Here is a 57,671-nt window from a genome sequence, read left to right on the forward strand (position 1 = left end):
GCCTCAACATGACCAATACTTGTTTGATGATAAAAAGCGGACAAGGCTGCACTAAAGGTAGTTGTAGTATCACCATGAACAAGCACAATATCAGGCTTTTCTTTTTCTATAATACTATCGAGTTCCTTGAGCACTAGACCGGTAATTCCACTCAAAGTTTGACGTTCCTTCATAATATTCAAATCATAATCGGGCTTGATCTTGAATATCTCCAAAACTGAATCAAGCATTTCACGATGTTGCGCCGTAACGACGGTGACAGTTTCAAATCGATCACTATTTTGTTTTAACTTCAAAACTAATGGTGCCATTTTAATTGCCTCTGGTCTTGTTCCAAAGACTGTCATAACTTTAATTTTATCCACAATATTCACCTCAATAACTGTCCAAATTATATCAGAAATGGTCTGATAAACCTAACTAGCTCTAGACTAACTATTCTATAAGAGTTTTCAGAAAATAATCTGATATAATAATATTATTATGATAAATCTACCTTTACTAATAACCTTAAGTGTATTTACAACTTTAGTGGCATTCTTTCTTGTCATGGCAATTTATAATACCCTCATAAAATCTAGCAGTAAAAAATACTGGTGGATAATTCTAATAATTTTGACAATCCTTTATATAATAGCATTTGCAGCCTATTTTCATTTCAAAACCGGTACTTTACTGTAAATACTTTTGTAAAAAGATACTAATTATTCGTGTTTTGCGTTAAAATGAAGAATGTATTCTAAAGATGAATTTATTGGAGGATTATCGATGGTTTTAACAAACGGAAACGAAATTTTCAAACAAGCTCGTGCAGGAAAATATGCTGTTGGTGCTTTTAACATCAATGACTTGGAATGGACTCGTTCTATCTTAGCCGCAGCCCAAGAAACAAACACACCTGTATTGGTTCAAACATCAATGGGTGCTGCAAAATACATGGGTGGCTATGAACTTTGCCTACACCTAGTACAAGACACAATTAAAGCAATGGGTATCACTGTTCCAGTTGTTATGCATTTGGATCATGGTAACTATGAAGCTGCTAAGGAATGTATTGAAGTTGGTTACAACTCAGTTATGTTCGATGGACATGACCTACCTTTCGCAGAAAACCTTGAAAAGACAAAGGAAATCGTTAAATTAGCTCATGCTAAGAACATTTCTGTTGAAGCAGAAGTTGGTTCAATCGGTGGTACTGAAGATGGTATCGTTGGTTTAGGTGAATTAGCTGATGTTGAAGAAGCTAAGACACTTAACGCAACTGGTGTTGACTACCTTGCCGTTGGTATTGGTAACATTCATGGTGTTTACCCTTCAAACTGGAAAGGCCTAAGCTTTGACCGTCTTAAGGAATTAGCTGACGTTATTGATACACCACTTGTTCTTCATGGTGGTTCAGGTATTCCTAAGGAACAAATCATTAAGGCTGTTTCAATGGGTATCTCAAAAGTTAACGTTAATACTGAGTTACAATTATCATTTGCTAAAGCAACTCGTCAATACATCGAAGACAAGAAAGATCTTGACATCGATGAAAAGGGTTATGACCCACGTAAACTTCTTGCACCTGGTGCAAAAGCTATTACAGAAACAACTAAGGAACGTATCGCTTGGTTCGGTACACCATCAATTAAATAATCTATCAATAAGATAATAAAAAGAAGCTAGGATTTTATCCTTGCTTCTTTTTTGTTTGTAGACAAATAGAGCTAGCAATCCGATTGGATTACTAGCTCTATATTTACTTTGCTTTTGCTTCTTGTTCTTCTTTTTCCACTGCCATTTGAGCAACTAAGTTCAAATAATTGAATGGATTATCATAGTTTGGTTGAAATAGCATATCAACAAAGGCTAAGTCATCAATAGTATTTTCATTTTGAATACTTATCGACAAAGCATTGGCCGATTGTGCGACTTCGTGTTTACTAAATAGCTGTGCACCTAAAATTTTTCTAGTATCCTTATCGTATACTAGATCGATCATTAACATCTCGTTACTTGGCATAAACGTTGGACGATAATAATCATTATAAATAACGTGGTCAGCATTGAGACCGTCTTCTAGTGCATTTTTTAATGTTGCACCAGTAGATGCTAAAGTGTGTTCAAATAATTCTAATCCGGTTGAAGCTTGTGTACCCATATACTTTTGAATATCACCGAAGACATTCTTACCTGCTAATAGTCCTTGACGTACGGCATTAGTTGCCAAAGGTATATAAACGGGTTTTTGAGTAGGATTAAAGTTAACTGAGCAAGAATCTCCTGCGGCATAAATATCAGGATCTGATGATTGAACATATTCATTAACGACAATTTCGTCATGTTCGCCCATTTTAACTTGTCCCTTTAACAAATCAGTATTCGCAATGAATCCAGTACATACAATGATCAGATCTGCTTTATGTTCACCCTTATTTGTCTTGATAGTAATTTCATCACCATCTTCAAATCCAGAAACACGTTCGTCCAAAAATACATCAACGTAATGATCTCTTAAAAGACCAACTATCTTATCAGACATGGGTTTATCAATATAATGATTTAAAACTTGTTTTCCAGCATGAATTAACGTCACATTATGAATTGTATTAGCATAACTTTCAGCTAATTCAACTCCAACATATCCACCACCAATAATAGCAATACTTTGGTAATTCTTGGCTGACTCATAGATTTGTTGAGCTTGTTCATAATTTTTGCATAATAAAATACGTGGATTATCAAAATTCTTTAACACAGGTGTATAAGTTTTTGATCCGGTAGTCATGATCAACTTATCATAACTGTCTTCAAACTCTTCACCAGTTTCAAGATTTTTTACCACAAGGGTTTTCTTTTTTGAATCAATTTTTAGAACTTCGTGCTTCATCTTAACGTCGGCACCATCTTGTTTCAATGTATCAGGATCAGCGTAGAACATATCTTCCAAACGATTTACAATTCTGCCTAAATATAGAGCGATACCACAAGACAAAAATGCAATATTATCTTCACGTTCATATACAGTAACGTCAGTTTCTGGATGATCTTTAAGAATTTGTTCCACAGCGGCTGTTCCAGAATGCGTACAACCAACTACTACAACTTTCAATGATAATACCTCCCATGCCTATTCAATGTATAGCTTACATCTTTTCATATCCAAATACTTATCATCATTTGCGAATATTCTTTTCATATAATGAAGTAATATTTAATATGTCTTTCCATATAACTTTATCATATTCTAAAAATTTTTTTAATTATTAGATGCCTTAATTAAGAATTGTGCCAATATTTTGTAAAATTGCTTTCTTAACTATTTTATCTGCCACAATTATGTCTAAAACAGCTGTTCCAACCGTCTTAAAAATCGTTATATCCGAGTCACTTTTACGTCCTTTAATATCTTTATTAACTAATTGACCAAGTTCGCCATCAATATCTGATTTTTTTATAAGTGACTTTTCTAATGGTTGAATTATATCTCCCGCTTCAGATAACACACCATCTAATGTATCAAAAATTATTTTGTCAGCTTTCTTTAAAGCCGAAACCGGTATTTCACACATTTCTGGTGTATATGCTCCGATTCCATTGATGTGGGTACCCGGTTGAACTAAATCTCCATCAAAGGTTGCCTCTTTAGCAGTCGTCACACTAGTTATAATGTCAACTTTAGAAACCACTTTATTAGGATCATCGATATCAACAAAGTCAGCACTAAAACGATCTTTAAATTCTATTTCCGCTTTTTGACAAAAATCTTTGGCCCTCTTTTGATCTCGATCAAAAATATAAACTAATTCTAATTTTCTAACTGTAAGCATTGCCTCCAATTGTGTTAAGGCCTGACCTCCGGTACCAATCAAAAGTGCCGTCTTAGCATCTTCCTTAGCTAATAAATCAGTCGCAGCACCTTGAACAGCACCAGTTCTTAATTGAGTTAGATAAGTTCCATCAAGGATTGCATTAACGATCCCTGTTTTGGCATCTTGCGTGATCATTGTGGCTGGTACACTTGGTAATCCTGATTTAGGGTTATCAGGATATACGGCAACGATCTTTAATCCTAAAGTAGGATCATCCCCACTCGTCGTTCCTGGCATATAAAGACTCTGCCCAAAACCATCGACGGATAAATTGGTTCTTAATGGAATGTCAGCTTTTCCATTAGAATATAGTTGCAAGGCTTTTTTGTCTTCAGTAATAGCCTCTTTCATACTCAAAACTTGTTTAATATCTTTAGCAGATAAGTAGCGCATGTTTATCCCTCCAATGATTTCGATAAACGAAGTAATCGATTTCATTATATCAACTAATCTATGGGATTGCATAAGAAGTCTCGATACTCTTCAATTATGTACCAATTTAAAGTAAAATTATTAAAAAGCTAGGAGATTATGTCATGATAGAAATAAAATATTCGAATAATTTGAACTCAAACATATACCAAGATGATTTAATGATCCGTAAGAAAGTTTTTGTGGATGAACAAAAAGTTCCTGCTTCTTTAGAAGTCGATAAAATGGAAAAAGTTTGCATATATGCTACTCTGTATATTGACGAACAACCTGCTGCCACCGCTCGATATTTTCCAACAGATGATAATGGAATCCATATTCAGAGAGTGGCAGTTTTAAAAAAGTATCGTAAGCAAGGACTAGCTTCTTTATTATTAAAAGATATTTTTAAGCAAGTAAAAAAAGATTACCAATATATTATTTTAGGGGCACAAGATCAAGCACAAAATTTCTATAAAAAATTAGGATTTAAAGTGATAAGTGATCAATACGTCGATGCTGGAATCTTGCATCATGACATGCGTTTGGATTTATAATATAGGTATTATCAGACTAGGGGATTACTATGTACAGATATTTTATTCAACCACAGCTAAATAAATATAATAATACTTTGATCGGGTATGAGTTATTAATGAAACGAAATACTCCTGAAGGCTGGCGTCCCCCGCTGCATTTTTCGGACATCCCTTCACATACTTTGGCGGAAGTATTAATAGCAACTACCAAATTATTATCACTAAAGATCGGTTCGGTATCGGTCAATCTTAATCGAACTCAATTAATGGATCCGGAAGTTAGAAAAGCAATCATTCTTTCGCAAAGTCAATTACGACCATTAAAATTGGTCGTAGAGCTGACTGAAGAAACCGGCAATGAACAGTGGAGTAATGAGCAATTAATTCCCTTGATCGAACAATTCAAAGACTATGGTATGGACTTCAGTCTTGATGATGTCGGTACTGGGGAAAATAAGTTGGAACAAATCAAATCACTAGTTCCACTTGCTAATGAAATGAAATTTGCGATTCAAAATTTTTCAGAGAAATTACGCGATCCTGATATTGAGAGCAAAGTTATCTTTTGGCGTGACTATACGAACAAACATAATCTACGCTTTATCCTAGAAGGAATCGAAGATAAAAATGATGACCGTTTAGCTGACTCTTTAGACATTGATCTTAGACAGGGATATTTTTATGGTCGGCCACATCTTTTAAAATTAGATGGAGACGAATAATATTTATCTTTTTATCATTAAAAAAACTAGCCCAGTAATCTCATCGGATTACTGGGCTAGTTTTTCTATACATTATTTTTTATCAGTTCGTTTTCTTTCTTTATCAACTGCCATTTGACCTACTAAGTTCAAATAGTTAAATGGGTTATCATAATTAGGCTGAAATAACATATCAATAAATGATAGATCATCAATCGTATTATTATTTTGGATACAGACTGAGATAGTATTAGCCGATTGAGCTACTTCGTGTTTACTAAAGAATTGAGCCCCTAGTATTTTACGAGTATCTCTATCATAAACTAATCTGATCGTTAGCATATCCGTTGTTGGCATATAATCTGGACGATAATAGTCATGATAAACAACATAATCAGCATTAAAATCATGTTCCAGTGCATTAGTTAACGTCAATCCAGTAGATGCAACTGTATAACCAAACAATTCCATTCCTGAAGTGGCTTGTGTTCCCATATACTTTTGAATATTGCCAAAAATATTGATCCCAGCAAGAGCTCCTTGTCTGATAGCATTTGTTGCTAAAGGCATATATGCTGGTTTGCCTGTTGGGTTAAAGTTAACTGTACATGCATCACCTGCAGCATAAATATCAGGATCAGATGTTTGTACATAGTCATTAATAACGATCGCACCATGACGATCCATCTCAACTTGTCCACGCAAAAGATCGGTATTAGCGATAAAACCAGTACAGACGATAACTAGATCCGCTTTATGGTCTTCTTCACTAGTTTCAATAACTACCTGGTCATCTCCACTAAAGCCGTTTACATGCTCATTTAAGAAGACGTTGACCCCATGTTCTTTTAGTAATTTTACAACATTTTCTGACATCTCTGGATCTAAGTAATGATTTAATACTTGGTTATTTGATTGTATTAAAGTAACTTCATGATCTGTATTAGCATAGCTTTCTGCTAATTCAACACCAATATAACCAGCTCCGACAATAGCGATGTGTTTATTATCCTTAGCCGTTTCATAAATTGCTTTAGCTTGTGCATAACTTTTACACATCAAGATCTTAGAGTTATCTATTCCCATGATAGGTGGGACTTGAACATAAGAGCCAGAAGTCATGATCAATTTGTCGTAAGAATCTTCAAAAACATCATGTGTCTCTAAATTTTCACACATAATTTTTTTATTCTTAGAATCGATCTTTAAAACATCATGTTTCATACAAACTTTGGCACCCAATTTTTCCAGTGTTTCAGGGTCAGCGTAAAACATATCTTCCAATCTTTTAACTCTTCGGCCTAAATACAAGGCTATTCCACAAGATAAAAAGGAAATATTATCGTCACGCTCATAAACTGTAACTTCTGTTCCGGGATGATCTTTTAAAATCTGATCAACAGCAGCCGTTCCTGCATGTGTACAACCAACTACTATAACTTTCATAATAATACCTCCAATACGTACTCCATTTTACTATATAAACAAGATATATTTAAATTTCAATCATATTTTTTATATAATTTCACAAAAAAATTACATTTTAGTGTTAATGTGTTAAGTAGATATCATTATATGATACTCGTTTTTAGAAAATAAATCTCGATCTAGAGGTGAAGGATGTCACTTAATAACATTACTGGTTTCCAATCACTTTTAAGTGTCGACGGGAATATCAACGCAATAATCATTGGATTAATTACTGTGGGACTGATCACGATTATCACAGTATCCGCTTACTCATTTGAAAATATAATAAATAATACTGATAAAAAATCCGTTAAGATTGCTCTGCAAATAACCGAGGGGGTTATTTTGGCAGTGTGTATGATTTTAGTTCAGCATATTTTCAAGGCTTTAAACTCTGGGGATACGCGTAGTTGGTTTTATGCAACCACGCAATTAACATTATTACTGTACAGTCTTTATACCATGCAAAATTATGTAATTGAATTTATGAACATTGCAATGCCTATTTACGTCTTTGGACACCATCTCATACATGGAGACAATAACTATTTATTACTATTTGTAATTCTTACTATTTTATTGGCTATAACAGTTAATTATATTTCAAGGAACACTAATCAATTACTAAATTCAGAGTGGAAATACATAATTCTACAAGTAATATATGGTGCGATCTGGTGGGTCATCATTTGGTCATTCCATCGTTTTACACTATATTACACGGTAAGCATGCTTGTTGGATTTATTATTTACATGTCGATCATTCGATATATTGCTAAATGGATCAGAGATTCATTCAACAATTACAATGCATTATCAGAAAAAGTTAACTACGATGAATTAACTGGTATTAGAAATCGTGCAAACTTTGATGATGTATCTAGAGAGGTCTTTAAAGTTTATAGTAAAGATCATGAAGTTCCTTTAACCATGGCTATGTTTGATATCGATCATTTTAAAATTTTCAACGATAATTATGGTCATGCAGCTGGTGATATGGTTTTAAGACATGTTGCCACGTTATTTGAAAAAGAACTGTTTAAAAAGACTAGTCGTGGACAAATTTTCCGCTTTGGTGGTGAAGAGTTTGTAATTATCTTTAGAGGTACCACTTCAGAAGAGGCCACAACTGTTATCCAAGAAATACGTAATGACTTGATCAATGACCCAGTAGAATACGAAGGACAGGAGTTGAATATTCGCATATCATTAGGTGTATCATCGCTACAACCATCTGATAATAATGCGAGTGATCTATTCAATCGTGTTGATAAATACTTATACGAATCTAAAAATCAAGGTCGTGATAGAATTACTGTTGAAGATAAAACTATTGTTTTCAACTAAACAAATAGCGTGAGAACATGACAATTAAGCCATGATCTCACGCTATTTTAGTCCTCCCACAAAATTTTTAATAAATATGCAGCATAATCGTGTGTCGAAACATAGCTTTCTCCGCTTAAAACACATAAACCCGGTAATCCAAAATCGGATTACCGAGTTTATGCGCCTTAATGCTCGAAAGCTAACCATGTTTCTTTACACACTCCCACAAAAAAAGATGAGATACTATCTCATCTCCGGGAAGGATCAGTTGTTTTATATCCTGATGGTCCTAGGTGTAATAGTACCCCATCTAAAAATCATTCTCAATAGTTTCATAACTTTTTATAATAACTCGACTTATCTTAAATGTATTTAACTTTACTTTTTTTTAAATGAAAATTAACTATAATTTAAAGATTGTAATGATGCTTTAATGATGGAATAACTAGTTTGTCCATTCTTCCAATAATATACCCCTGGAAGAAGATTGCTAAAACCGTTCCGATTCCCACTGCATAAATTTTTCCACTGACTAAATAACAGATGATCATAATAATTATTGGTGGAGAATAACTAACTAATTGTCCCCATCCTGCTGATCCGTGGAGATATTTGAATCGTAATAAATAAGCAAGTTCATCGTTAGGATGCTGAATAATATTACAACGCTGATAAATTGAAACCGCCATAGAAACTCCCAATAAACCAATAACATCGATCAATATTCGCCAGAACATCCCCATTTGTTCCAAATGAAGCGGTATATATAATTTAGTAAAAAATCCTACTAAATAACTAAAAGGCAATGAAAATAAAATATTAGAAATAAAAATATGCCCACCAATTTTCCCTAAAAGAATTTGATTTGTAATTGCTACTAAAATCGCGTAAATAAATAATGTCGTTCCATAATCCACCTTGATCAGATTAGATATATTTACCCCTGATGCCATCCAAACTGCACTACCAACATTACTATCGATCATTAGTGCATTTGAAGCCGCATTAAATATAATGGAGAATGCCAAATACAACATTCTCTTTTTAAAATCCCCTTTTGATTGCACGTATCCACCCTCTTGATAAAAATAAGCAGTCGAAATTTTCCGACTGCTTATGAAAACGTTTGTATTTTGTATTATATCATTTTCTAAAGATTATAATGATGCTTTAATGACGGAATAACTATAAAATCCGCTTTACCGATCATATAGCCTTGGAAGAAGATTGCCAGAATAGTTCCTATACCAACTGAATAAACTTTTCCAGTAATAAAATAACAAATAATCATGATCGTTACTGGTGGTAAATAACTGAATACTTGTCCCCAGCCTGCTGATCCGTGTAAATACTTGAATCGTAAAATGTAGGCTAATTCATCATTGGGATGCTGAATAATATTGCAGCGCTGATAAATAGAAGCACCAATAGAGACACCTAAAAGTCCTATAATATCAATTATCACTTGCCAAAATAATCCTAACCTCTCAATATGCAACGGCAAATACAATTTTGTAAAAAAACCCATCAAATAGCTAAATGGTACTGAAAAAAGTAAATTTGAAATAAACACATGAGCATCAAATTTCTTTAATAACAATTGATTTACTACAGAGACAATGACCGCATAGAAAAATAGTGTTGTCCCATAATCAACCTTTATCAAATTAGAAATATTAACTCCTGATGCCATCCAAACTGCACTACCAACATTACTATCGACCATCAACGCATTAGCTGCCGCAATAAATACGATTGCAAATGCTAAATATCCCAATCTTCTTTTAAAGTCGCTCTTTGCTTCCAAGATTACACCCTCTTAATAAGTCTAATTTACCCGAAAAAAAAACGACCGGCAAACATTCCAGTCATTTATGTAAGCGTTTTACACAATAGCAGTATAGATGATACTTTTAATGTGCGATTTTGATACTTTTATTAGGATGATGTTTCAAGGAAGGTATGAACCAATTATCTGCTTTACCGATCAATATTCCTTGGAAACAAACTGCCAAAACTGTTCCAAGACCAACTGAATCGATCCTGCCAGTAATAAAAAAACAGATAATTAAGACCACGATTGGTGGCATGTAGCTGAAAAATTGTCCCCACCCAGCTGATCCATGCAGATATTTAAATCTAATAATATATGCTAGTTCGTCATTGGGATGCTGGATCAAGTTGACTCTTTCATAGATGGAACAACCGATCGAGGCTCCAAATAATCCTAGAACATCCAATACGATCTGCCAAAATAAGTCAATACTGTCGAAATGAAACAGCAAATAGAATTTAGTAAAAAAACCGACCAAATAACTGAACGGAAAGGCAAATACTAAGTTTGACAATAAAATATGACCATCAAACTTGCCTAGCAAGAATTGATTGGCAATTGTCACAATAATCGCATAAATAAACAATGTTGTTCCATAATCTATCTTAATAATATTAGTTATATTGACCGCTGATGCCATCCAAACCATACTTCCGACGTTACTATCGATCATCAGTGCGTTTGATGCAGCTATAAGAACAATTGCAAATGCTAAATATCCCAATCTCCTGTTAAAGTCATTCTTCCTCAAAAAATCCACCCCTAATTTAATCCTCAAAATATATTTTAAAACAAAATTTCAAAAAAAATAAGCGACTAGGTATTATACCCGTCGCTTATGTAACCGTTTTCTAACATTACTGTAAATTTGATAGAACTAGAATATCAAATCTATTATTATGTTACTAAGATTTTCCACCGTTCATCATTTCTTCCATACTGATCAAATGGAATTTATGCTCATGATCTGGATCATAGGCTTCGATCTGTGCCATCATTCCAGTGTCTTCATGTTCCAAAATATGGCAATGATACATATAGATGCCAAATTTAGTAAACTTGACGGCAATTCTAACTGTCTCACCGGCGTTTACACCTACTACATCTTTCCAGCCATGTTCGTTAGGATAAACATCTTTGCCATTTCTACTCAAAACTAAGAATTGACAACCATGAAGATGGAATGGATGGATCATGCCCTTATCCATATCGTTAGTATTAGTAACATCCCACAAAATAGTATCACCAATTTTTTGTTTGCGATCAATTCTTTGCATGTCAAATAATTTTCCATCTAGTCTAACTTGGTCGTCCATACCAGACATAACCGTGTGAACGATCTTGCTTCCTGGTGTAACAACCGGTTTAGGAATCGTGTTTAGATGACTTGGTAACTTGACATCATTTCTTGTGTAATTACCAACCTTAAACTTCAAAATCGGTACATCATCACTCATTAAAGTGACAACATCACCTGGTTTTTTATCACCAAAATCAACAATAACTTCATCTCTTTCAGCTGTTGTTATCATCAATTTAGTCAACTCGACTGGTTCTGGCAATGTACCACCATCAGAAGCAATTTGAGTAAATTCATGATCATCATCAAAATGTAAACGCCATTCTCGACGATTAGAACCATTGAGGATTCTTAACCGTAAACGCTGTGTCGTTACATTGAAGACACCATTTATAGTTCCATTTATAACTGCATACTTACCAAGCGTACCGTCCATGTCGTAATCAGTTTTATAATCTAGTTGATTGTCGTGATAATTTCTATCTTGCAAAACAATTGGAATATCATCCACGCCATAATTTCTAGGGAATGGTAATTTAGCTTCTTCAGGATCCGTTACAATAACCGCTGCTGCTAAACCGTTCCAGACTTGGCGAGCAGTATTTGGACATGGATGTGGATGCAGCCAATCTGTTTGTGCAGGCTGATCTAAAGTAAAATCAATATCCCGACTGCCACCTGGATAAACTGGTGCATGTGGACCACCATCAACGATCGGTCCAGTAACATTTAACCCATGCCAATGAAAAGTAGTAACTTCTGGTAACTCATTAACCAAATGAATATGATAATGAACACCTTGTTTAAAGACCACGGTTTTACCCAACAAGGGAGCACTGAATCCCCAAGTCTTTGTTTTCTTACCCGGTAAAATCTGGGTCTCGCCTTCTTGAGCAGTAATAGTGTAATAAACATCATTACCCTCAATTTTGTCAGGCTTTAATAGTTTAGGAATACTTAGAGGCTTCTCCGGTAGATCCGTTTTTTCTAACGGAATATAGCCACCATCATGCAAGTCAAACACCGGCTCATCAAAGAAATAATCCGTATAAACCATACAATCGCCACCTATTTATTTTTTTTGAAAGTTTCAAAACAGTTAACGACCGCTTCTAAAAACATACCGATCGCCATCATATACATTGCTATCATATTTTTATTAAAGATCACTAGAAAAAGTAAGATAGCATAGAATACCAGCATAAATAATGAGAACAATTTTGAACTGCCCATCAAAATATCACCTTCAAACTGTTTACAACCTTATCTTAGTCCAATTCCTTAAATAGAGAAAGGGTATTAAAAAATCCCTGCATTCATTACAAATATGCAGAGATTATTTGATCTTATAATTTACCATTCAAAAACTGTGCTTCACCATTGCCAAAGCTCCAATCGGCTTTAGTATTGCTAGTGATATTTATCATCACATCGGCCGGTGAGATTCCAATTCCTTCATGCAGTGCTTTGACTAAATTCTTGTAAAAATGCTCTTTATCAATTTCTTCACGAGGACTAGAAGTCAAACTAAACAACAAAACTTTGTCAGTTCTTTCTAAACCTAATCCAACATCCCAAATAATCATTTCTTCAGGTTCATGTTGCGTTACTACTTGATAACGATCACGTGGCAGCAAATGCAATTCATCAGTCGCAACCTTGTAAGAAATATCTAAAATTTCTTTGATTTCCTTTTTACTGCGGCCCTTGATCATATCAATTCGCATTAATGGCATGGCTTTTCCTCTTAATCTTTTTTAATTTTTCCAACTGCAATTGGCAAAGTAACATGCTGATCGTAATGACCAACTGCACCAGCAATTGTATCAGGTAACTTCAAATCATCAGGTACTCCGTGAACATAGATGACACGTTTATCCAATTCTAGATCATCTGTACCAAATACTTCTTTAAATTTAGCTTGTAGTTTATCTAAAGGAACATCTTTTTCATATTCAAAATTACCATTATCATCTGAAACTGGATATGTATCATTAGGAACATTCATATCATGTGGAGCAGCGTCAAATGGCACCATAGTTGTTCCAGAGACTGGTTCAGTTTCAGGTAGATCAACAAATCCGTCTCCATTTACATCTTGTGCTTTAGTAGCTATTTGAGCTTCTTTACCATCAGGAAATCCATGGAAATGTTCCCAATGTTGAGTATTCTTTGGTGTATCATGCATTGAAATATGGATTTTTAAAATATCTCCAACAATTTCAAATGTAGCTTTTCCATGTGCGGCAGTACCGATTTTATCTTCATTCAGTGGAACAATCTCTGCACTATATTTTTGTGTCATATTGCTTCCTCCAACAATCTCTTCTTTGATTACGTGAGTAATTGTATACTGAAAGAACAAATAATGAATTGACATATGTCAAGAAAGGACAAATTATTTCATGGCTCATGATCCTATCAAATGTGTTGAACAAGTTCCTATTTTTAATGGTGCCCCAATGAAAGTCATTAAAGCTCTAGCCAAGGCTTCCGTTCATCAAAAAAAGATCCCTGCTGGACAGATGATATATCAGCCAGGAGACCCTAATGATAGATTAATGATCGTCGATTCTGGACGAGTACGTGTGTTTAGCTATGCAGATGACGACCGGGAGAGGACTCTTTACATGCTTCGTTCCAGAGAAGTGGATCTAACTGGAGCTCTATTTACAAAACACTTGCACCAAAACTTTGCCCAAGCCGCTGAACCAACGGAAATTTGTTACCTCAAACAAACTGCTTTTAAAGATACACTCAAAAAATATCCGGAAATGGCTTTGTCTTTAGTTGATATATTAGGTGAAAGACTGACACTCTTAGAACAACGAGATGTCAGTGATACCTTATTAACCTCAAAACAACGATTATATAATTACCTTATTGAACTAAAAAATAAATTTTCCAACAATACTTATACACTGCCCGTTACTAAAAAAGAATTAGCATTGTATTTAGGCATCACACCTGAAACACTCAGCCGTCAGTTAAAACTTTTAAATCAAGAAGGAAAAATTGTTGTTAACCACCGTCAAATAACAATTCTTTAATATTTATAGGCAATGATTTTCCCATTGATATAATTGGCCAAATATATTTCTGAAGCTTCTAAATTCTGCTCTTTTAGCTTTTGTTCGACCCAAGCTTCATCGTGGCCCATCATTTCCAATTCGTCATAATTTATTTTTCCATCTAAAACAATTGGATATTTAATATTTGCTTCATCTTTCATAATGATCGTAAGCTGTCCGTTTTGTTCAAACACAGCTCTTTTAACATTACTTACATCCGTTACACCTGATTGACGTAATTTAAATGACAGATCACTGGCAGATAATCCATTTCTCAAAGCTAGATCAACATCGATCCTGCCATTTTTTACGACCATTTTAGGTGTTCCAATAATTATTCTTCGAAAGATGACATTGTGATTCGATAAAAATTTAGCTACAAAAACAATCAAAGTCCAAATCAATAATACTAAGGTGAATTGAAAAGTTGTGATACTAGAATTGTAAATCATACCACCAACGATTCCACCTAATACATAGTTTTGCAGTTGATCGATCGCACTGTTAGGAGCAATATTACTTTTTCCAAATAAGTTAATTTGAATGACCATGAAAATAAAACCAATTGTTAATTTTAATGCCAGATTCCCATATGAAAGTTCCATCATTTCTCACCTACTTTTTAATTAATTTGACTGACTTAGTATCGACGACATTAGTTTGGTTCAAAGTGTAGCTGCTTAGGTTATTGTCAAAACTAACTCGATAATAATCTTTGCCGATTTTTATCAGCATCCCCTCCGATAAACTGGAGCTACTGGAATACAGTCTATTTCTAGAAACCTTTTTTTCTTTGGCGATCGATTTCATCAAAGTTAAAGTCTGATTAGTCTGATTATTAATATCAATTTGTTTTTCATAATTGTTGTAGTTAATGCCAAAGAATAGAGCAATCGACAAAAGAAAAATAATTGCTAAATCACGATATTTATTGTCATTTCGATTTCTAAAATACATGAAACCTGTAAATATCAATGCAATGGATAAAGCTAAAATAACAAAAATAAATAAGAAATTGGGTTCTTCGTTTTGAGCATATAAATACTGGTAAGAATAAAAATTCATATAGATTCCCTCTCGAATTCGTGAAACTTTACAATTATTATAATATACAAAAGAGCGTGACATAAGGTGGTTAGAGACCGAGCATATCCTAGAATATCGAATAATTGTGTACTTCCAATTGTTCGATATTCGTAGATAAGCGGAGGTCTCTACCTTATGTCACGCGTTTCAACAAATAATAATCTTAGGTTGTTTTAGAAGAAATTTTTTATCATTTGAGCAATCACTTTAGCATGTGTCTCTAATGCAAAATGACCGCTATCAACTAAATCAACTTCAACATTTTTATCATCTTTTTTGAAAGCTTCTGCTCCCGGATAGATAAACGATGGATCGTTTTTACCCCAAACGGCAAGTAATTTTGGTTGATTATCTCTTAAATATTTTTGGAAGATCGGATAAGCTTTAATATTATTTTGATAATCAAAAATCAAATCTAATTGTCTTTGAGCATAACCTTCATCTTGTGTATAAGCAATATCCAACATATAACCATCTGGAGAAACAGTATTTTCTCTTGTACCAAAAGTATATTGACCAATAATTGTTTTAGCAGCAAATGCAGTTTTATAGCTATTACGTTTTTCCTCTGTGGGATGATCCCAAAAATCTTGTCTAGTTGCCCATTTTGAACCTAATCCTTCTTGATAAATATTTCCATTTTGACTGATAATGCTCTCGATCCAATCAGGATGTTTAACGGCGATCTTAAAGCCGATCGGTGCTCCATAGTCAAACACATACATGTAAAATTTTTTAATATTTAATTTTAATAAGAACTGTTCCATAATTTCACTCAAGTGATCAAATGAAATCTATCTTCTAATTCTGGCATCAAATTACGAAACATGTGACTAGCTGATGGAAAACCATGAAATAAAATCATCGTTGGTTTATTACTGTCGCCACTTTCACGGTAAAAGATATTTAAACCTGCAACTTAAATAGTTTTATATTCTGTCATTTTATTATCTCCTTAATTTTTCTTCGTTACTTGTCAAAAGTGCTGTCATTTTTTTCTTATCTTCACCTAATAAATCATCAGTTACTTGACCGAATTTTTCTCGGCATTTATTTGCGACTACCAAAAAATCTTTTCCTTCGGAGGTTAAAGTAACAATTGTCGATCTGCCTTTGGAGGAAAGTTCAACTAAATTTTTATCAGATAACGTTCTTACCATTCTGGATACTGATGAACGATCATATCCCAATTGATGTGTAATGCTCATAATGGAAGATGGATCGTTATCTTCAATATTCATCATGATATAAGAATAAGCAGGCTTCATTTTCGTTGGTGCATAAATTTTGTCAGCAATTTTTTCTACCGAGCGCATATATCTAGCTGCCGTGAAGTACGCACATTTAGTGTAAAATTGATGTTCCATTTTATTTCTCCTTCACTTATCGTGTACATACACTATAACTCTTTTTAAAATTTTTGCAATAGAAAACAAAAAAAGCCTGAGATTTTATCCCAGACTTATTACTTCAAACTGTTTTTAAAGAAATCATTCAGTTTTTCAAATGGTATCAATTCGGTACGATCATACAAATCTACATGACCTGCACCTTTAACTTTATACAGTTCCTTAGGCTCTGAAGCGGCGTTATAAGCATCCTCGCTAAACCCTAATGAAATAGCATTTTCTCCAGCAACAAAGAGCAATGGGCGTGGTGATACGGTTTCAATATCACTTAGGGAGTAGAAATTTAGTAATTTAACAAAACTAGTTAAAGTAGGTTGAGTTGTCGTATTTGCAGCACCACGTTGAGTTCGGTAAAAATCATAGAATTCTTTTGAAAAAGCGTCTGAATTTTCGTCAATTGTTTCTGGAGTTCCACTAGTATAAACAATTTCCGCACCAGCTTTTTCGGAAGTTCTTTGCTTAGATGCTTTATCGATCCAATTAGAATCCTTTAAGGAATCACGGATTCCACGGGCAACTGCTCCCATATCAGTTAAACTAACCGTTGCAATAGCCTTTAATCTTGAATCAATTTTAGCTTCATTTAAAGCAAAACTACCTGAAGCACAAATACCTAATACTGACATTTTTTCATCGTCGACATATTCTAAGGTTGTTAAATAATCGGCCGCGGCAGAGAAACTTTCCGAGTAAAAATCCGGAGCCATTGCATTTCTTGGAGTACCTTCGCTGTCACCCCAAAAAACTTGATCAAATGAAATGGTAACAAAACCAAACTCGGCCATTTTGGACGCATATAAATTAGCAGATTGTTCTTTAACCGCACCATTTGGAGCACCAACGATAATTGCAGAATATTTTGTTTCTTTATTTAAATCGTTAGGGGTAAACAAGTTAGCGGCTATTTTCATACCATAAACATTCTTAAAAATTACAGGTGTTTTGGTAACTTCACCGCTTATGTAAAAATTATCTGCACCGTTCGATAAATCACCCGTGGGTAAGTTTTTATTTCGACTAGCTACGTTATCCATACCTGCTTGATAAACTGGATTTTTACTCATATTCTTCTCTCCTCATTTAATCTAAATCAAAACTATTATTGTTCAAAAGTTATTCCATGTAAACGATAAACTTCATTCAAGTCAGTAATATTTAAAATCAAGCTCTTATCAAGATCCATATTCTCTACTCTTAACATATCTTCAGGAGTGAGTTCAAAATCGTCTATATCAAAATTTTGTTCCATTCTAGATTTATGAACTGATTTAGGAATCGCAATAACTCCTTCTTGTCTTAGCCATCTTAAAACTACTTGAGCAGGAGACTTATCATATTTATTGCCTATTGTAGTTAAAATTTCATTAGTGAATAGACCCTTGTTTCCTTCTGCAAAAGGTGCCCAAGCCATCGTCTTTATATCATATTTATTCATAACGTTTCTCAATTTTTTATCTTGCCAGAAGGGGTGCATTTCAATTTGATTTACCGCTGGTATTACCTCATTACTCAAAATAAGATCAACCAATCTATCCTCTAAAAAGTTGCAGACTCCGATAGATTTTATTTTTCCTGCTTTATATAATTCTTCCATAGCTCGCCAACTACCTTGATAATCACCATATGGCATATGGATCAAATAAAGGTCCAAATAATCTGTCTGTAAATTTTTCAGTGTTTTTTGGAAAGATTTCATAGTTTTATCATACCCAGCATCTTGAATCCACACTTTGGAAGAAATAAATATCTCTTTTCTATCGATACCACTTTTTTTAATAGCACTTCCAACCGCAGATTCATTTCCATATGTCGCTGCAGTATCGATCATTCTATAACCGGTTTTTAAAGCATTTAAAACACTTTCCTCGCAAAGACTTAAATCATCTATTTGAAATACCCCAAATCCTAAACTAGGAATTTCAAAATTATTATTTAATTTAAACTTATCCATAATTACTCCTTAACTACCAAGGTTGATCTGTTGGACCAACAGTAAATTCATTTACATTAGTATCTTCTGGTTGATCAATTGCAAACGCTACAACATTTGCAATTCTATCAGGTCCAATCTGATATTGGTCATACATATCTTCAACACCTTTAGCAGTATTTTCATCAGTAATTGTATTCAACAATTCTGTTTTAATAGCCGCCGGATAAATGGTTGCCGTTCTGATATGACTATTTTCTTGTGCTGATTCCATACGCAAAACTTCCATTAAATCACGAACAGCCCACTTAGTAGCACCATAAACAGCTCCACCGGGATATGCTTTTAATCCAGCGACAGAAGAAGTTGTAATAACATGTCCTGATTTTTGCTCTTTAAAAGTTGGCAATACGGCCGCAATTCCATTTAAAACTCCTTTGATATTTACATCGATCATTTGATCCCATTCTTTAGTCTTCAAATCAGATAATGGGGAATTTGGCATTAAACCAGCATTTAGAAAAATTACATCAATTTTTCCAAAAGTATCCTTTGCCAATTGAACAATTTTTTCATTATCTTCGGGATCAGTCACATCTGTTACTTGATAAGTAGCTTCTCCACCAGCTTGTTTAATATCATCTACAATTTGTTGTAATTTATTTTCTCGGCGAGCACCAAGAACTAATTTGGCACCCTTGCTTGCTAGAAGCTTGGCTGTTGCCTCTCCAATACCACTTGATGCACCTGTAATAACTACGACTTTATCTTTGATCATTTAGAAATCCTCCAAACTTATATTTGCTTTTCTATGTAAATTATCATAGTTTCAAACATCATATATGTCTAATACACATATCTGATGTTTAAGCATAACTATAAATTATAGATGTGTTTTGTATTTTTGAATTTCCTTTTACGTAATTTAATCTATACGAAATTACAAAGGAGAATTATCATGCTATATATTTTTACAATTATACTTTTTTTAAGTCTTACAGCGGGAATTTTTTACTTAACTCACAGAATAAACCCTCTTCCTAAATCAATCGTCAGTTCAGCTTTAGGAATAACGATTTCGGTCTCAATTTCACTTATAATGTCTCGAACTATCATGGTATTTGCAGATAGTAAATTCAATCCTGAACCAACTATTCATTTAAACAGCTCTCGAATTAAATTGAAAGATACCGAAACATCAGGAATCATTAAAGGTAAAACTTTGCCAAACGCCAATGTAAAACTGATCAGCAAAGGAAAAACGATTTTTCAAAAAGAAGCCAATAAGAATGGTAATTTTGAGATAAAAGGTTTGCCAGCTGATTCTATATTTCAATTGATTTCATATAAAAACAAAAAACATTCGTCAAAGTACAAAATTTCAATTGGAGAAATCCCCGATAGTGCCATAACAAAGTTCGAGTTTTCCAATGATTCAGCTTTGTACGAGGTTAAATCTGATAAAAACAATCGTGCTAAAGTATCTGGAAAAACAAACCCTAAATCCGTTATAAAAATTAAGAATGAAGATGGAAAAACTCTTGATACGTTAAAAGCCGACAAAAATGGGAAGTGGTCTATAACTGTGGATGGACCGGGAACAAAAAAAGATTCTCCAAATACAATAGAATATGAATTTAGTAGTAAAAGTGGAAAATTAAAAGAAAATAATGATAATTACTTAACAGTTAACAAATTCAAAGAAAAGAAAAAGGAACCTGAAAAACCAGTCGAAGACAAAAAGGAAACTTCTACTCCTATGGAATCAGCACCTGCTCCTACTCCATCCGCCCCAGCTGTTCCAGCGGAATATTACACGGCCTTAAATAACGCTAACGACTATCTTAATTACACAGCAATGTCAAAAAAGGAATTATACGAACAATTAACTTCTCAATATGGTGAAAATTTTCCTGCGGATGCGGCACAATATGCCATCGATCATGTCAAAACTGATTGGAACTTGCAAGCACTCAAAAGCGCTAAAAGCTATCAAAAAAATGTGCACATGTCTAATAACGAAATATATGAACAACTGATCTCTGAATACGGCGAACAATTTGAACCGGCAGAAGCAAACTATGCCATTCAACATTTAAATGATTAAAAAATTTTGAATATTAAAGTAATTGAGTTATTCACGAAAAATGAATAACATCAAAAAGCTGTAATCCTTATTTTTCAAGGATTACAGCTTTTTATTATCTTTTATGATTCATGAATAGATTTTAAATTTAACATTATCTATTCATTATCAAGACTATTGGTTACACTGCGATTATTGAATTCCTAAAGAATAACTGTCGGATTTGGTTAAAAAAATCATAGTTCTTCTAACCGCTTCATAAGATTTCTGTGATCTTCATAAACGCCATTGGCCACTTCTAAGATATTTGGAGTGGCTTTTTCTATCTTCTTAAAGGTAATTGATTTTCCGTCTGGCGAAACAATTTTCTCAAACTTTGTTTCTTCACCAACATTCATAAATTCTCGATCCTTTTTTGATACTCTGAATGCGTAAGAGTTACCATTTTTAAACATTTTAACATCTTGTACGTACGTAGCCTACAAATATCCTCCTTGGACTTAACTTGGAAACAAGTTATCTGGAATGAAACTCCTTTGTGTTTGAAAATAGATTGAATTAATATAAATGCATAACTATTTTTTTTAAGAAGGTAAAAATATGAGGAAAAATCATATTTGGTTAACATTATTTGCGACAAGTTTCATGTCATTTATGCAACTGTTAGACGCTAGTATTGTTAACGTGGCGATTCCTAGTTTGACGAAGGACTTAAATGTGCCAATGAATCGAGCCGAGTGGATCGTTTCAGTCTATTTGATCTTAATTTGTATGTTGTTGCTATTTTGGGGACGAATGGCAGATCAAATTGGTTATATTAAAATCTTTCAAACCGGAACGATTTTTTTTACACTTGGTTCATTGATCTGTGCTTTGAGTCCAAGCTTATCAATTCTTTTACTTGGTCGAATCGTTCAAGGATTTGGAGCTAGTATGAGTATGGCCACCAATATTGGAATCATCGCAATGATTTTCCCAATGCACTTACGTGGTAGAGCTTATGGTATCAACAGTATTATTGCTCAATTAGGTAATATTTCAGGACCTGGTCTAGGTGGATTGATCCTCGGTTTTCTTTCCTGGCATTGGATATTTATTCTCAATATTCCGATTGGTATTATTGTTTATATTTACGGTCGTTTCATGTTTCCTAAAGAACCGCACAGAGAAACGACGATTACTTATGACTGGAGCGGTTTAGCTACTTATGCTGTTGCCATTGGTACATTTTTTATCAGTATCTTCATGGGGCAAGACATCGGCTTCAATAATAAAGCTGTCCTTGGAACTTTCATAGTCAGCTTAGCGATGTGGGCAATTTTTGTGTATGTGGAAAAACATGTTGCAACGCCACTGATCGATTTAAAAATTTTCAAAATCCCTCGACTAACGTTGAGTTTGATCAGTGCGTTGTTAGTCTTTTCAATTGGTTATTACGCCAACGTCATTATGCCTTTTTACTTGACCAATTATCGAGCACTTGGAACGGCTTTGACGGGCTTAATTATGATGGCAATCCCGCTAGCTAATGTGATAGCCGCACCAATTGCTGGTTATTTCACCGATAAATATAATGCGACTGTCGTATCCTTATGCAATTTATTTGTTTATGCAGTTCCATTGATAGCTTTAACGTTTATTGCAGGTAAAGAGAATTTAATTTTCTTCACGTTGTTGATCTCACTATTAGGAATTGGTAATGGCGGATTCCAAAACAATCCTATGATTATGGGCTATGCACCTAAAGAATATCAAGGAATTGCTGGTAGTTTGGCCGCCTTGTTCCGAAATATCGGTATGGGTATCGGGGTCAGTCTAGCGACTACTAGTCTATATTACGGTATGGGCTTGCAAGCTCATAAGACGGTCAATTATTATCCAAGTCACAATCCTAATTGGTTTTTGTCGGGGATGCACTTCGCCTATATAACGGCATTGATTATTTTGATCATTGCTATAATACTAGTTTCTTTCATCAGACAGCTTGATAAGGAGCGTAGAACAAAAAAACAGTAAACTTTTTTATATAAAGGTTTACTGTTTTTTATATCAAAATGTATTCAATTAATTTAAATGATCCCTCTCGGAATCGAACCGAGGACCTACTGCTTAGGAGGCAGTTGCTCTATCCTACTGAGCCAAGGGACCATGTAGCACTAATAAATATAGTGCCACCAATATTAATTAATGTAAAGTGTCTTTGTGACGTCTCTTTCCCTTATTCTTTTGATCACGAAGACGCTTTTTTTGTTTGTGTTTTGGCTTTTGTTCAACTTCATGACGCTTATTCTTTCGATAAGTTTCTTTATCAGAAAAAGTTCCATCACGATTTAAGAAAACCTTCTTTACATCACTATCGACCATATCTTGTAGATTACGGAAATCATGAGTATTACCAAAAGTAATTACATTACCTTCTTTACCCATTCTTCCGGTTCTACCAGCACGGTGAACGTACTCACTGTTATCACGGACCACCATATAATTTACAATGACCGTTATATCATCAATATCCATACCTCTGGCAGCGACATCAGTCGTCAACAATAAGTTAACTTTGTTAGTAGAAAACAACTGTACGGCAGACTTACGTTGCTGAGAAGACATCTTACTATCTAAAGCCACAAAGTTTGTCTTGTTATGATGAAGATCACTAATAACTTTGTGCAATGAACGAGAATTGTTAAAGAAAACGATTCCCTTAAATTTTTTGTTATGAGCCATTTCACGGATCAATGCATCTTTGGTGTTGTCAGAAGCTGCATTAATAAAGTAATGTTTGATCCCAGCTGTATAAGTTTCATCGTCACGCTGATCGATAACTTCAAAATCTTTTCCAAACCATTTATGCATGTCGGCAAAAATATCGTTTCCCGTAGCTGAAAAGAATGTCATTTGGACATCCCCTGGCATTTGGTCAATAGTTTCACGGACAGACTCTAGTTTGGATTCATTTAACATTTCGTCGGCTTCATCAACGATCACTGTTTGAATATTGCCTAATTTAACTTTTCGAGCTTCAGTTAATTCTCGTAAACGTCCCAAAGTGGCAATCAGTATTTCAGGCTTTTCTTTTAACTTCTTTAGTTGACGCTGTGGATTAGCACCACCTGTAATAGCTTGAACTTTACAATCAACTAATTTTGCCAAAGGTTGAATATCATCTCGCACCTGCATGGCAAGTTCCTGTGAAGGCTCCAATATAAGAACTTGTAGTCCGTCCTTTGGTACTAACGTTTCGATCATTGGCATCGCAAACGCTAACGTCTTACCTGAACCAGTTGGAGCCATGGCAACTAAGTCGTGTCCCTCTTTAAATGGTTGGTAAACTGTTTCTTGAATCTTTGTAAGTGATTCAAATTGATTATCTTTAAAATAATCCTCATATAAACTTGGTATTTTCAATTTAGTATTCCTTATCTGCTTCAAATACAAGCCCGGCACTCATTCTGGCTTGTTCCAAAATGCGATTAACTTTTCGAGCATATTCGAATAGTTTATCATAAGCAGCCTGATCATTCTCATTAATAATTCTAGCAAACTCGATTGATTCTGAATCCATAGGGTTGTCACTCTTAGTAGTTGGAATTTCTGTTATTTCCTTTTTAGCATTAGCCTCTGATAGTTTGGTAATATCTCCACCATTATCTAGTAGCAATGTCTTCTTACCAAAATAAATTTCTGTTGGTAAATAAGAATTCTTCGTCTTACCTACAATAATATTCACATCAAAATTTTCGTACTTCAAAGTTAGTGAACCACTACCGTCAATTCCACCCTCTAAAAATTCAGGTTGGTAATTGACTTCTTCAGGTTGTCCAAACAATACCACGGCATCATAAACCGTATAAACACCTAGGTCATATAATGCGCCACCTGAAAATTTGGTTGTAAACACATTAGGCTTTTTCCCAGCTAAAAAATCGTCAAATTTACTTGAATACTTCATATAAGAAATAGTTGCGCCAGTTAGCTCATTCCTATTAGCATCAACATATTCTTGCACCTTCTTAAAAATCGGCTCTTGAATATGTCTAGCAGCTTCAATCAAGAAAATACCTTTTTGATGTGCTAATTGATCTAACATGGAGAATTCTCTGATATTAGAAGCACTTGGTTTTTCCACGATAACATTCTTACCATGTTCAATTGCCATTTTTGCCTGTTCAAAATGTAAACGATTTGGTGATGCAATATAAACAGTATCGAAATCATCACTACCGAAAAATTGTTCTAAATCAGTACTGATACTAATATTTGATTTTGACAAATCGTCAATAAACGATTGTGCTTTAGCTTCAGTTCTCGAATAAACATGTGCCAATTTGAAGCTGTCAGTTTCATCACCTGCATTGACGAATTGCTTGGTAATCCAGTTTGTTCCAATTATTCCTAATTTAATCATCAAATCACCTCTGGTTTTCATTCTACTGATTTAGCTTAATAATTTCCATAAAAAAACTTTTAGAAGCTCTGAAATAATGACACTAAGATGGCTAAAGTATTTATCAGAAGTTATACTTTAGGTGAATGAAAATATAATCGCAGGTGTTGAAAATGGACAAGATATTCACTAATAGATTTGAAAGATCATTAGCCAAAGTAACATTAAAACTCCAGCGACTTCTATTTTATAAGATTGCTCAAAAAACTTTATTCATGATATTCCCATTTGTTCTAATCGGAAGCTTTTTAAGAATAATTCAAGTCGTAATTTTAAGTAAAGATGGTCTTATCGGTACCTTATTACCTTCTTTTGAAGATAATTGGTTCGTAAATTCGATTATCGGTGTCACTAATAATCTTTCTAACTTAACTTTAGGCTTCGTTTCTGTATTAGCAGCTTTTGGTGCAGCAAAATACACCGCAAAACATTATAAAAGAGACGATCAACTAGCTGGACTAACTAGTATGATCTCACTTTTAGTAATTTCATACATCTATTCAAAAACTCAGCCATTAATATTTCACACTAATCTTCTAGGGATGCGTGGCGTATTGTTTGCAATTCTTTTAGGAATGTTCGTAGGCTTAGTATTTAAAACAACTAGCCCCAAAATTCCTGAAATTCATAAAAAGAACTTCACAAGTAATATTTTACAAAGAACTTTCATTTCACTTCGTCCTATCATAATAGTTCTAGCCATAGCAGCTTTAATCAGTGCTTTAGTAAATGTTGCATATTATTCTCATTTGCCGGATGAATTTATGGATTCATTGGCTACAAATTATCAAAGTAAAAATTCTGGAATTGAGCTATTAAAAATCATTGGCATTACTCTATATACGATCATCATGTCATTTATGGGATGGTCCGGTCCCTATTCTCCTCTTGATATGGAAAAAAGTGATCCCAATATTTTAGACAACCTTTATTACGCACTAACAAATCACACTGCATGGGGTGCACCTCATGAGTTCACAAGCAATTCTTTATATCACGCCTTCGCTACTTTTGGTGGTGCCGGATCAACACTCGCACTCATCATAGCTATTTTTATTGTTTCTCGTGATCGTGATTTTCAAACTGTTGCCAAATGGACTATGATCCCCAGTATTTTTAACATTAACAGCGGGATTATGACAGGTATTCCAGTTATGTTTAACATCGTCTTTTTGATTCCTTTTATTTTAGCTCCTTTAGTCAGTCTACTAATTGCGGCTGGTGCAATTTATCTTCATTTAATGCCACCAACAGTTTATCCGATTCCAAACGGAACTCCGGGACCATTAATAGCTTTTATAGGTACAAATGGTAGTATTCAGGCGTTATTCTTCAGTTTAGTGGATATAGCGATTTCCGTTTATATTTATATACCCTTCGTTAAATTAGCCGAAAAGTTAAAGAAAATTGATAATTTGGCACTTGAGGAAGGTGACAATAATGACTAATAAAAAGAATTTTAAGTATTTAGTCTTTTTAGCTTTATTCCTAGTTATTCTAGGTATACCTTCATATCTTTGGAATAAAAAAAGTGTCAAAACAATGGCAGGTAGATACAACTCTCCCATGTCACCAATAATCATGATCCCTGGCAGTAGCGCCTCAGCTAATCGTTTCGATGCTTTAGTTAAAACTGTAAATTCACAGTATGGTGAACGTCACAGTCTTTTAAAACTAACCGTCCATACTAATGACACAATAACTTATTCTGGCAGCATTAGAACTGGCGATACTCGTCCATTTATTGTTGTTGGATTTCAAAATAATAAAGATGGTTATGACAATATCAAAAAACAAGCTCGTTGGTTTAATATCGCCTTTGATCAGTTAAAACAACGTTATCGTTTTAATAACTTCAATGCCTTTGGTCACTCAAACGGTGGTCTAATCTGGACTTATTATTTGGAACATTATTTTAACGATGACACGATCGACATCAATCAAATGCTGACAGTGGGATCTCCTTATAATTTTGAAGAAAAAAATTCTAATAAACGTACTCAAATGTTAAACGACTTTATTAAATATCAAGACAAATTACCTAGTGACTTAACTTATTATTCAATTGCCGGTACAAAACTTTATACTGACGACGGTATCGTTCCTTTAGGCAGTGTAGATGCTGGTAAATATATTTTTGAAGGCGTGATAAACCATTACACTTTGATCACTTTAACTGGTGATAAAGCTGAGCATTCTGATATGATCAGCAATTCTCAATTTATCACTCTCTTCCATCAATATATGATCGGCAATAAAAATGGCCAGCAACAATCGACTAATAAGAATTCGCGCTAATTCTTGTATTAGCCAGAAAACTTAAATACAATACTGGTATGGTATATTTAGACTGGAATTTAAGTTTAGTTAATAATTTTGCGATCCTATTTTTGATGTTGCAATTGACACATTATTTCCTAAAAGAATTTAAACCGTATCAAATTTTAACCGATATAATTATTTCTGTAATTTTTGCTTATATCGGTTTATTTCTTGACGATATTTTTATTTTAATGTTTGTTGGATTCATTTTATTGATCCAATTGGCACGAACAAAAGATCATCATCTAAATTTGAAAGCAGCAATATCCTTAGTTATGGCGGCAAATTTGCAGTTGATCCTTTCAAGTTTGGCTACATATATTGCCAGAATCCTTCTCTTTGTTTCCTCAGGACAATGGCGACTCAGGACTTTAGAAAGATATCAAAATGTATTCATTGGATTAACAATCATTGTTAACGTTATGCTAGTCTTAATTTTCATAATTTCTTTAAGTCCATTTAGAGAACGTATCACTCAAACAAGACTACAAATTGAGCACTACCATCTAGGTAAACGTATTTTCATGATTTCACTAAGTATCTTTATTTCACTAATAACGATCATGACAATTAGTGACTTTCAAGAAGTGACCGCAACTATTCAAGCGGCATTGATCATTATATTTACCATTTTGATCGGCTTTTCATATTGGCAGGTAACCTTCTTTATCAAAACGTTTGCCTTACAAACTGAAGCTAAAGAAAAAATGGAACGTAACGAACAATTAAATAGCTACTTAACACTAGTTCAGAAACAATACACTGAATTAAGAAAGTTCAAACACGATTTTCAAAATATCATGTTATCTTTAGATCAAGTTTTAAAAGACAATGATTCTAAACAAATAAAATACTATTATGATTCACTTCTTGAAGAAGAAAAAGATTTAAACAATGTTCAAAGTGGCAGTATCACTCAAATTCAGGCAATAGATAATGAGGCTATCAGAGGACTTCTGATTCAAAAATTTTTCAGTGCCAAAGCTAAAGATATCAATTTGAATTTTGAATTAGATCAAAAACATTACTCGATCGAGCCTAATATTTCTATCGTCCGCATCTTGGGTGTTTTATTAGATAACGCCATTGAACATGTTCAAAATTCAGATGATAAAAATATTACTTGTGCCTTCTTTAAAACTGGCAACACCTTAGAAATAACGGTTGATAACAAAGTTGATGGAAAAATAAACATTAATCAAATTTTTGACTGTGGATATTCAACTAAAAAAGATCATACCGGCTTTGGACTGACTAATGTTTTGGATTTAGTTAATCACTCTTCAAATCTTTTCTTAGATTCAAAAATTATTCATGATCATCTCATGATGACCTTGATCATATTAGGAAGTGAGTAAATGTTTCCTATTTTCTTACTAGAAGACAACGATGTTCAACGACAACGTTATAAAACATTTATAAACAATGGGATTATGATAAATGATGCCCCTATGGAGCTCAAAAAGGCTGTTGCAACGACTGAAGAGCTATTTTCTGATCCACTACCAGAACAGGGATTATTTTTCTTAGACATGGAAATAGATACCAATAAAACTGCCGGACTAGAAGCAGCCACCAAAATAAGACATCAAGTTCCTTTGGCACAAATAGTTTTTATCACAACTCATGACGAACTTTCCATCGTCACTCTTGAAAGACGAATAGCTCCTTTAGACTATATTCTTAAAGATAAGGGCTTTGAGGATATTAAAAAAAGGATCAACAACGACATTCAACTAGTGCAAGTTAATACCGAAAAATATACCCACTACTCTCAAAACCTATTCGGGTATAAAATTGGCGAACGATATTTTTCGATAATTATGGATGATGTGATCATGCTGATGACTGAAAAAAATGCCCCGGGAAAAGTTACCTTGATTGCTAAAAACCAACGTGCTGAATTTATTGGTTCACTTAATTCCCTTGAAAAACAATATAGTAATCTATTCAGATGTGATCGTAGTTTTTTGGTGAATTTAGAAAACATTAGTAGCTTTGATACTTCAAAAAAGGAACTACTATTCGTTGATGGTTCTACTTGTAAAGTATCGTTTCGGAAGACTAAAGAATTAACAGAAAAATTAAAAAAGCTGTAGGGATTTTTTCCCAACAGCTTTATTTTTTTGAATTTAAATTTTCTATCTTTTTCTTTTGCGACCAACTAAGCGGTCTAAAGTAACCTTATAAACGTCAGCAAAACGAATCATCATGTAAATATCAGGTGTTCTAACGTTGTGTTCATATTTAGAAATCGTGGTTATATCAACATGCAACATTTTGGAAACTTCTCGTTCTGAAAGATTCTGCTTCATACGGTAATTTCTTAAATTGTCGCCTAATTGAACACTTTCACCGTTCAAAACCATTTGTTTCATAATAATGCTCCTTATAAATATTGTTGAGAACATTATTTCACATATTTTACATTTAGATTACAAAAAAATATAAACGTATCATTATTGGCTATAAACGTTATTTACGATCTAAACTGATGACACATTCAATATGATTTGTCATTGGGAACATGTCGACAGGATTTGCTTCACCTATCTTGTAAGTATCTTCTAACAAAGCCAGATCTCTAGCTAATGTGGCTGGATTACAACTAATATAAACTATTCTTTCTGGTTTAAGATTTTTAATTGAATCGATCAACGAATTTGCCAAGCCCTTACGAGGAGGATCGACCATTAAGATATCCATCTTACGGTTATCATTTGCCCAATCATTCAAGACTGCTTCAGTTTTACCAACAATGAAATCAGCGTTTTCAATATTGTTGATATCAGCATTTTGTTGTGCATCTTTAACAGCATCTTCGATAACTTCAATACCAGTTACATGCTTAACTTTATCAGCCAAAGACAAACTGATAGTTCCGATACCTGAATAAGCATCGACCACTTCTTCATCACCATCTAATTCAGCTTTATCAATTGCTAATTGATACAAATTTTGAGTTTGAACTGGATTTACTTGATAGAAAGAACGAGGAGAAATTCGATAAGTGTGACCTAATAATTGATCATCAATATATGGACTACCAGCTAATAGTATCATCTCATTACCCATGATCACATTAGTTTTCTTAGAATTAATGTTCAAATAAACGGATTTAACTTCTTTATTCTTCATGATCTCTGCTGATATTTCTTTGTAATGAGAAATATCGCGGACACGAGAAACAAGTACAACCATCATTTCACCAGTATAATAAGCGCGTCTAACCATAATGGTTCTGATTTGACCTTTGAAGTTAACTTCATCAAACCCGCGAACATTGTATTTACGTAAAATATCACGTACTTGAATTATTTCAGCATCAATTTTAGGGTCTTGGATCAAATAATTTTCCATTGGTACCAATTCATGTGAATGACGACGATAAAAACCAGTTGTCAATTTACCATCAATTTGTCTAACTGGAACTTGAGCCTTATTACGATAATGCAAAGGATCTTCCATACCTAAAGTTGGATTCACTTTGATGTCTAATTTGGCTTTCTTAAAATCGATTTCGACTTGTTTTTGCTTAAATTTAAGTTGTTCTGAATATTCCAAATGACTTAAAGGTGCAATTCCTGTTCTAGTGTAAACATTATCGATCGTTTCAACACGATGTGGCGACTTCTTGATAATTTCAATTGCTTTGGCAAATCCATAACTCTTACCAACTTTTAAAATCACCGCTTTAACTATTTCTCCTGGCAAAGCATTATCAACAAAAAGTGTGAAGTCATCAACCTTAGCTACACCTTTTCCTTCATATGATAAATCTTCGATATTTAATTCTATTTTGTCGTTCTTTTTTATATTTGGTTTTTCCATATTTTTTCCTATTGTTTTTATTTTATAATTCCAAAAGGACTGTGACTCTTGTCACAGTCCTCTCTTTTAGTTGTTAATTCTATTCCAAGTTCTTTTCTTCTTCAATGATCTTTTTACCAGCATCTTGTTCGCTGATAGTAGTATCGATTGCTTTAGCTGGCATTGAATCAACGTTTGCATAAATATTTATATGCTGGTGAAGATTAACAAATTCCATTGGAGCATCCCCACCATACTCACCATCTAAGTTGATCATGATTCGATTAGTGTCATTAGCTTTAACAGTCAATTTCTTAGTCTTAGTATAAATGATCTTAGGATTATTGACATGACGTCCACCATTTAAGACAAGTGCAATCAAATGCACTAAATCTCTTAAATTGGTTTCCTTAACAATAATTAATGAAAATGTTCCGTCACCAATAACGGAATCTGGAGCAATTTGTTCCATTCCACCAATTGAATTAGTTAGACCAATTAAAAACATCGTTGCTTTTCCGTCAAAGACACCTTCGTCATATTCAATATGCATATCGATTGGATTGATTCTTGGCAACATTTCTGCACCTTTAACTAAGTAAGCCAGATAACCTAAAATTGATTTATAGGCTGAAGGGACCTCATAAGTCAGCTCGGTCATTGAGCCACCACCGGCGATATTAATAAAATAGTTACTACCTGCTTTACCAATATCAACGGGGATCTTTTGATTTTTCAAAATTATTTTAGCTGCTTCCACAACATCATCACGAGGTATCTTCAAAGCTCTAGCATAATCATTGGTCGTACCAGCAGGAATGATTGCCAACTCTGGGCGCTTATCTAATGGAGCAACTCCATTAACGACCTCATTGATAGTTCCATCTCCACCGGCAGCAACGATCAAGTCAAAGTTCTCTTGTGCCACACGTCTTGCCTCATCCAAGGCAGAATTCTTTTTCGGTGTAGTACGAAAAGCACTAGCTTCATAGCCAGCTTTTTCCAATACATTTAAAATTTCACCTACATTATTCCTCAATGTTTCATGCCCAGATGTAGGATTATATATCAATCTAGCACGCATAATACACCCTCACTAACGATTATTCAGCTCGGACATCAAGATCTTATTTACCACTTTAGGATTAGCCTGACCATGAGTTTGCTTCATAATTTGACCAACCAAGTAGCCGACAGCACGGTCTTTACCATTCTTAAAGTCATCTATTGATTGTTGGTTATTATCTAAGATTTCTGTGATCATTGGTGTCAAAACAGCGGGATCAGATTCTTGAACGAGTCCTTTTTCTTTAACCCAGCCTTCTGGTTCTGTTCCATTACTAATTGTCTCTTTGAAAACTTTTTTAGCAATTTTAGATGAAATTGTTCCATCAGAGATCAACTTGATCATTGTTGCCAAATGTTCTGGTGTCAATGCTGTTTCTAATAAGCCGATCTTTTTATCATTCAAATAAGCATTAACTTCGCCCATCAACCAGTTTGAAACAAGTTTAGGATTAGCTCCGAATTTAACTGCTGCATCAAAGAAATCAGACATCTCTTTAGTATCTGTTAAAACTCCAGCATCATATTCGGGAATTCCTAATTCGTTAACATAGCGTTCACGTCTCTTGTCGGCTGGTTCAGGTAATTGATCTTGGATTTCTTTGATCCAAGCAGGAGCAATTTCAAATGCTGGCAAATCTGGTTCTGGGAAATAACGATAATCGTCAGCACCAGATTTTACACGCATAAGCATTGTTTCACCAGTTTTTTCATCAAAACGTCTTGTTTCTTGACCAATTGATCCGCCATTTTTTAAAATAGCTGATTGACGTTTTTCTTCGTAGGCTAAACCTAATTTAACAAAATTAAAGGAGTTAAGGTTTTTCAACTCAACTTTTGTTCCATAGGTATCAGATCCAACTGGGCGAATTGAAATATTAGTATCAACACGCATTGAACCTTCTTCCATCTTAACATCAGATGCACCTGTAAATTGGACAATTTGACGAAGCTTTTCAAGATATTGATATGCTTCTTCAGGTGAATGCATATCAGCCTTTGAAACAATTTCAATTAAAGGTGTACCTTGACGGTTCAAATCGACATATGAATAGCCGTCATTTCCGTGGGTATTCTTACCAGCATCTTCTTCAACGTGAAGTTCTTCGATACCGATCTTTTTCTTCTTACCGTCAACTTCAATTTCGATCCATCCATCATGTGCCAAAGGTTTATCATGTTGTGTTAACTGATAAGCCTTAGGATTATCTGGATAGAAATAGTTTTTACGATCAAAGTGAGTATGATTTTCAACATTAGCATTTAAAGCTAAAGCAACCATAACACCTAGTCTGTATCCCTCTTTATTAACAGTTGGTAATGTTCCAGGAAAACCAAAATCAATTACGTTGGTATTGATATTAGACTCTGCACCATAGGCAACTGGTGAAGGACTAAACATTTTTGACTTTGTCTTTAGTTCAACGTGAACTTCTAGACCAATCGTAGTTTCAAAATTCATTAGTCTTCCCCCTTTAAAGCAGTTGGTATTTTTTCATAAAATTTATTTTCTTCTTGTAATGCATAAGCAGCATTAAAGATAGCTTGTTCATTAAAAGGTTTTGCCATGATTTGAAGTCCAACAGGCATACCATTTGCTAGACCAGCAGGAACTGAAGCAGCAGGCAATCCAGCTAAGTTAGCAGGAATTGTCAAAATATCGTTCATATACATAGCCAATGGATCATCAATTTTAGCGCCGATCTTGAAAGCGGCACTTGTTGTTGAAGGTCCCATGATCAAATCATAGTTTTCGAGAACCTTACCCATTTCTTGGATAAAAATAGTTCTAACTTGAGCAGCTTTTTTAAAGTAAGCATCATATGCACCTGCTGAAAGAGCAAAAGTACCTAGCATGATACGACGTTTAACTTCATCGCCAAATCCTTCAGAACGTGAATTAACAAAGAGATCTTTGATATTCTTAACGTCCTTGGCACGGAAACCATAACGAACACCATCATATCTTTGAAGATTAGATGAAGCCTCACTAGAAGCCAAAATATAATAAACTTCAACCGCATGTTTCAAAGTTGGAAGACTTACTTCGTCAACGGTAGCACCGAGCTTTTTGTATGTATCAATGGCGTTATTTACTTGTTTGATAACCTCAGGATCTGCACCTTCATGCCAGAATTCCTTAGGGATAGCAATTTTAACTCCTGTCATATCCTTATTCAGATCAGCACGATAATCGGGAACTTCTTTTTCTGAACTAGTGCTGTCGTGATAATCATGACCAGCCATTGCTGAAAGAACAGTTGCTGAATCTTCAACACGTTTTGACATAACACCAACTTGATCAAGACTTGATGAAAAAGCAATTATTCCCCAACGAGAAACACGACCATAAGTTGGTTTGATACCAAAAATACCATTGAAGGCAGCAGGTTGACGAATTGAACCACCAGTATCTGTACCTAAAGCGGCAACTACTTCACCAGAAGCAACAGCTGCAGCAGAACCACCTGAAGAACCACCTGGAACTGAATCTAAGTTCCAAGGATTATGTGTATTGCCAAAGAATGAGGTTTCAGTAGATGAACCCATAGCAAACTCATCCATATTAGTTTTACCAATGTTAATAACACCAGCATTCTCTAATTTTTCAAGAACAGTGGCGCTATAAACAGGCATGAAATTATAAAGGATCTTACTTGCAGCAGTAGTTTTTATACCATTACTTACAATATTATCCTTAAACGCAATTGGGATACCTGATAGTGAACCCTTGATACCGGATTCATCGATTGTATTTGCAGTATCGACTGCGGCATCGTTAACGGTGATAAAAGCTGAAATATCTTCATCTTTTTCTTTAATACCAGATAGTGTTTGTTCAGTTAGTTCTTTAGAAGTTATTTTTTTATCAACCAATTTCTTATGTAGGGAATCGATTGTTTCATTTAAATAATTCACTATTCATCTTCCCCCTTTTCAACAATTGTAGGTACTTTGATCAAGTTATCTTCAGATTCAGGAACATTTTCAAACATTTGCTCTCTAGTTTGAGTATGGATCCCTTTATCCTCACGAAATGTTGTACTTGTATCACCCATGTTGTAAGTAGGTTCAATATTAGTTGTATCTACACTTGAAAGCTTGTCTTCCATACTAACGATTTTACCTAGTTGACTAACAAAACTATCAACTTGATCGTCTTTTAATTTCAGATTGGCTAATTCAGCAACGTGTAAAATTTCTTCTTTAGAAATCATGAAATATCTCCTCATTTTTATCTGTTTAATTATTCATTTTATTTAATTCGCATTAAAAACATGTGAATTGAATTTACCATCGGTACGTGTTACGACTGACTGCTCTTGATCTACTGTTTGAATATTAATATCTAGATCAGCACTGGATGGTAAATATTTTTGAGCACTATTTTGCACAAATTGAGTAAAACTAGTTACCTGAGCTAGTCCATCAAATTGAGTATTGATAGTTATATCCATTGATTTAAGATTATTACCATCGTAATGAGCCTGTGCAGTTACACCTGACAAATTAGGGAAGTAGTCTTGAATATTAGATTTAAAGTTTGAAAAGGCATCTGAATCACTACTGTTAATTGGCGTTTCGTCATTAACAGTTGGCAACATTTGATTCTTATAATTTAATGTCTTCCAATTTCCTAAATCTCCGCTCTTACTTACTGAATATTGGAAATATGTTCCACCAACTAATGTATCTTCTGGTGCAACTGAATAAAGACCAACAACGATTGGAATATTGCCAACTTTATTCATCTTACGTAAACGTTTAACTACTTCTTTGGCGATTTTTTCACCTTGAGCTTTTTGCTCAGCTTCACTTATTGAAGTTTTAAAAGTAGCTCCGTATTGTTTCTTTTGATAATAATCAGTTTTATTAATGGCAATACCGATCGACATACCTGCTAATTTGTATTTACCATCTTGTTTTTGAAGATAATCTTCTTCAAGCATTTGTTGCAAGTACATTGGATTACGTTTTGTTTCACTCTTCGAACCATTTGAGGCGGGATTAAGTCCAGTTGGATTACTCTTTGATTTTCTTTCTAACCATTTATTAACGACTGAACTTTTAAGAACTTGTCCTTCTTGGAAAGTGTAAGAATTAGTTGAGTATTCTTTTTTAGACAAACTCAATAGCCCACTTTCAAAACTACGACTGTTAAAAGCGTTGCTGTTATCAGCTGCCGTCAATCCTGAAATTGGACTAACCTTATATTTACCGTTACTCATTAAAACATCGTATGATCCTGAATCAGAGGCATTTGATGTTTGAACAGAACTTTTACTGCTATCACTACCTCCGGATGAAAGACTAGAATCTTGCAAGTTTCCACAACCAGCTAAAAGCAGTGAGCACAAAAATATCAACGCTGTAGATTTTATGACTTTTTTCAAAACTTTTCTCCTAATTTGTTGCATCATCTAAATAACTAGATAACGTTACTTCATCAATAATTTGCGTTCCTAATTGTTGTGCCTTAGTTAACTTACTGCCGGCTTTTTCCCCAGCAATTAAAATATCAGTCTTTTTTGTAACTGAACTTGTAACTTTAGCACCATAACCCTCAAGAACTTCAGATAACTCTGAACGTTTATAATTATTTAATGTTCCGGTTATAACCACTATTTTATCAGTAAAATGAGTGTTTGTTTCATTTGAATTAGAACTACCGGAAAAATTCATATTCACATCAACTGATTTTAATTCATTGATCAAGTTTTTAACATCATCATTGGCAAAATATGTCATAATACTGTCGGCAATTATTTCACCCATAGTATTAACTTCTAAGATTTCTTCCTTAGATGCATTGATCAAATTGTCCAAGTTGCCAAAGTTCTCGGCCAAAATTCTGCCGGCTTTAGCACCAACATGGCGAATCCCTAATCCGAAAATCAATCTTTCAACTGAATTGGACTTGGAATTATTAATAGCTGTCAATAAATTGTTAATAGATTTTTCCTTAAATCCTTCTAGGGTGGATAAGTCATCAGCGGTTAATTTATATAAATCAGCAACATCTTTGATTAAATGTTTAGTATACAACTGTTCGATGATTTTTGGCCCTAATCCGTCAATATTCATTGCATTTCTTGATGCAAAATGCGTCAGCTGTTCCTTAACTTGCGCAGGACATTTAGGATTGATACAACGCAGCGCTACTTCATCTTCTAAATGAATCAATTCAGAACCACAATAAGGACAATGTGTCGGTATCTCGGCAGGAACTGAATCAGCAGGTCGCTTACTCAAGACAACTTGTGAAACTTCCGGAATAATATCTCCAGCCTTGTGTAGTAAGACCGTATCTCCTACTCGGATATCTTTTTGCTTGATCATATCTTCGTTATGAAGCGTCGCTCTAGAAACTGTTGTACCTGCTAAAAATACTGGATCCATTACAGCAGTTGGCGTCAAAACACCGGTTCTACCAATTGTCCAAGTAATCTCTTTAACAATAGATTCTGCTTGTTCCGGTGGGAACTTATAAGCAATTTCCCATCGGGGAACTTTAACCGTGTTACCAAGATTTCTTTGGATAGACAAATCGTTGACCTTTAAAACTACTCCATCAATACCATAATCCAAACTGTCACGAATTTGGTCATACTTATCAATGTAGTCTTTGACCCCTTGAAGCCCAGTAGTTACTTCTGAAGTGGGGTTAACATGAAAGCCTAATTCTTCTAAAGTTTTTAAAGCTTCACTTTGAGTTTTAATATTCAAATCATCAAAAGTTACTATCGTATAAATGAAAGTATCCAATTTTCGATCAGCGGTATTTTTAGGATCTAACTGACGCAAGCTACCAGCCGCAGCATTTCTAGGATTAGCAAATACTTGCAGTCCTTCTTTTTCACGACGTTCATTTAAATTTAAAAATTCTTTTTTAGACATAAAACATTCGCCACGAACTTCAAAAGACAAGGGTTTACTTAATTTTTGAGGAATTGACTTAATCGTTTTTAAATTTTCTGTGACATTTTCACCGATAGTTCCATTCCCTCTGGTTGATCCTTGTACTAAGATACCATTTTCATAAACCAGAGAAATGGCGAGACCATCAATTTTTAATTCAACATTATAATCAACTTCATGACCAACATTTTTTTCAATTCGATCATTAAATTCAGATAATTCATCTTCTGAAAAAACATCCCCCATCGAAAGCATAGGGATATCATGGGTAACTTTATTAAAATCATCATTAGTCACATCACCGACCAATTGTGATGGTGAATCAGGTGTAATTAAATCAGGATATTTACCTTCAATTTCCAATAAACGATTATAAAGTTTGTCGTAAACATTATCTTCGACCAATGGAGCATCTTTTGTATAATAGGCTTCTCGATACTCATTTAAAGTATTACGAATACCAACTAGTTCTTCACTTGCTTGTGATTTATCTAAGTCTGCCATAGCTTCCTCCTACAAAATTAGCTCTTCTTTTTAATAGGTGCATACTCTGCTAACAAACGCTTGATTCCTTCATTATCAAAAGCAATATCAAGTTCAGCGGCTTCACCTTCGCCATTAACTTTAACAACGGTGCCTTCGCCCCACTTTTTGTGGATCACTTTATCGCCGATATTCCAACGAACCTTTTCTGCTCCTTGGGCACCGCTAGCTTTAGATTTTGCTTCAACCTTATAACTGGCATGAAGTGCTGATTCATGGCGACGTCTACTAAATGGTAGTTCATTTTCTTTAGAACGCATAGGAATACTACCAGCATTTTTATTAACTAATTCTAGATTATCTTCGCCGATTTCTTCAACGAATCGTGATATCTGATTATTTTGAAGTCGTCCATAAAGCATTCTGCTATATGCATTAGTTAAATAAAGTATCTTTTCAGCTCTAGTAATACCAACATATGCTAGGCGGCGTTCTTCTTCTAGTTCTTCTTGCTTCATCAAAGCACGTGATAATGGGAAAATACCTTCTTCCATACCAACTAAGAAAACAACTGGAAATTCCAATCCCTTAGCCGCATGCAAAGTCATTAAGGTAACTTCTTGTTGATCTTCTTCTAAGTCATCTTGATCACTAACTAAGGATAATTCAGTTAAAAATGACTCAAGTCTAGTCTCATCGATTTCTGGATCTGGTTCATAGCCTTGATCAAATTGAGTAGTTACGGTCAAAAGTTCTTGAATATTCTCAATTCTTGATTGAGATTCCAAATTATTTTGTTTCTTTAGTTCATCAACATAATCTGATTGTTCAAGTAATTGTTCCATTAAATCAGTCATTGAATTAGATTGTGCCATTTTAGTTAATTCATCGATCATCTTATAAAAATTACCAAAAGTTTTACGTGGCTTGGCAGCTAGTGGTGATAATTCGATATTTGCACAGGCTTCTAATAATGACCAGCTATGCTCATCAGCATAAGTTTGCAATTTTTCAATTGTCCCAGGCCCTATTCCACGTTTAGGACTGTTGATCACACGTTGAAAACTCATTGAATCATCGTGATTAGCTACTAATCTCAAATAAGCTAAAATATCTTTAATTTCTTTACGATCATAAAACTTATGTCCGCCAATGATCTTGTAAGGGATATTAGCAGAAAGCAATTTTTCTTCAAATGTACGTGACTGTGCATTAGTACGATAAAGAATCGCCATATCACCATAATTGAAGTTCTTCAATAGTAGACTCTTTATTTGATCGACCACATAAAGAGCTTCATCAGTTTCATTTTGTCCACGATAAAGCTTGATCTTATCGCCTTGTTTATTATCAGTCCATAATTCTTTAGGCTTACGATTTTCGTTATGATTAATAACTTGGTTAGCCGCATTCAAAATTGTTTTTGTGGAACGATAATTTTGTTCCAATTTAATAGTTGTTGCTTCAGGATAATCTTCTTCAAAATTCATAATGTTTTTCATATTGGCACCACGCCAACCATAAATACTCTGATCAGCATCACCAACGACACAAACATTACGATATTTAGCACCTAATTGTTTAACTAATTTATATTGAGCCTCGTTAGTATCCTGATACTCATCAACGTGAATATACTGGAATTTTTCTTGATAATATTCCAAAACATCAGGACATTGATCAAACAAAATATTAGTCTGCATAATTAAGTCATCAAAATCTAAGGCTTGATTACGTTCCATTTCTTTTGTATAGGCGTCATAACAATTAGCGACAATTTGTTCAAAAGGTGATTTAGCATCTTGTGCGTAAGCTTCTGGAGTAACTAAATCATTTTTAGCATTACTGATCGAAGCTAAAATAGCTCGCGGATCATAACGTTTAGGATCTAAATTCATACGATTGAGGATTTGTTTCATCAAAGTACGTTGTTCAGATGGATCAGAAATCGTAAATGAACGGGACTTTCCCATTTTATCTATATCACGTCTTAAAATACGCACACACAACGAATGAAAAGTAGATACCCAAACATCATTTGCTGATTCATCTAGTAATTTTCCGATTCTTTCTTTCATTTCTTTGGCGGCTTTATTGGTAAAAGTAATTGCCAGAACATGCCACGGCATAACATTTTTTTCTTCGATCAAAAAGGCTACACGGTGTGTCAAAACTCGAGTCTTTCCACTACCAGCACCCGCCATGATCAATAATGGGCCTTCGGTTGTTTTAACAGCCTCTTTTTGCTCGGTATTTAAACCTTTTAACATAGTTTCATCCAATTTTATAAACCCTCAAATCCTTAATATATCAACGTTTACTGAAAACATTCATTTTACATTGTAGCAAATTTTTCATAACAATAATACTAACATGGATTTTATACCTGCGTTTAAAACGACAAAACAGACCTAGTGATCCAAAATTGGATTAATAGGTCTGTTTGTATCACTCGAAAGCTGAATATTTTTGTTCTTCTTTCAAGCTAATATTTTATTCTAAACCAACTCGTTTAAAAATATTATCGATATTTCTTAAATGCCAATGATAATCAAATGCATCATCAAGATCTTCTTTTGAAAGTCTATCAGTTACTCGATCGTCATCTTCTAGCAAAGTACGAAAATCTTTTTGTTCGTCCCAAACTTTAGCGGTCATCGGTTGAACAATATCATAGGCTGCTTCTCGACTAAGTCCTTTTTCAACTAATTTCAAAAGAACTCTTTGTGAATAGATCAATCCATGAGTTAAGTTCATATTTTCTAGCATCTTATCTGGGAAAACGGTTAGATTCTCAACAATTTTAGTAAATCTAACCAAAATATAATCTAATAATTCTGTTGAATCAGGAATAATGATTCTTTCAGCTGAACTATGAGAGATATCACGTTCATGCCACAAAGGAATATCTTCTAGGGCTGTAAAAGCGTGACCTTTTATCACTCTAGCAAGACCTGTAACATTTTCTGATCCGATAGGATTGCGTTTATGAGGCATTGCAGATGAACCTTTTTGACCAGCAGCAAAAAATTCTTCAGCTTCTCTTACTTCGGTTCTTTGCAAATGACGGATTTCTAAAGCAAAACGTTCGATCGATGTTGCAACCAAAGCCATTGTCTGAACGTATTCTGCATGCAGATCTCTTGGTAATACTTGTGTTGAAATTTCTTGTGGTCGAATACCTAATTTATTGCAGACAAAAGCTTCAACTTCAGGTGGAACATTAGCAAAACTACCAACTGCCCCACTGATCTTACCAGCTTCAACACCTTTAGCAGCATGTTCAAAACGTTCAATATCACGTTTTATTTCAGAATACCAATTGGCAAGCACTAACCCAAAAGTTGTAGGTTCCGCGTGAACACCGTGAGTACGTCCTATCATAACTGTGTCTTTATACTTTAGCGCTTTTTTCCCAACTACATCTAAAAAGTGTTGTAAATCTTGACGAATAATGTCATTGGCTTGTTTCATCAAATATCCATAAGCTGTATCAACAACATCGGTAGAAGTTAATCCAAAATGGACCCACTTTTTTTCATCGCCTAAATATTTAGAAACATCTCTAGTAAATGCAACAACATCATGTTTAGTTATTTTTTCTAATTCTTGAATTTCAGTTACATCGAATTTAGCATTCTCAGCAACTTTTTTGGCATCTTCAGCAGGGATCTCACCTTGCTTACTCCAAGCTTCAACTGCGGCAACTTCAACCTCTAGCCAAGCTTGGTATTTATTTTTATCAGTCCAAATAGGTTTCATAGTTTTGGTTACATATCTATCAATCATAAGTTACTCTACTCTCCAAATTTTAGTTGATAAAATATCTTCTCTTAGATCCTCATCGTCATCTGAAACAACCGAGATATATCCAACATCCCTAGCCGCATCATTTTTAGCTTTGAAACCTGTATAATAATTAAATTTCCATTGAGCTTTTTCCTGCAGTAAATCTAAACTCTGAGGCAAATTACCTTCAATTATCTTCAAAGTAGCAGCATTTATCAATGGATAAATTTCTGGAATAGGCCAATCACAAATTGCACGAATATGTAATTCAAACTGTGATACACCGGTAGCATCTTGATAAACATTGGCAGAATAATTGATACCTGGGAAAATACGTTTTACATATAAGACCCCACTATCAGAAATTATGAAACCAATACCAAAAATACCAACATATTCAATATTATTCGCAATTATTAATGCAACTCTTTGAATTTCGGCTTCAACCTCTGGATCATTCTTTTTGTAAAGATATGAACTCATCAAATGCGAGCCGTCATAAACTTCTCTGATCATTGGGAAAGTATGGATCTTACCATTCTTACTCTTGCTGACCATGATCGAATACTCTTCTTTAGTATCGATCCAAGCTTCAAGAATATAAGTTCCATTTGCCAAAAGGTTTTGAACATGTTCAACATCTGATTCATTGTAAAGTACATGCCGTCTTAGAACACTTTGATTCTTTTGGATCGGTTTGATCATACATGGAAAGCCAATTTCCTCAACCGCCTTTTTTATATCATCAACAGTGACGATCGAAAAAAATGGTGGCACATTTATTTTTAATGAATTTAAAAAAGTTCGTTCAATATAACGGTCTTGGACAATAGCCAGCATATTTGAACCTTGAACAACATTGAATTCCTTTTCCAAACTTTCCAAAATATCACTATCAAAGTTTTCATCCATATATAACAGAAGATCACTTCTATGGCCCAGCTCTGTTAAGTTAGCACTGTCCTCTAAATCACCGATTAAGTAAGCATCAGCCGCTTGAGTAGCGATATCATCATCTTCATTTGTCAAAAGAACAGTTCTAAAACCCATACGCTTTGCTTCTAGCTCAAACAGATATGTTTCACTGCCACCGCCGATTATTCCCAGAGTTTTACCGGGCGCAATAAAAGTCATAAATCCACCTTCCTAAATAGTTACTCGTTCTCATCTTCAAAAACGACTTGTCCATCTTCAAAAGCCTTGATTCTAGCCAATGAATAAATTGGAATTCCAGCTTTGTCGATCAATTGTCTTCCCTTTTGGAAAGACTTTTCAATTACAATACCAATACCAGCAAGATCTGCTCCGGCAGCATCGATAATTGTATTTAAACCATTGACAGCTTGTCCATTTGCCAAAAAGTCATCAATGATCAAAACTTTGTCGTCACTTGATAGATATTTTTTTGAGACACTAATGTGATTTGAAGTCTTTTTAGTATATGAATAAACTTCTGAGGTATATAAATCATCGTTCAATGTAACTGACTTGTGCTTTCTAGCAAAAACAACTGGGACTCCAAAACTTAGACCAGTCATAACTGCTGGAGCAATTCCTGATGATTCAACTGTTAAGATCTTGTTGATTCCTTGATCTTTAAAATGTTCGTAAAATTCTTTTCCCATGCTTTGCATCAACATTGGGTCAACTTGGTGATTTAAGAAACTATCAACTTTTAGAACATCCTTTCCTAATACTCGACCATCTTTTTTAATTCTATCTTCAAGTTCTTTCACTACGCTATCTCCCACACTAATTATTAATTAGAGTCTATCATATTTTCCTTTTTCACTTGATACCTTCATCGTATTTTTTTAGATTATATTTCTGAATAACACGAATAATTTTGGTCGTATAGCCAGGATCGGTCGCATATCCGTCCGTTTGCAGTGCCACGGCTGCTTCTATGTAATCTTTAGAATGAATAACTTGCTGATATTGCTGGGAATTCCAAGTCGTCCCATTAACTAATAATTCAGCATGATCTTTCATCGATTCACGATAATCCGAATAAACTCTAAAACGACCGTTGATAGTTACCCACTGACCATTAGTATATTCTTTAGTTTGTAAAACTTTAGTGTTATCAGGGTTGGTTCCCTTAACGCCAAAATAGTTATTATAGTCTTTTGCTAAGGTACTATTCCCCCAGTCACTTTCCAAAATAGCTTGAGCAATAGTAATACTAGGTAAAACACCATACTCTTTTCCTAGATAAATTGCATACGGTGCGACTTTTTTGACAAAACTATTATGTTCAGTTTCAACTTGTTGTGTTTGAGCTTCTTGTCGATACTCTTGATATCTGTGATATCCAAAAATTCCTGCACCCATTAAAATAACTATCGTCAAAAAAATAATCAGAGGTTGGTTGTATTTAGTTTTACGACGTTTACGCCGGATATAATTTCTTCTTTGCGGCAATCTCTTAAGTCCTTTTTTGTTATTGTTATCATTATAGCCGATAGTTTTGAAAAAATTATGACAAAATAAAATTAAAAGACGGGAGTTCACTATGATGTTAGAAAAAATCAATCAAACTTTATCAACAATAATTGATCCTGATATGCAGATAGATATTGTCAATTTAGGACTAATCTACAATATTGAGGTAACTAAAACAACTTGTATGATTACGATGACCATGCCAACTAGAAGCTGTCAATATGGTGAAAGTATCGTTTCAAAAATAAAAAAAGCCATCGAAGACCTCGACGGCATAACTACTTGTAATATTAATTTAGTTTGGGACCCTATTTGGACTAAAGACAAAATGTCTAAATTAGCTCGTTTGTCTTTGGGTGTGTAAACGATAGTACAAGATCCAGCCTAATAAAGCGACTACCTCAACTAGTGCGCCAAATAAAAATATTGCTTTATAACCAAAACCGGTTGAAATAATAGCAGCACAGATCGGACCAATAACACTTCCCATAGATTGGGCAGATTGATTGAAACTAAAAATACGTCCAAAAATAAAACTAGGAACAGTTTGTACAGTCATAACTTGTAATGCTGGCAAAAGTGCCGCATCTGTAATTCCCACTAGTAATCTAAAAAAGGCTAACTGCCAAATATTTTCAACTAAACTAGTCATTACTAGACATACAATCGCTAAGCTCATAAAGATGATCAGACTCTTTTGAGCCCCAATACGATCCAATATACCACCAACTAAGCCAGCCATTATAATTGTTGCAAGCCCCGGCATTGCCGCGACTAGCCCCGTAGTAATATTAAGATTATATCCAACCGGTAAAAGCTCTTTAACTAATAAACTGATCATTGGTGTGACTGATGCGATTGTTGCTTGAATAGCCAAAAAACTAGTCAATAAGACTGCAAAAAAATCCCAGCCGATTTGTTTCATTTCTGGTTTTAATGGTTTAAGTTCTGATTTAGAAATTGGCGTAAAGTCTTCTTTTACCCACACTAAAGTGGTTAAAAAGACCATTGCCATAACACAACTCGTAACAAAGAAAGCTGCTCGATAACTTGTTATCGCAACCAAAAATCCGCCAATAACTGGACCTACCAAAGTTCCAGTTATGCTTCCAGTAACCAGCTTGCTCATCGCTTTTCCACGAATATTGTCGGGAACACTGGTTGATATAAGTGCATTGGCGTTGTTAATATACCCCGAAAAAACACCTTGCAAGCTTCTAAATAATAATACGTACCACACATTCGGGGCTAGACCTACTAAAAGAATAGTTAATGTCATCATTCCAGAGGCCCGCAAACACATCAGTTTGCGGCCTTTTTGATCAGCCAATTTACCCCATAAGGGAGCCGCTAGTGCTTTAAATAAATATGTTAATGAAAATGCTAGGGCACCATACATATTGCTTTGAGACCGGGTAAATTCCCCCAGTGTATCTATATACAGCACCATAAAAGGTAAAGTTATCGCATTACCCATATCAGTAAGCATACTTCCAAACCACAAAACTCTAAAATTTCTTTTCCAATTCTCCATTAAAACACCCCGCATGAAAAATATTTTAAAATAATTATGTGTATGGATTGTTTTGTTTTTGTAAATTTATGGTTTAGAAAAAAACACGACAATTTTTTGAGCACGAAAAAAGCCGACTCATAAGAGTCGACTTTCAAAACATTATTATAAGTTATTATGCCTTAACAACGTTTGATGCTTGTGGTCCGCGATCGCTATCTTCGATATCGAATGTAACGGCTTGACCTTCTTCCAAAGTCTTGTAACCGTCGCCTTGGATTGCTGAGAAATGTACGAATACATCACTACCATCCTCGCGAGTAATAAAACCATAACCTTTTTCGGCGTTAAACCATTTAACTGTTCCGTGTTCCATCAGACTGTTCCTCCTGATAATTCATATATTTGTGCATTATTTCGTGGTACATCATGGAAGAAAGTCTTCAGAAACCAAAACCATTCGAACCATTAACCATTCAAAAATACAACATTTATAATAACATGGATTTTAGCTCTTTACAATCATTACGGAGCAAACTCCTAAAATAATTCGGATTTTTAAAATTTTACCTGATTATGATAAGGGATAGAATTCTGTGCTCCCTTTTCTTGAACGGTGATTGAAGAAGCCTTATTAGCAAATCTCATTGCACCTTCAATATTGTCCAATTCTTTATGCAATTGGGAAGCTAAGTAACCGATAAACGTATCACCAGCAGCTGTCGTATCGATTGCTTTAACCTTGAAAGCATCAACAAAACCGATACTTCTATCTTCGAGTGAATAAAATGAACCCTTAGAACCAACCGTGATCAAAACGATACCCACGCCCATATCATGCATCTTATCTGCCGCTTGTCTCATTGAATCCAAATCAACAACTTTAACATCAGTAATAGCCTCGGCCTCAGTTTCATTAGGAGCAATAATATCAGTCAGCTTTAATAGTTCTACTGGGATATCCTTTTTAGCTGGAGCTGGATTTAGGATCGTTAGTACATTATTATCTTTAGCGATTTTAAATGCTTTAGTGATGGCAGGAACCGGAACTTCAAATTGGGCGATCAAACAATCGGCCTCACTAATTGTACTAGCCGCTTCATCAATATCATCAGCAGTAATTGTCTGATTAGCACCTCCATATATCAAAATACTATTTTGACCATGTTCGTCTAATAGTATATATGCTTTACCAGTTCCAGCTTCATTATCCATCGTTACGTTATCGATATTAAGACCGTCTTTTTTAAAAGTATCCATCATAAAATCGGCAGCATGATCTTTACCAATCTTAGCTATAAAAGAAGTCTCAGATCCAGCACGAACGGCTGCGATGGCCTGGTTAGCACCTTTACCGCCGCCCGCAATAGAACGGTCATGCATCGCCATAGTTTCGCCGGGTAATGGCAAACGGTCAATATTTAAAATTGTATCAATGTTAATTGATCCTAATACAACTATTTTTTTCATATAAATCCCTCTCAATAATTAAAATACAACGCCGCTTTCTAAAATAATATTAGAATATGGTGTTTCTTCACCGGTACGAATAAATGCTTTCGTGTTTTTAAGATTGCTTTTCATTTTATCATGAGAAATGAACTCAATTTGTGTATCACCAATGATTTTTTTCACAGCAGACAATTGTTCTGGATTTTGTAATTTAATTTCTTCTGCTAAGTATACCTTTTGAATTTCTAATTCGCTTAGAACATTTTCAAGAACCTGTATGAAACTAGGTAACCCCGCCTCTACTGCCAAGTCAATTTTTTCTGTTCCTTCGGGAACGGGCATTCCGGCATCACCTATACTCAAGGTGTCAAAATGACCCATTTGAGAAATAACACGCGAAATATTTGAATTAATGACTCTTGTTTTTTTCATGAAATAATCACCTTTTTCTGTAATCGCTTGCATTGATATTCTAACATCATAATTTTTGATAGTAAATAGGATTTCAGCAATTGGTACGTCCCAATTAACTTAAATATTTATTGCTTGAATTAAGGAATAAAGCTATTCTTATTAGAGACAATATAGATTAAGGATACATTTAAATGAAAAGAACAACAAAGTTAAGCTTCTATTTTATTATATTTATCATTTTCGGACTCATTGGTTATTTTATGCCCCTAACTGGAGATGATCTTAACTGGGGAAGCTATTGGGGAAATAATTATTTTCCACAAGGACACTTTCTCACCTATGATGGGCGTTACCTAGGTGACTTGCTAGTTATCGTTATGACGAAGGTAAAACCAGTAGCATTTGTTGCCTACGGGCTATTCTCTGCATTGATCGTCTTCATGATCCAAAAAATACGCGATCAATTAAATAAGCCGAAATTTATTGGTTTGTTTACCGCTTCGATAATGGCTACTTTTTTAATTATCGCACCTAAGTCTATCTTTAGACAAACATTGGGCTGGCATGCTGGTTTTGCCAACTATGTGCCATCAGTTATTTTCCCATTGTTTCTACTATATTTATTTATTAAAAATTATGATAAAAAAGAAGTTCACTATTATAGAACTATTCTCTTCTTATCATTTTTAGCTTCCGTATTGACGCAGCTCTTTGCTGAACATATGACAATACTTAATTGTTTTATCAGCGTGGTAATCTGGCTGTTCTTTAGAAAACATTTCTATGACGGCGCTAAAAAATTATTTAATTATATTCTATTAGGTAATTTTATCGGAGCCATTTTGATGTTTATAAATGGTGCATATATAAAAATATTAACTGGTTCTGATAGTTATCGTCATGTAACTGGATCAAGTGCTGGCGATACGATAATTGGATATATGAAGCACACATATACACCTAAATTCTTAGTTGTAATTTCTATTGCTACATTGATTTTTATTGGTGCCGTTATCTTCTATACCTACAACTTAAAAGATTTCAAACGTAAAATCGTCAATTATTCATTACTAATTTTTGCTGCCATGTCTGTTTTACCATTTCTCGTGGTTTCACCATTTGGTTCAAGATGTATGTTTGCAAGCTTCATCTTCTCAGCAGCGATAATTGCCATTAATTTCGACTTGATAACAGAACGTTTTGAAAAGATCCTTCTACCGATAATGACAATTATTTTTCTGATTGTTGGAATCAGAATGGACTATTTGGCCCATGATTATGGTCATAGCTTTAATACTTCAATCGATTATACCAACTACCAAAATACCGTGGATCGTGGCACATATTATATGTTGCAGTACCGTGATACTAACTATATTTGGCTACCTGCTCCAGTTGAAAACGATGCGGTTTACAATTCATTATATGTTCGTCACCCTGAACGAAAATTTGTCGCTATTAACTACTGGGATTGGACTGATGCCATGCGTAAGGCTAAAGCAAAAAATCCAAGTCGGGATGATTTAATGAAAGAGTTTGATAAACAAATCAAACATAAAGTTAAATTGATCAATGAAAAAAATAGCAAGTAAAAAAGTCAGCAATTCTTAGATTGCTGGCTTTTTTCTATGCAAAACTTATAACTAATTTTTTATCTAAGGCAGATGCGACTTTACTTAAAGTATCGATACTAGTGTTCTCGCAATTCTCGATCCTAGCCACTGTTGATTGGGGAACTTTAACGCGGGCAGCTAGTTCTGATTGAGTTATCCCAGCTTCTCGTCTAGTTCTTATCACTAAAGTAGCTATATCTAATTTTGCCTTTTCAATCTCAAATGCGACTTTAGATTGTGGATCATAAGCCTGCCTTGCTAGTAGTTGTTCAAATTTTTCCCTTTTTGTACTTACCATATTTATAGTCCCCTTTAGCAATATAAAAACAACGAGTAATTTAAATAGATATATTTTATTATCCCCTTAAACACTATATTGTTAATACTAAATTTAATAAGAAATATTAATGTTATTTGATAATATTGATCAACCGTTTTATGTTATAATCACTGATTGTGGCATAATTTCATTCATTTTAGTGTGTCAATATGATTTACTTTTTAAGTATACATCACATTATATAAACCGTTTTGCCTAATTTTCATAAACTAGCAATAAATATTCAAAAAAAGCAGCAATCCAAAAATTCGGATTACTGCTTTTTACATCTATCTTTTCTTATTTATTAACATCAAAGACATAACTGCTTGAATAAAATGGTATTCGATATGCTCGATAAGCGTATGCCTTAGAAGAAGCGTTCTTCATTGTGATATTAAACACTTCATTACCCTCAGCATCTACCTCAATGATATTACTTTCTTGTCCACCTTTTTTAAATCCAAAGTCGACTAAAGTATTTCCATTAGATTCACGTTCAGCATAACCAATAATGCTTGTAAAGTTGGCTTTACCCAAACTCTTACCATATGACCATGTTTGATCAATTGTCATTTTCTTTGTATTAATGTGATATTCAACGGCTTGAGAATACTTACCAGAAGTCTTCTTATCACCATTAGTTACATCAATATTATTATCATATAAAATTATATCCTCACTATCACCATCATGTTTCAACAAGTATAATCCATGCTGACCACCAGTGATCGTAGTTCCTTGTGTAGGAGTAAGAATTTTACTGCGATACTTTTTAGGCCATGTTGCTTTAGCCTTACCACTATAGATCCAAATTATTTTATTGGTCTTATAATCTAACTTCATGATCATATCTTGATTACGTCCAGATATCATAATACTATTATCTGATTTATCATAATCAACGGCATTTTGATGGAACCAGTCAACCTTCTTATCTGTTCCTGCCTTATAGTCTTTATACATTGAACTAGGTAAGATCTTTTTCAGATCAATAACTTTAACAACTTTACCTGTCTTATGAGAGATCTGTACCATGACATCCTCTTTATACTTAGATCCATCACTAACTGTGGCTAATAAATCATGATTTGGCAATTCCAATAAGTCATGATGAATTACAGTCGTTTCATCTTTAGCATTACCTGAGTCATTGGATTTAGTATTTGAACTAAAACTATATTCTTTATAAATACGTCCTAAAACATCAGTTTCGATCAAATCATTATAAACCGATGAATCAACTTTTTTCTTCGTTAAAATTAACATATGGCCGTTAGAAATTTGTTCGATCGTGTGTTGTGAATAATTAGTTGAATACCATCTAACTTCACCATCAGCATCAACAGCAAACGGTTCTTTTGTCGTTCTATTGATAATAGTTAGTTTATTATCACCAATATCCATCTTAGTTTTATCGTTCTTAGAAACGCTTATTTTGGCGTTTTTAATATACTTAGGAAGTGATCCTGTTTTAATGTTTACCGTTTGAGTTTCCGTTGTACCATCTTTATATTTAACAGTAATTTTCACTGTATTATTATAATTTGAATATAATCCTACTACTGGAACTTGGTGACTCTTGGAGTAACCACCATTAACAGTATTAGTTACACTAGTATCATCACTTTTACCCTCAACTGTATAAGTGATTTTAGCTTCCTTATCTGTATGGAAAATAACCAAGGCACTCAATGGAGATGTCTTATAAGGATTTAATTTAATATACGGATTATCAGTCGTATAAGAGCTATCCTTAACCTTCTCCTGGTATTTTTTAGTAAGCGACTTTTGCGCATTCTCTCGTGTGTTTATTAGTTTAGAGCCAATATTTTTTTTGATTTGTGCAGTAGTCAAAATACCATTACTTGAACTTTCATTAGAACAAGCTACTAAAACTACTGAAAGGCACGCCAAAAAAATGGCTATTATCGGTAATTTTTTCCTCATCTTTTCCTCTTTTATTTTATTTTGATTTTCCAAAACTTATATATACATATTAATAATAAAATATTGGCATATCGTCAACTTTTTGTGAAGATTCTATGAAAAACAAAAAACCGCAATCCGTAGATTGCGATTCTCTAATCCAAGTTCTCTGTAAATATTTGTTGCGATACATCAGTTAAGCATATGAATTCATCTGTTGACACTCTAGCGTAAGGAATCGATCCAGAATAAATCACACGATCTGAATACCAGTATGTTCCTGGTTTCAAAGCTACATTTGATATTTGATCGAAATTATACGTATAAACGGGTGTATTGGAATCCAATTCATCCCGGATAATTTCTGGACGATTTTGATAGAGATAACTGTCCTTACTGCTTAAATATGCTCCAGTTGAAACTTCATAATAGTTTGTTCCATTGATATTTAAGGTACTCCCAACTTTCCAATCGCTCCCGTGCGCTAGTCCATATTTCAAAACATCCCCGGATGAATTATATAGAGTTGCTGACGTTGAACTTGTCACTTCGGCATCATAACCAGGTTGAGTCACAGATTCGGCTTTCGCCACGTTAGTCAGGGAAGAAAAGCTCAAAGTCAGCAAAACTACGAGCATAAATGCTACAATAGTTTTTCTTTTCACTTTTCTCAAGTCCTTCTTTCGTTATCTAACTTAAATATCGAGTTTATTTAACCATGATGTTTAAACAAATACAAAAATAATGCTCATTTTCTGATCTGATATTTTTACTTTGTTGATATAATAGTAATTTGGAGACAAAAAAAAAGACCAAACGACAATCGTCATTCAGCCTTAGTGATGCGGGTAAGAAGATTCGAACTTCCACGGAGAAAACTCTCCACAAGATCCTTAGTCTTGCGCGTCTGCCAGTTCCGCCATACCCGCATGCACTTACTATCTTACACAAAAAATAAATAATTATCAAGATGACATTTTAATATCTTTAATAAATTTCAGTTTGCCATGACATTTGCCACAGACATACCGATTTGTGTCTAATTTTCTCACTCTTTGATATTTTAAATGACAACTAGAACATTCATATAAGTGAATAATTTTATGTGGTTTTTTGCCTGTGGTCAACTTAGGTGCATAACGTAATCCATCAACCTTTTTGAGTAATAATTTAAATTCTTTATTACGATGTTGCGCGGGCAAGCCAGCATTATATAAATGATAGTGACATAATTCATGTTTGATAACTCCGATAAGCTTAGATGTTCCATATATCTGATAGACACGCGGATTAATATCAATATGGCGGTCTTTTAAATGGAATCGTCCGCCAGTTGTTTTTAATCTTTTATTGAAGTTTGCTTGATGAATAAAAGGCTTCCCAAAATATTCTTGGGAAACCTTTTTTACTAGTTCAGTTAATTCTTGATCGTTCATTACATTTCTGTCAACTTTTGAATTTGTTTAGAAAACTTATCCATATCTTCATCTTGTTGTTTTTCAGCTTCATTAAAGAGTGTGCGATCAACTTTTTTATCGTCGCCAATACTTTGTGTCATCTTGGCACAGCCATCAACATAGTCCTTAAAAGCAGCCACAAGAGAAATATGTGTACCCATAAAACGAGCTGGTGCTTTACCTTTTTGAAGTTTAGCTAATAAATCTTGATAAGTTTTTGTTCCTTTAGCAAAGTCTCTTTTAATGCGTGCATATTCAACATCATCAATTCTGTCAACGATATCACGGTCCAAATGCTTACGTAAAGTTTCAAACTCAGGATTTAAAGTATCTTGTTGTTCATCGATCGTTTGAACTGTCTTATTAATTAAATTACTATATTGTACTGCCTTTTTTTGTGCTGCATTCATAAATAATACCTCTATTTTTCTTCAGTATAAGTATCTTTTTCAATGGTAAAACGTGGTCGTTGTTTAACTTCACTAAATATTTTGCCTACATATTCACCGATCACACTAATACAAATCAACTGTACTCCACCTAATGCCCAGATGGAAACCATCATTGACGACCAGCCAGATACAACATGACCATTACTCTTTTGAACCAATGTATAGATCAACAGGAAAATACTGATTAAAACAATAAAGAATCCTAATCCCATAATCATTTTAATCGGCACGATAGAAAAAGAAGTAATTCCATCAATTGCAAATTTCAACATCTTTCTCAAAGGGTATTTTGACTCTCCAGCAAACCGTTCTTTTCTAGCATAATATACCTTTGCTGTTTTCAGACCGACCAATGGGACTATCCCTCTTAAAAAGAGATTTGTTTCATGATAACTCAACAGTATCTCACAGGCACGCTGACTCATTAGACGAAAATCAGCTGAATCAGGTACTAATTTCACTCCCAAAAATCCCATTATCTTATAAAAAGTTTCGGCGGTATTTCGTTTAAAGGCTGTATCCGTATCACGATTATTTCTAACTCCATAGACTACTTCTGCACCTTTAAGATATTCATCTACCATTTTAGGGATCGCATTAACATCATCTTGCAAATCGGCATCAATTGTAACTATTGCATCAGAATCTCTTGAAGCAGTCGTTACACCAGCCAATAATGCTCCTTGGTGACCAAAATTACGACTTAATTTAACACCTGTTACAAATTTATTTTCAACTGTAAATTGGTCGATCAACTGCCAAGTCTTATCATGACTGCCATCGTCAACGTAAACTATTTTACTGGTGGAGGCAATCTTTTCATCATCGATAAGTCCTTGAAGAATCTGGCTCAATTCTCTAGTTGTTTCATGTAAAACTTCTTCTTCATTATAACAAGGTACAACAATGCTTAATTTAAACACTTAGGTTTCTTCCCCCACTTCAAATTTATCCAATTACATAAACTGTACAATCCAACTCCAGAAATGATTGCCCAAATTGGCGTAAATTCAATTCGATAACGACCTTGAACTTCAATCAATAATTGTACAGCCACATATGCCATAAATGGTAATAGTAATAAGAATATATTCTTATTATAACTAATTTTGAATAATCGCAAAGAACCGACCCAGCCAAATATGACCAGTAAAACTGTTCCCAAATAACTAATTAAATTAACAAATCCAATAACTTTTTGCGAATGGTTTTGCTGCATATTAGCAAAGTCGATAGCAGAAGAGCGATTAGCCCACATGATCGCAAGTTTATCCCAAAATAAAGGAATCCACTTATTATTATCATTTAAATATTTGATTTCTTCATGAATAACCTTGTATTCTTGTTTGCTGACTTTTTTACGACTTTGCGTCATATCAATTGAATCGACAACATTTTGATCATAAATTCCTTTAGTATTGTAATCTAATCCCGTTACAAATTTCCATTCGGAATCTCGATTAGAAATACCATATTCATTTAAGCCACTAGATTTAATAGCCATACCAACAGCACTAAAAATTGCCAAATAAATAATAAACGTTGTAGCTAATTTCAATATGTTATGGAGATTGATTTTTTTATCATAAAACTTATACACAAGTGCAAAAACAATTATTCCGGCAATTGCCACTGGTCCAATTGGTCTAATAATATTTCCCATTGCCAAAGTTAATCCAGCCAGCATATATTGCCAATATTTGTCATGCATCAACAAGTAAAAGGTAACTAAGAATAATAATGTTCCTAAATATGAATTATTATTTTGTGGACTCATGGCAAACCAATCTAAATCGATCATCAATAACAAGACTGATAATCTTGCAATTTTGACATTATCAAATACTTTCATTGCCAGTTTATAAATCACAAGTAACGTTAATGTTTGGTATACCACATTTAAAACTTGCAACACTAAAACATGAGCTCCAAAGAGTTTGATAACTCCCATTACATAGACCAAATATCCTGTTTGATAGGCCCATTTAGCAAAGTAGTCATTATCATTTTTATAAATTGCTCTTCCTTGCAATGCATCTTGTGACTTTCCCCAAAATGTAGCAAAATCACTCAATTGTTCATTAGGTGTGAATTTGAGCCAAAACAGCCCCACAAGAAAGAATAATGCTAACAATGTTATTAAAACGATCCGGTTAGTTTTTCGATCATCTTTTAGTTTAATCAAAAGGTACCCTGCCAAGATGACCGCGACTAAAGCACAAAGAAGAACCAGTACACTTAATACTGGTTCTTCAGCAATGTGAAACGTGCTGTAAAATATACTCATTTGAATGAGCACTATCGACATGAGCAACGCAACACAGATTAAAATAAATTTACTAATTACATTTTGAAATTTGTCAAACATATTTCTTATTACAATCCCTTAATAAGTTTAGACGGTTGCTTGACTATGAAGTTGCACATAGTCAGTTAGCTTAGTTAAACAACCTTCAATATCCTCAATACTTGCAGCATAACTAAGTCTCAAATAACCTTCCCCACCAACTCCGAAGAAACTGCCAGGTAAAATTGCTAAGCATTCCTCATCGAGGATATCATTAGCTAATTGTACATCATCTTGGTTAAGATTTTCAGGGATTTTGGCAAATAAGTAAAAGGCACCATCAGGAACTGGGCAATTAAAACCAATCTTTTTAAGACCGGCATATAAGACGTCTCTTCTCTCTTGATACTTTTTACGCATGGCAATTGGATCATCTAGTCCATTTGAGTATGCTTCAAGAGCTGCTTGTTGCGAGATAGAACTGATAGAAGTAGTTGCCAGTTCATGTATCTTATTAATTTGGGCAATAATATTTTTGGGACCGCAGACAATTCCAAAACGCCAACCTGTCATAGCATGAGATTTGGATAAACCATTCAATAGAATAGTTTGGTCAGGTAATAGTTTAGGGAATGATACATGCTTGCCGTTATAAACCAATTCGCTATATATTTCATCAGACAAGACAAAGACATCGTAGTCTTTTAAAACATCGGCTAATGCTCGTAATTCATCTTCCGTATAACTAACTCCAGTAGGATTACTTGGATAATTAAACATGAAGATCTTAATTCTCTTATGTTCTTCTAACAATTGTCTTAAATCTTCTGGTAAAACTTTAAAATTGCTTTCAGATGTATCTAAATAGATCGGCGTAGCCTTATTGAATTTTGCATCTGGACCATAAATAGTAAATGAAGGAGATGGAATCAATACTT

At 34.2% G+C, this 57,671-nt stretch carries 59 protein-coding genes and 2 tRNA genes (2 of these 61 running past the window's edge); 13 read left to right on the forward strand and 48 right to left on the reverse strand.

Annotated features, from left to right (window positions below):
* Positions 1–365: the 5' portion of a non-hydrolyzing UDP-N-acetylglucosamine 2-epimerase gene (gene wecB / locus EKM77_RS08015; RefSeq protein ID WP_125593535.1), read on the reverse strand. 778 nt of this gene lie to the left of the window's left edge; the window shows 365 of its 1,143 coding nt (coding positions 1–365); the start codon lies at positions 363–365; the stop codon falls past the left edge of the window.
* Between the two features lie 403 nt (positions 366–768).
* Here wecB and fba point away from each other — a divergent pair, with 403 nt between their 5' ends.
* Positions 769–1,638, forward strand: coding sequence for a class II fructose-1,6-bisphosphate aldolase (fba, locus tag EKM77_RS08020; RefSeq protein WP_125593536.1), 870 nt, complete (start codon positions 769–771; stop codon positions 1,636–1,638).
* A gap of 103 nt (positions 1,639–1,741) precedes the next feature.
* On the opposite strand, the gene EKM77_RS08025 is transcribed toward fba, so the two are convergent.
* Both EKM77_RS08025 and EKM77_RS08030 read right to left on the reverse strand, forming a co-directional pair.
* Entirely contained in the window at positions 1,742–3,094 is a 1,353-nt protein-coding gene (locus EKM77_RS08025) for an FAD-dependent oxidoreductase (RefSeq protein WP_125593537.1), read from the reverse strand.
* A 163-nt stretch (positions 3,095–3,257) separates the two neighbouring features.
* Complete coding sequence (locus EKM77_RS08030; RefSeq protein WP_125593538.1) at positions 3,258–4,247, reverse strand: ornithine cyclodeaminase family protein; 990 nt, start codon at positions 4,245–4,247, stop codon at positions 3,258–3,260.
* A gap of 143 nt (positions 4,248–4,390) precedes the next feature.
* Between EKM77_RS08030 and EKM77_RS08035 the strand changes: the two genes are divergently transcribed.
* Together EKM77_RS08035 and EKM77_RS08040 are read left to right on the forward strand one after the other, a co-directional pair.
* The gene (locus tag EKM77_RS08035) at positions 4,391–4,822 is read left to right on the forward strand and encodes a GNAT family N-acetyltransferase (protein WP_125593539.1); all 432 of its coding nucleotides are present in this window, start codon (positions 4,391–4,393) and stop codon (positions 4,820–4,822) included.
* Between the two features lie 29 nt (positions 4,823–4,851).
* Positions 4,852–5,526, forward strand: a complete 675-nt coding sequence (locus tag EKM77_RS08040) for an EAL domain-containing protein (protein ID WP_125593540.1) — start codon at positions 4,852–4,854, stop codon at positions 5,524–5,526.
* A gap of 72 nt (positions 5,527–5,598) precedes the next feature.
* Here the strand turns inward: EKM77_RS08040 and EKM77_RS08045 are convergent, their stop codons facing one another.
* Entirely contained in the window at positions 5,599–6,951 is a 1,353-nt protein-coding gene (locus EKM77_RS08045; RefSeq protein WP_125593541.1) for an FAD-dependent oxidoreductase, read from the reverse strand.
* Positions 6,952–7,125: 174 nt separating this feature from the next.
* On the opposite strand from EKM77_RS08045, the gene EKM77_RS08050 reads away from it, so the two are divergent.
* A complete protein-coding gene (locus tag EKM77_RS08050) occupies positions 7,126–8,322 on the forward strand; it encodes a GGDEF domain-containing protein (protein WP_125593542.1) in 1,197 nt (398 codons plus the stop codon).
* A gap of 392 nt (positions 8,323–8,714) precedes the next feature.
* Here EKM77_RS08050 and EKM77_RS08055 read toward each other — a convergent pair whose 3' ends face one another.
* The 7 genes from EKM77_RS08055 to EKM77_RS08080 form a co-directional block, all read right to left on the reverse strand.
* Complete coding sequence (locus EKM77_RS08055) at positions 8,715–9,371, reverse strand: DUF6198 family protein (protein ID WP_318530709.1); 657 nt, start codon at positions 9,369–9,371, stop codon at positions 8,715–8,717.
* An 83-nt stretch (positions 9,372–9,454) separates the two neighbouring features.
* Complete coding sequence (locus tag EKM77_RS08060) at positions 9,455–10,111, reverse strand: hypothetical protein (protein WP_125593543.1); 657 nt, start codon at positions 10,109–10,111, stop codon at positions 9,455–9,457.
* 106 nt (positions 10,112–10,217) lie between these two features.
* Positions 10,218–10,889: a YczE/YyaS/YitT family protein gene (locus EKM77_RS08065; protein ID WP_125593544.1), complete on the reverse strand. Its 672-nt coding sequence runs from the start codon at positions 10,887–10,889 to the stop codon at positions 10,218–10,220.
* 154 nt (positions 10,890–11,043) lie between these two features.
* Positions 11,044–12,495, reverse strand: a complete 1,452-nt coding sequence (locus EKM77_RS08070; protein WP_125593545.1) for a multicopper oxidase family protein — start codon at positions 12,493–12,495, stop codon at positions 11,044–11,046.
* A gap of 11 nt (positions 12,496–12,506) precedes the next feature.
* The gene (locus tag EKM77_RS10965) at positions 12,507–12,671 is read right to left on the reverse strand and encodes a hypothetical protein (RefSeq protein ID WP_164507743.1); all 165 of its coding nucleotides are present in this window, start codon (positions 12,669–12,671) and stop codon (positions 12,507–12,509) included.
* Between the two features lie 113 nt (positions 12,672–12,784).
* The gene (locus EKM77_RS08075) at positions 12,785–13,174 is read right to left on the reverse strand and encodes a tautomerase family protein (protein WP_125593546.1); all 390 of its coding nucleotides are present in this window, start codon (positions 13,172–13,174) and stop codon (positions 12,785–12,787) included.
* Positions 13,175–13,185: 11 nt separating this feature from the next.
* Entirely contained in the window at positions 13,186–13,743 is a 558-nt protein-coding gene (locus tag EKM77_RS08080) for a hypothetical protein (protein ID WP_125593547.1), read from the reverse strand.
* A gap of 100 nt (positions 13,744–13,843) precedes the next feature.
* Here EKM77_RS08080 and EKM77_RS08085 point away from each other — a divergent pair, with 100 nt between their 5' ends.
* The gene (locus tag EKM77_RS08085) at positions 13,844–14,488 is read left to right on the forward strand and encodes a Crp/Fnr family transcriptional regulator (protein WP_125593548.1); all 645 of its coding nucleotides are present in this window, start codon (positions 13,844–13,846) and stop codon (positions 14,486–14,488) included.
* On the opposite strand, the gene EKM77_RS08090 is transcribed toward EKM77_RS08085, so the two are convergent.
* The 7 genes from EKM77_RS08090 to EKM77_RS08120 form a co-directional block, all read right to left on the reverse strand.
* On the reverse strand, positions 14,485–15,114 hold the full coding sequence (locus EKM77_RS08090) for a DUF421 domain-containing protein (RefSeq protein WP_125593600.1): 630 nt from the start codon (positions 15,112–15,114) through the stop codon (positions 14,485–14,487). The genes EKM77_RS08085 and EKM77_RS08090 overlap by 4 nt on opposite strands.
* Before the next feature lie 10 nt (positions 15,115–15,124).
* Positions 15,125–15,574: a DUF3290 family protein gene (locus EKM77_RS08095; protein WP_125593549.1), complete on the reverse strand. Its 450-nt coding sequence runs from the start codon at positions 15,572–15,574 to the stop codon at positions 15,125–15,127.
* Positions 15,575–15,768: 194 nt separating this feature from the next.
* Positions 15,769–16,362, reverse strand: a complete 594-nt coding sequence (locus EKM77_RS08100) for an alpha/beta fold hydrolase (protein ID WP_263852898.1) — start codon at positions 16,360–16,362, stop codon at positions 15,769–15,771.
* A gap of 180 nt (positions 16,363–16,542) precedes the next feature.
* On the reverse strand, positions 16,543–16,962 hold the full coding sequence (locus EKM77_RS08105; protein ID WP_125593550.1) for a MarR family winged helix-turn-helix transcriptional regulator: 420 nt from the start codon (positions 16,960–16,962) through the stop codon (positions 16,543–16,545).
* A 98-nt stretch (positions 16,963–17,060) separates the two neighbouring features.
* Complete coding sequence (locus EKM77_RS08110; protein WP_225425210.1) at positions 17,061–18,068, reverse strand: alpha/beta hydrolase; 1,008 nt, start codon at positions 18,066–18,068, stop codon at positions 17,061–17,063.
* 35 nt (positions 18,069–18,103) lie between these two features.
* Entirely contained in the window at positions 18,104–18,955 is an 852-nt protein-coding gene (locus EKM77_RS08115) for an aldo/keto reductase (RefSeq protein WP_125593551.1), read from the reverse strand.
* A gap of 13 nt (positions 18,956–18,968) precedes the next feature.
* Positions 18,969–19,712, reverse strand: coding sequence for an SDR family oxidoreductase (locus tag EKM77_RS08120; RefSeq protein ID WP_125593552.1), 744 nt, complete (start codon positions 19,710–19,712; stop codon positions 18,969–18,971).
* Between the two features lie 180 nt (positions 19,713–19,892).
* Here EKM77_RS08120 and EKM77_RS08125 point away from each other — a divergent pair, with 180 nt between their 5' ends.
* The gene (locus EKM77_RS08125; protein ID WP_164507744.1) at positions 19,893–21,041 is read left to right on the forward strand and encodes an Ltp family lipoprotein; all 1,149 of its coding nucleotides are present in this window, start codon (positions 19,893–19,895) and stop codon (positions 21,039–21,041) included.
* A 215-nt stretch (positions 21,042–21,256) separates the two neighbouring features.
* Here the strand turns inward: EKM77_RS08125 and EKM77_RS08130 are convergent, their stop codons facing one another.
* A complete protein-coding gene (locus EKM77_RS08130; RefSeq protein ID WP_125593554.1) occupies positions 21,257–21,475 on the reverse strand; it encodes an AbrB family transcriptional regulator in 219 nt (72 codons plus the stop codon).
* A 145-nt stretch (positions 21,476–21,620) separates the two neighbouring features.
* Between EKM77_RS08130 and EKM77_RS08135 the strand changes: the two genes are divergently transcribed.
* On the forward strand, positions 21,621–23,036 hold the full coding sequence (locus EKM77_RS08135) for an MFS transporter (RefSeq protein ID WP_125593555.1): 1,416 nt from the start codon (positions 21,621–21,623) through the stop codon (positions 23,034–23,036).
* A gap of 58 nt (positions 23,037–23,094) precedes the next feature.
* On the opposite strand, the gene EKM77_RS08140 is transcribed toward EKM77_RS08135, so the two are convergent.
* The 3 genes from EKM77_RS08140 to EKM77_RS08150 form a co-directional block, all read right to left on the reverse strand.
* Positions 23,095–23,168 (reverse strand) — tRNA-Arg (locus EKM77_RS08140).
* Between the two features lie 36 nt (positions 23,169–23,204).
* Positions 23,205–24,425, reverse strand: a complete 1,221-nt coding sequence (locus EKM77_RS08145; protein ID WP_125593556.1) for a DEAD/DEAH box helicase — start codon at positions 24,423–24,425, stop codon at positions 23,205–23,207.
* Between the two features lies 1 nt (position 24,426).
* Entirely contained in the window at positions 24,427–25,425 is a 999-nt protein-coding gene (locus EKM77_RS08150; RefSeq protein ID WP_125593557.1) for a Gfo/Idh/MocA family protein, read from the reverse strand.
* A 152-nt stretch (positions 25,426–25,577) separates the two neighbouring features.
* Between EKM77_RS08150 and EKM77_RS08155 the strand changes: the two genes are divergently transcribed.
* The 4 genes from EKM77_RS08155 to EKM77_RS08170 are packed head-to-tail and all read left to right on the forward strand — an operon-like array spanning position 25,578 to position 29,885.
* The gene (locus tag EKM77_RS08155; protein ID WP_125593558.1) at positions 25,578–26,912 is read left to right on the forward strand and encodes a PTS transporter subunit EIIC; all 1,335 of its coding nucleotides are present in this window, start codon (positions 25,578–25,580) and stop codon (positions 26,910–26,912) included.
* A complete protein-coding gene (locus EKM77_RS08160) occupies positions 26,905–27,762 on the forward strand; it encodes an alpha/beta hydrolase (protein ID WP_125593559.1) in 858 nt (285 codons plus the stop codon). The genes EKM77_RS08155 and EKM77_RS08160 overlap by 8 nt, the downstream gene beginning before the upstream one ends.
* Positions 27,763–27,800: 38 nt before the next feature.
* The gene (locus EKM77_RS08165; protein WP_125593560.1) at positions 27,801–29,144 is read left to right on the forward strand and encodes a sensor histidine kinase; all 1,344 of its coding nucleotides are present in this window, start codon (positions 27,801–27,803) and stop codon (positions 29,142–29,144) included.
* Positions 29,145–29,885 carry a response regulator transcription factor gene (locus EKM77_RS08170; protein WP_125593561.1) on the forward strand — a complete coding sequence of 247 codons (741 nt, stop codon included), beginning with the start codon at positions 29,145–29,147 and terminating at the stop codon, positions 29,883–29,885.
* Between the two features lie 42 nt (positions 29,886–29,927).
* On the opposite strand, the gene EKM77_RS08175 is transcribed toward EKM77_RS08170, so the two are convergent.
* The 13 genes from EKM77_RS08175 to EKM77_RS08235 form a co-directional block, all read right to left on the reverse strand.
* Entirely contained in the window at positions 29,928–30,164 is a 237-nt protein-coding gene (locus EKM77_RS08175) for a helix-turn-helix domain-containing protein (RefSeq protein WP_164507745.1), read from the reverse strand.
* A gap of 97 nt (positions 30,165–30,261) precedes the next feature.
* Complete coding sequence (rlmD, locus tag EKM77_RS08180) at positions 30,262–31,617, reverse strand: 23S rRNA (uracil(1939)-C(5))-methyltransferase RlmD (protein WP_125593563.1); 1,356 nt, start codon at positions 31,615–31,617, stop codon at positions 30,262–30,264.
* Between the two features lie 79 nt (positions 31,618–31,696).
* Positions 31,697–32,680, reverse strand: coding sequence for a diacylglycerol kinase (locus EKM77_RS08185; RefSeq protein ID WP_125593564.1), 984 nt, complete (start codon positions 32,678–32,680; stop codon positions 31,697–31,699).
* Between the two features lie 12 nt (positions 32,681–32,692).
* Positions 32,693–34,123: an Asp-tRNA(Asn)/Glu-tRNA(Gln) amidotransferase subunit GatB gene (gene gatB / locus EKM77_RS08190; protein WP_125593565.1), complete on the reverse strand. Its 1,431-nt coding sequence runs from the start codon at positions 34,121–34,123 to the stop codon at positions 32,693–32,695.
* Entirely contained in the window at positions 34,123–35,580 is a 1,458-nt protein-coding gene (gatA, locus tag EKM77_RS08195) for an Asp-tRNA(Asn)/Glu-tRNA(Gln) amidotransferase subunit GatA (protein ID WP_125593566.1), read from the reverse strand. Before gatA ends, gatB begins: the two co-directional genes overlap by 1 nt.
* Positions 35,580–35,879, reverse strand: coding sequence for an Asp-tRNA(Asn)/Glu-tRNA(Gln) amidotransferase subunit GatC (gene gatC, locus EKM77_RS08200; RefSeq protein WP_125593567.1), 300 nt, complete (start codon positions 35,877–35,879; stop codon positions 35,580–35,582). Before gatC ends, gatA begins: the two co-directional genes overlap by 1 nt.
* A 42-nt stretch (positions 35,880–35,921) precedes the next feature.
* Positions 35,922–37,055: a CamS family sex pheromone protein gene (locus EKM77_RS08205; protein ID WP_125593568.1), complete on the reverse strand. Its 1,134-nt coding sequence runs from the start codon at positions 37,053–37,055 to the stop codon at positions 35,922–35,924.
* 10 nt (positions 37,056–37,065) lie between these two features.
* Positions 37,066–39,084: an NAD-dependent DNA ligase LigA gene (gene ligA / locus EKM77_RS08210; protein ID WP_125593569.1), complete on the reverse strand. Its 2,019-nt coding sequence runs from the start codon at positions 39,082–39,084 to the stop codon at positions 37,066–37,068.
* 17 nt (positions 39,085–39,101) lie between these two features.
* Positions 39,102–41,333: a DNA helicase PcrA gene (gene pcrA / locus EKM77_RS08215; protein ID WP_125593570.1), complete on the reverse strand. Its 2,232-nt coding sequence runs from the start codon at positions 41,331–41,333 to the stop codon at positions 39,102–39,104.
* A 223-nt stretch (positions 41,334–41,556) separates the two neighbouring features.
* Entirely contained in the window at positions 41,557–42,852 is a 1,296-nt protein-coding gene (gene purB / locus EKM77_RS08220; RefSeq protein WP_125593571.1) for an adenylosuccinate lyase, read from the reverse strand.
* A 3-nt stretch (positions 42,853–42,855) separates the two neighbouring features.
* The gene (locus EKM77_RS08225) at positions 42,856–43,986 is read right to left on the reverse strand and encodes an ATP-grasp domain-containing protein (RefSeq protein WP_125593572.1); all 1,131 of its coding nucleotides are present in this window, start codon (positions 43,984–43,986) and stop codon (positions 42,856–42,858) included.
* A gap of 20 nt (positions 43,987–44,006) precedes the next feature.
* Positions 44,007–44,588 carry a xanthine phosphoribosyltransferase gene (locus tag EKM77_RS08230; protein ID WP_125593573.1) on the reverse strand — a complete coding sequence of 194 codons (582 nt, stop codon included), beginning with the start codon at positions 44,586–44,588 and terminating at the stop codon, positions 44,007–44,009.
* Positions 44,589–44,640: 52 nt separating this feature from the next.
* On the reverse strand, positions 44,641–45,276 hold the full coding sequence (locus tag EKM77_RS08235; protein ID WP_225425211.1) for a glycoside hydrolase family 73 protein: 636 nt from the start codon (positions 45,274–45,276) through the stop codon (positions 44,641–44,643).
* A 91-nt stretch (positions 45,277–45,367) separates the two neighbouring features.
* Between EKM77_RS08235 and EKM77_RS08240 the strand changes: the two genes are divergently transcribed.
* Positions 45,368–45,661, forward strand: a complete 294-nt coding sequence (locus tag EKM77_RS08240) for a metal-sulfur cluster assembly factor (RefSeq protein WP_125593574.1) — start codon at positions 45,368–45,370, stop codon at positions 45,659–45,661.
* Here EKM77_RS08240 and EKM77_RS08245 read toward each other — a convergent pair.
* The 4 genes from EKM77_RS08245 to rbsD all read right to left on the reverse strand — a co-directional run bounded on the left by EKM77_RS08245 (position 45,635) and on the right by rbsD (position 48,694).
* Positions 45,635–46,831 carry an MFS transporter gene (locus EKM77_RS08245; RefSeq protein WP_164507746.1) on the reverse strand — a complete coding sequence of 399 codons (1,197 nt, stop codon included), beginning with the start codon at positions 46,829–46,831 and terminating at the stop codon, positions 45,635–45,637. The genes EKM77_RS08240 and EKM77_RS08245 overlap by 27 nt on opposite strands.
* A gap of 154 nt (positions 46,832–46,985) precedes the next feature.
* The gene (locus EKM77_RS08250) at positions 46,986–47,186 is read right to left on the reverse strand and encodes a cold-shock protein (protein WP_025023073.1); all 201 of its coding nucleotides are present in this window, start codon (positions 47,184–47,186) and stop codon (positions 46,986–46,988) included.
* Between the two features lie 182 nt (positions 47,187–47,368).
* Entirely contained in the window at positions 47,369–48,280 is a 912-nt protein-coding gene (rbsK, locus tag EKM77_RS08255; protein ID WP_125593576.1) for a ribokinase, read from the reverse strand.
* An 18-nt stretch (positions 48,281–48,298) separates the two neighbouring features.
* A complete protein-coding gene (gene rbsD / locus EKM77_RS08260) occupies positions 48,299–48,694 on the reverse strand; it encodes a D-ribose pyranase (protein WP_125593603.1) in 396 nt (131 codons plus the stop codon).
* 173 nt (positions 48,695–48,867) lie between these two features.
* Here rbsD and EKM77_RS08265 point away from each other — a divergent pair, with 173 nt between their 5' ends.
* Positions 48,868–50,268, forward strand: a complete 1,401-nt coding sequence (locus tag EKM77_RS08265; RefSeq protein ID WP_125593577.1) for a DUF6056 family protein — start codon at positions 48,868–48,870, stop codon at positions 50,266–50,268.
* A gap of 34 nt (positions 50,269–50,302) precedes the next feature.
* Here the strand turns inward: EKM77_RS08265 and EKM77_RS08270 are convergent, their stop codons facing one another.
* The 9 genes from EKM77_RS08270 to EKM77_RS08310 all read right to left on the reverse strand — a co-directional run.
* A complete protein-coding gene (locus EKM77_RS08270; RefSeq protein WP_125593578.1) occupies positions 50,303–50,587 on the reverse strand; it encodes a helix-turn-helix domain-containing protein in 285 nt (94 codons plus the stop codon).
* A 321-nt stretch (positions 50,588–50,908) separates the two neighbouring features.
* Positions 50,909–52,558 carry an aryl-sulfate sulfotransferase gene (locus tag EKM77_RS08275; protein WP_125593579.1) on the reverse strand — a complete coding sequence of 550 codons (1,650 nt, stop codon included), beginning with the start codon at positions 52,556–52,558 and terminating at the stop codon, positions 50,909–50,911.
* Positions 52,559–52,692: 134 nt separating this feature from the next.
* Positions 52,693–53,202 carry an SLAP domain-containing protein gene (locus EKM77_RS08280; RefSeq protein WP_125593580.1) on the reverse strand — a complete coding sequence of 170 codons (510 nt, stop codon included), beginning with the start codon at positions 53,200–53,202 and terminating at the stop codon, positions 52,693–52,695.
* A 178-nt stretch (positions 53,203–53,380) separates the two neighbouring features.
* Positions 53,381–53,466: transfer RNA gene (locus EKM77_RS08285), tRNA-Leu, on the reverse strand.
* A 36-nt stretch (positions 53,467–53,502) separates the two neighbouring features.
* On the reverse strand, positions 53,503–53,973 hold the full coding sequence (locus tag EKM77_RS08290; RefSeq protein ID WP_125593581.1) for a SprT family protein: 471 nt from the start codon (positions 53,971–53,973) through the stop codon (positions 53,503–53,505).
* Positions 53,973–54,404, reverse strand: coding sequence for a hypothetical protein (locus EKM77_RS08295; protein ID WP_125593582.1), 432 nt, complete (start codon positions 54,402–54,404; stop codon positions 53,973–53,975). Before EKM77_RS08295 ends, EKM77_RS08290 begins: the two co-directional genes overlap by 1 nt.
* An 11-nt stretch (positions 54,405–54,415) precedes the next feature.
* Positions 54,416–55,369: a glycosyltransferase family 2 protein gene (locus tag EKM77_RS08300; protein WP_125593583.1), complete on the reverse strand. Its 954-nt coding sequence runs from the start codon at positions 55,367–55,369 to the stop codon at positions 54,416–54,418.
* The gene (locus EKM77_RS08305; protein WP_225425212.1) at positions 55,357–56,631 is read right to left on the reverse strand and encodes an ArnT family glycosyltransferase; all 1,275 of its coding nucleotides are present in this window, start codon (positions 56,629–56,631) and stop codon (positions 55,357–55,359) included. The genes EKM77_RS08300 and EKM77_RS08305 overlap by 13 nt, the downstream gene beginning before the upstream one ends.
* A gap of 210 nt (positions 56,632–56,841) precedes the next feature.
* Positions 56,842–57,671, reverse strand: partial view of an aminotransferase class I/II-fold pyridoxal phosphate-dependent enzyme gene (locus EKM77_RS08310; RefSeq protein WP_125593585.1) — the 3' portion only. It continues 355 nt past the right edge of the window; the window shows 830 of its 1,185 coding nt (coding positions 356–1,185); its start codon lies off the right edge, out of view; the stop codon is at positions 56,842–56,844.

The sequence above is a fragment of the Companilactobacillus baiquanensis genome (genome assembly GCF_003946605.1).
In the GTDB taxonomy this organism is placed as follows: Bacteria; Bacillota; Bacilli; order Lactobacillales; family Lactobacillaceae; genus Companilactobacillus; species Companilactobacillus baiquanensis.

Bases quoted from the DNA above. Each gene is read 5' to 3' on its own strand.
- fba (WP_125593536.1), top strand. From the start codon at position 769: ATGGTTTTAACAAACGGAAACGAAATTTTCAAACAAGCTCGTGCAGGA.
- EKM77_RS08030 (WP_125593538.1), bottom strand. From the start codon at position 4,247: ATGCGCTACTTATCTGCTAAAGATATTAAACAAGTTTTGAGTATGAAA.
- EKM77_RS08035 (WP_125593539.1), top strand. From the start codon at position 4,391: ATGATAGAAATAAAATATTCGAATAATTTGAACTCAAACATATACCAA.
- EKM77_RS08040 (WP_125593540.1), top strand. From the start codon at position 4,852: ATGTACAGATATTTTATTCAACCACAGCTAAATAAATATAATAATACT.
- EKM77_RS08045 (WP_125593541.1), bottom strand. From the start codon at position 6,951: ATGAAAGTTATAGTAGTTGGTTGTACACATGCAGGAACGGCTGCTGTT.
- EKM77_RS08050 (WP_125593542.1), top strand. From the start codon at position 7,126: ATGTCACTTAATAACATTACTGGTTTCCAATCACTTTTAAGTGTCGAC.
- EKM77_RS08070 (WP_125593545.1), bottom strand. From the start codon at position 12,495: ATGGTTTATACGGATTATTTCTTTGATGAGCCGGTGTTTGACTTGCAT.
- EKM77_RS10965 (WP_164507743.1), bottom strand. From the start codon at position 12,671: ATGGGCAGTTCAAAATTGTTCTCATTATTTATGCTGGTATTCTATGCT.
- EKM77_RS08075 (WP_125593546.1), bottom strand. From the start codon at position 13,174: ATGCCATTAATGCGAATTGATATGATCAAGGGCCGCAGTAAAAAGGAA.
- EKM77_RS08080 (WP_125593547.1), bottom strand. From the start codon at position 13,743: ATGACACAAAAATATAGTGCAGAGATTGTTCCACTGAATGAAGATAAA.
- EKM77_RS08085 (WP_125593548.1), top strand. From the start codon at position 13,844: ATGGCTCATGATCCTATCAAATGTGTTGAACAAGTTCCTATTTTTAAT.
- EKM77_RS08090 (WP_125593600.1), bottom strand. From the start codon at position 15,114: ATGGAACTTTCATATGGGAATCTGGCATTAAAATTAACAATTGGTTTT.
- EKM77_RS08095 (WP_125593549.1), bottom strand. From the start codon at position 15,574: ATGAATTTTTATTCTTACCAGTATTTATATGCTCAAAACGAAGAACCC.
- EKM77_RS08100 (WP_263852898.1), bottom strand. From the start codon at position 16,362: ATGGAACAGTTCTTATTAAAATTAAATATTAAAAAATTTTACATGTAT.
- EKM77_RS08105 (WP_125593550.1), bottom strand. From the start codon at position 16,962: ATGGAACATCAATTTTACACTAAATGTGCGTACTTCACGGCAGCTAGA.
- EKM77_RS08110 (WP_225425210.1), bottom strand. From the start codon at position 18,068: ATGAGTAAAAATCCAGTTTATCAAGCAGGTATGGATAACGTAGCTAGT.
- EKM77_RS08115 (WP_125593551.1), bottom strand. From the start codon at position 18,955: ATGGATAAGTTTAAATTAAATAATAATTTTGAAATTCCTAGTTTAGGA.
- EKM77_RS08120 (WP_125593552.1), bottom strand. From the start codon at position 19,712: ATGATCAAAGATAAAGTCGTAGTTATTACAGGTGCATCAAGTGGTATT.
- EKM77_RS08125 (WP_164507744.1), top strand. From the start codon at position 19,893: ATGCTATATATTTTTACAATTATACTTTTTTTAAGTCTTACAGCGGGA.
- EKM77_RS08130 (WP_125593554.1), bottom strand. From the start codon at position 21,475: ATGTTTAAAAATGGTAACTCTTACGCATTCAGAGTATCAAAAAAGGAT.
- EKM77_RS08135 (WP_125593555.1), top strand. From the start codon at position 21,621: ATGAGGAAAAATCATATTTGGTTAACATTATTTGCGACAAGTTTCATG.
- EKM77_RS08150 (WP_125593557.1), bottom strand. From the start codon at position 25,425: ATGATTAAATTAGGAATAATTGGAACAAACTGGATTACCAAGCAATTC.
- EKM77_RS08155 (WP_125593558.1), top strand. From the start codon at position 25,578: ATGGACAAGATATTCACTAATAGATTTGAAAGATCATTAGCCAAAGTA.
- EKM77_RS08160 (WP_125593559.1), top strand. From the start codon at position 26,905: ATGACTAATAAAAAGAATTTTAAGTATTTAGTCTTTTTAGCTTTATTC.
- EKM77_RS08165 (WP_125593560.1), top strand. From the start codon at position 27,801: ATGGTATATTTAGACTGGAATTTAAGTTTAGTTAATAATTTTGCGATC.
- EKM77_RS08170 (WP_125593561.1), top strand. From the start codon at position 29,145: ATGTTTCCTATTTTCTTACTAGAAGACAACGATGTTCAACGACAACGT.
- EKM77_RS08175 (WP_164507745.1), bottom strand. From the start codon at position 30,164: ATGAAACAAATGGTTTTGAACGGTGAAAGTGTTCAATTAGGCGACAAT.
- rlmD (WP_125593563.1), bottom strand. From the start codon at position 31,617: ATGGAAAAACCAAATATAAAAAAGAACGACAAAATAGAATTAAATATC.
- EKM77_RS08185 (WP_125593564.1), bottom strand. From the start codon at position 32,680: ATGCGTGCTAGATTGATATATAATCCTACATCTGGGCATGAAACATTG.
- gatB (WP_125593565.1), bottom strand. From the start codon at position 34,123: ATGAATTTTGAAACTACGATTGGTCTAGAAGTTCACGTTGAACTAAAG.
- gatC (WP_125593567.1), bottom strand. From the start codon at position 35,879: ATGATTTCTAAAGAAGAAATTTTACACGTTGCTGAATTAGCCAATCTG.
- ligA (WP_125593569.1), bottom strand. From the start codon at position 39,084: ATGGCAGACTTAGATAAATCACAAGCAAGTGAAGAACTAGTTGGTATT.
- pcrA (WP_125593570.1), bottom strand. From the start codon at position 41,333: ATGTTAAAAGGTTTAAATACCGAGCAAAAAGAGGCTGTTAAAACAACC.
- purB (WP_125593571.1), bottom strand. From the start codon at position 42,852: ATGATTGATAGATATGTAACCAAAACTATGAAACCTATTTGGACTGAT.
- EKM77_RS08225 (WP_125593572.1), bottom strand. From the start codon at position 43,986: ATGACTTTTATTGCGCCCGGTAAAACTCTGGGAATAATCGGCGGTGGC.
- EKM77_RS08240 (WP_125593574.1), top strand. From the start codon at position 45,368: ATGATGTTAGAAAAAATCAATCAAACTTTATCAACAATAATTGATCCT.
- EKM77_RS08245 (WP_164507746.1), bottom strand. From the start codon at position 46,831: ATGGAGAATTGGAAAAGAAATTTTAGAGTTTTGTGGTTTGGAAGTATG.
- EKM77_RS08250 (WP_025023073.1), bottom strand. From the start codon at position 47,186: ATGGAACACGGAACAGTTAAATGGTTTAACGCCGAAAAAGGTTATGGT.
- rbsK (WP_125593576.1), bottom strand. From the start codon at position 48,280: ATGAAAAAAATAGTTGTATTAGGATCAATTAACATTGATACAATTTTA.
- rbsD (WP_125593603.1), bottom strand. From the start codon at position 48,694: ATGAAAAAAACAAGAGTCATTAATTCAAATATTTCGCGTGTTATTTCT.
- EKM77_RS08265 (WP_125593577.1), top strand. From the start codon at position 48,868: ATGAAAAGAACAACAAAGTTAAGCTTCTATTTTATTATATTTATCATT.
- EKM77_RS08270 (WP_125593578.1), bottom strand. From the start codon at position 50,587: ATGGTAAGTACAAAAAGGGAAAAATTTGAACAACTACTAGCAAGGCAG.
- EKM77_RS08275 (WP_125593579.1), bottom strand. From the start codon at position 52,558: ATGAGGAAAAAATTACCGATAATAGCCATTTTTTTGGCGTGCCTTTCA.
- EKM77_RS08290 (WP_125593581.1), bottom strand. From the start codon at position 53,973: ATGAACGATCAAGAATTAACTGAACTAGTAAAAAAGGTTTCCCAAGAA.
- EKM77_RS08295 (WP_125593582.1), bottom strand. From the start codon at position 54,404: ATGAATGCAGCACAAAAAAAGGCAGTACAATATAGTAATTTAATTAAT.